This is a genomic window from Microvirga solisilvae (assembly GCF_022808595.1).
GTDB classification, from domain to species: domain Bacteria; phylum Pseudomonadota; class Alphaproteobacteria; order Rhizobiales; family Beijerinckiaceae; genus Microvirga; species Microvirga solisilvae.
Window position 1 is genome coordinate 55,334 of sequence record NZ_JAKUCN010000009.1, and the last position, 50,853, is coordinate 106,186.

The window sequence follows — 50,853 nt, forward strand, 5'->3', positions numbered from 1 at the left end:
TCTCTCATCCAAGCCACCAACTGGCTGGCAGTCTTACTGGGGCAATACACGCCCACGTCGGACTCCTGAAGCGAGGGCAGCATATACTTTCCGAGATTTCTTCCATCGCCGCCCCAATGATCCTCCGCTTGATGGACTAAGAATTGGTTGGATTCTTATGGAGAGAGGAAATGAGCTGGATATAGTTCACGAGCGTACAGGATCACGATGGGCAAGGGTTGCTGATCCTGGGAGACAGGCACCTGTCCAGCGCCTGCAGCGTGAAATCGACTTCATACCAGTATCTCGGATACTGCCGCCCACGGAACTCTCTGCAATGCGCAGTACCTTTGGTGCTGCCGCTATTGCGCATAATGAGGTTCTTAATGAGGATTCTCTGCTCAAGCTGTCATTCATACTTGGAAGAAGATATGACCAAGCAGAAACAGCGTACGCCCGCGGCCTAGGACTGCCTAAATGTCGGGCTGGCTCAGAGTACTCAGGCTTTGATATGGGCAGTGGCGAGTGCGCCCTGATTGTACTGCTATCCCGGTTGCAGCATATGCCGCCAGGTGGCCTGGTGATTATCGAGGAATTGGAACTGGGATTACACGCGGAGGCACAAGCGAGGCTCGTAAAAGTTCTGCTCGAAATTTGTCGTGATCGGCGAATTCAGATTGTTTGCACAACGCACTCCGAAACGGTTCTAGATACACTACCACGACAGGCCAGAGTACTTTTGCGTCGTTCAGGAACAAGCCATGAGGCAATTCGAGAGGTAAGCACCCGTTTTGCTATTCACGATATGGCAGGAGATTTACAGCCTGAGCTACTTATCTATACTGAGGATCAGCTCGCTTCGGTGCTTGTTGAAGAAGCACTTCCCGGTTCTCAACGCGCACGGATCAGGATTGCTGACGTTGGAAGCAATGCCACATTGGCTAGGCAGGCAGTTTCACATCTGCGGTCTGGCAATGCTCTCACTGCATTAAGTGTATTCGACGGCGACTGCCGACCGGGCGATGTCCAAAGTTGGATCGGAGCTGAACGAGCCGAACGAGGCAACCTCAACCCAAACTGGATCATTCTGCCTGGTGATGGCACTCCTCCAGAGCCTTGGCTTCTTGAGCAATTTGGAACCGATGAGTATCTTACTGAACTAGCTACGGAGTTGAATTGCTCAGAGGCCGCCGCACTGGCGCATGTGCAGGCCATGAAGGTCCAGCTCGATGCACATGACTCATGCTATGAGCTTTCACGTCGAACAGGTCTCCAGCCTGATGATTGCAGGCGTCGTATAGTTAGAAGTGTTGTGCGACGACACCCTGCGCTCGATCCACTTCGCAACAGGATACGTGACCTCCTAGATCGCGGTGCTTAAGCATGATTGGACACATGTAAGTTCAGTCACTGTCACCACAAGGTATACCCTGAGGTGACGTCACTTCGGGCGCTGAGTTTCACGTCACATCTGGGTTGACGCTGGCTATTTGTGACATGTTACGGTCACCTATAAAGCCTGAAGTGACACCCCCATGGCCCGCATCGGTTACGCCCGCGTCAGCACCACCGACCAAGATCTCGACACCCAGCTTACTAAGCTCAAAGCTGAGGGCTGCGAAGTCATCCGCTCCGAGAAGGTGTCAGCGGCAAGCCGCGAAGGTCGTACCGAACTGGCGACGATCCTCGACTTTCTGCGACCGGGTGATGAACTGGTAGTCACCCGCCTTGATCGCCTCGGTAGAGATACCCGCGACGTCCTTAACCTGATTCATGAATGCGAACAGAAGAAGGCCTTCGTCACCGTGATCGACCCGCATGTATCGACACGAGGCGAGATGGGACACCTTGTGCTGACCGTACTTGGCATGGTGGCTCAGATGGAGCGGCGCTTCATCAAGGAGCGGCAACGGGACGGCATTGAGAAAGCCAAAGCAGAAGGGATCTATAGCGGGGGCAAACGCCGCCTCGATCATGCAAAGGTGCTTGCTTTGCGCAAAGCAGGCCACGGCCCGTCAGCGATCGCAAAGGCCATAGGGTGTTCGCGTATGCAGGTTTATCGGATTCTAGACACCAGCTCGTCATAAAAATGGCGGGCGTATGAGCCCGCCATTAAAGCCTCTTCCCCTGTCTTGATATCACGCCACAAAGCGGAAATCGTCGGCGCTTGCGCTGGATAGCATCACACTCTTCAGGACGGACGAGGAGTTGTCATTCTGATAGGTGAAAGTCTTTGGGCTGCTCGCCTCGTCTATCTCAACACGCAGTCTAGTTGCTCCATCAATGATCTGACCTGCCATCGTCACAGCAATATCGGCGCTCGGGCTGGTAGGTGAAGGGCCACCATATTCATCAGAGATGTCATCGAAAGCGAAGGCAAGCTCGTCTTCCAAACTTGAGAGGGGATCAGCCGATACATCGATTTCCAGCTTATCCTCGAGTTCGTCTACTGGAGGCTTAACAGCGGGCACCATGAGGCGACCGTCCCAATAGACCAGTACGGTATACCCATCATCGTGAAGATATGCCTCCGATGCAAGGGTGCCGTCGGCGTACCATTGATAATAGTACTCCTTCCAAACGTGTTCATTGAAGACATCATACTTTGCTCTAGAGCGGTGCCCTGCGTCGTAAGTGACATCCTCAAGGATCTTCTCGCCAGCCCGATAATGCCTTTCAATTAAGCTCCAGTCGTTGCCAGTCGTATAATCCCAATCCCACTTGCGAGTCGTGCCGTCATCCCAATTCGCAGTCCTGGAATCCGAACGCCCAGAAGCATCGTAGTTGGTCACACGCGATGTCCAAGCAGACTCGTCGAAAGGATCCCATTCCGACACCTTTTTGGTCTTATTGTCGTAGGTGATCGTTTCCTTAATCCTTTTATCCTTGACGTAAGAATTGTGTTTCTTCGACCATCCAGCTCCCGAGTAATCGGTTTCCCAGATATCTAGCTGATCAACATTCTTGAAGGACTCGTAATAGAGGCGGCCCTTATTATCGTACTTCCAGGTCTCGATCATATCGTTGACGGCCTTGCTGCCTTCATATCGCCAGGTCCAAGCCGTCCTGGTATATGAGCCATCGTCGTACACGTACTTCTGATTGGCGAGATTGCCTGCGAAGTCATACTCCTGCCAATAACTCGACCACACTGCGCTGTCGTAGTTCCAGGCCCAGACCTGACGCGCTAAACCGCTGTCGTACTTGTACTCCTGCCATGTTTGCTTTCCGTCCTCATTGAACCGGAACTCACGCTGGCTCCACTCTTCGCCAGCATCGTCCCATTCCCTGAGAGTGTATGCGAGCTTGTTGTACGAGTCCTTCTGCCAAGTTATCCCACCGGATGCGCTGTAACGCGTCTCACGGGCAGACCAGGTTGTTCCGCTGTAATCCCACTCGAAGATCGTCTTGGCGTTAGAGTCATAAATGTATCTCTCCCAGGTTGGGCGCTCAAAGCGATCCTGCCGTAGCTCGTGCTCCTTCCAAGCCTCAGCTCCAAAATCCCACCTCTTCGTGATGATGTGCCCGCCGTAGGTGGCGTCTGATGCATCATCATAGACAGTCCTCTCAAACGTCATGCGAGCGCCATCGAAGAGCTGCTCACGTTCTGTCCAAACGTACCTGTTGAGGTAATCCTTCTCCAAGACGCGGCGGGTACCATTATCGTACAGATACTCCTCCCAAAGAGACCGCCCTAAAATATCATAGCGAACCGTATACCTTTGCCACTCGACAGCACTGCCGTAATCCCACTGACGCTCGATTAGCTTATTGCCTGCCTCATCGAATTCAATCTGATGGGATTCACGCTTACTGGCATCAAACAGGGTCTCACGCTGCCACCACGGACCACTTCCGTCTCGATCCCATTCGAGCACCTTCCGTGTGTTATCATCATAGTCGAAGAGCTGCCGGACCAAGCGAGCCTTGGCATCATAGGTATGGATGTAGGACAGCCACGTCTGTGAATTGTCGGTATCCCAGGCGTAGACTTCACGGGATCCGTCATGCCTGAAGACCGTTTCGCTGAGTTTAGCCCCAGTCAGATCATGGTGGGTGACATAGGCATCCCACTTTGAAGGATCTGCCGTAGAAACTTTCCAGGAAATCCTTGTCCGGGAGGTATCGCTATTCTCGACATTCCAAGCCATCTCAGCGTCTGTCCCGATGAGATAATCGAGTTCGGACGAGTGCATCTCGCCATCGCTGAAGCGGAATCGCTCAATACTGGCGAGATCAGTGCCATCAGGGGAGCCCGTCCGTAGATCGACAATGGAGTACCTGCCGATGGCCGCGTTGTATCGAATTTCATAGTCTAGTCGGCGGCCTGACAAAACAATCGTATCGATTCCGTCACCACCGTCGAGATAGTCCACGCCCGGCCCGCCGATGAGGATATCGTTTCCGGATCCGCCAAAGAGCTGATCGTGACCGGATCCACCATCAAGGGTATCGTTGCCATCACCACCCGTGAGCTTATCGTCTCCATCGCCGCCCTCAAGGCGGTCATCGCCCTCTTCGCCTTCGAGGATGTCGGAACCTCCACCGCCCGACAGTTGGTCGCTGCCAAGCCCGCCCCAGATTCTGTCGGAGCCATCCTCTCCCTCGAGCACATCACTACCGGAACCGCCAATGAGTTGATCGGCTCCTAAACCTCCTCGCAGGGTATCGTCTCCCTCGGCGCCAGCGAGATAATCCTTACCGTCGCCACCGGACAGCAGATCATGTCCTTCGCCACCCTGCATGGTGTCGTTGCCGTCACTGCCGGAGAGAGTATCGTCTCCTATTCCGCCATGAAGCTGATCGTTGCCGGAGCCACCAACAAGACGGTCATCGCCACCATCACCGACGAGGGTATCGTTGCCGTCGTCTCCATTGAGGAGGTCATGACCTTCGCCACCGTCAAGCTGATCATTGCCCTCGTCTCCGGTCATTTCATCGTCACCGGAGCCCCCAATCAGCACGTCATCGCCTGCACCGCCCGACAGGGTGTCGCTGTCGGCTCCGCCGTCAAGGGAGTCGCTGCCCAGTTCACCAGAAATAGAATCCGCCCCCGAGCCCCCGATCAGCGTGTCCTTCCCGTCACCACCAGAAAGAACGTCATCACCATTCTCTCCTTCGAGGCGGTCAATATCACCGCCTCCCAGAAGTGTATCGTTGCCCTCACCGCCGGTCAGACTGTCTCGGCCGTTTCCGCCGTCGAGCCTGTCATGGCCTTCTCCACCAGAGAGGACATCGTCATGGTCGCCACCAGAGAGCCAGTCGTCGCCGTCGCCGCCAAAGAGCTTGTCGATGCCCGCTGCGCCTAGGAGCGTGTCATCGCCGGTTCCACCCGTCAGGTCGTCATCGCCCTCACCGCCGTCAAGGCGGTCATCGCCATCGTCACCTAACAGGCGGTCATCACCTTCGTTACCGTTGAGACGATCATTACCTGCGCCGCCATAGAGCTTGTCGGAACCGCTGCCGCCGATCAGGCTATCATTGCCCTCATCGCCAAAAAGGATATCCTCGCCATTACCCGCAGAGAGCGTATCGTTGCCTCGCCCGCCACGGAGTTGGTCGTCACCGTTGTCACCTGAGAGACTATCGTTTCCGGCGTCACCATAGAGCTTGTCGTTGTCGTCACCTCCGCGCAGTGTATCATTCCCAGCACCGCCGTAGAAAGCATCATGACCAGACTTCCCTTCAAGGAAGGTTTTCTCCGCTCCTCCCTTGTAGGTGTTGTTCTTATGATTCCCGCTGAAATGTAGACTTTTAAGCTTCTGCACTGCGTCGAACAGCATGTGGATATACTGCCCTTGCGACCATACCTCGTAGCCAATGATCTTTCCCTTAGCTGTCTGATGATAAATCGTCGATAGACCTCCTTTCGACGTGTAGGAGGCCGTCAGACGCGTTCCATCCTTTTGCTTCAGAACAGATTTTTCATAGCCTTTCTTGCCTAGTTCGAGAGCCGTTTTGCGACCACCTGTACCAACGTACCAATTATAAACAGTGCCATCGCCGAGATCGACGTCAACACCGTTCTTAGTCACTGTTGTAGATGCGTTCTTGCTACCGATGGCGAAAACAACATCTGCAACCGTGACAGACTTTCCATATTTTGTAATAGTTTTGTTGGTACCGTTGATCCTACTGCCATCGGCAAGCCACTTTTTCTTGTGATTGTGTGTAAGTGGGATATAGGTGATCCCAAGCTGCTCAAGCGTCTTCAGCTCGCCTTTGTCTGAGACTGCATCTCCGTCGGCATCGACCCAGATCCGGAAGCTCTTGAAGTACTTATCAGCAGCAGACAGCTTACCATCGCGATTAGTATCGAAGAATGCGCGAACAGCATCCATATCGCTCCTCGTTCCTCGCGCCCAGCGCGAGAAAACGAATTCATCCGCCTGATTGATGACTCCGTCGGGATTAATGCGGCCATTCTTGTCGAGGTCGATGACGAGCATACCATCACCTCCTCCGACCCAAGCCGTTCTGCCTACTTTGCCGTCGCCGTTATAATCGAAATACGTGTTCGATTGTTTGAGTTGGATAATATCGATGCCATCACCATCCAAATCAAGAAAGATCGGAGATACGTAAGCAGTCTCAGGATCAGGAGCGTTATAATCACCGCTATATGGATCACCCCCAAAGCCGCCTTGGGTATAACCACCGTTTTCATTATCCCTTCCAGCATATGGGTCACCGCCCCATCCATCAGAATTATACTCGGGATTCCCATGGTGCGAAGGACTATCATCGCCTAAGTTATCGTTGTAATTCCCCCCATAGCTGTCCGTCCCGCTCCCGCCTTTGATGCCGCCATCTGGCCTATTGTCATTTGAGCGATCATCTTTATTGGGCGATTTTGAGCCACCGCCTGGTCCAGGACTATCGCCGGAGCTGCCCCCTCCGCCATGTGACGCCCCTGTGTCAGAGCGAGTATTTGGCCCAGGACTATTCTTGGATGAGTCAGGTTTATTAGTATCAGCAGGCTGCGCGGGAAGTCCTTTAAGATAATCCTTTGTGAAATTTTCGACCGCCTCGGATACAAACCAAGATCCTATACCTCCAACTATAACAGAGCCTGCCGCAATTACGCCCATAGTTGTTGCAGTTATAACTCCGGCGCCTACCAATAGAGGGCCGCCTACAGCGACTGCAGCACCGATACCTGCGACAAGAGCCATTCCAGCCAGTACACCAGCAGCAGCAGACCCAGCTCCAACTACTCCATCCTCTTTGTATCCGAGGCCGACTTGAGCGAGAGAACCTATAGGTCCCAGTGCTTTTCCAACGCCTCTAAGCCCCCTTGCGACTGAAGCATCAACCGAATTGCCAAAACGCTCCAATACCTCTGCGGCAAAGTTGTGCAGCGTGTCAGTCAGAGTCTGAGTTTTATCAAGAGTGTTTTTTACTGCCCCAGTACTGGGGGTGCGTTCCTGACTCATAAGTTTGCCCTCTATTCAACAATGTTGCTTATTGCTGCTTGTTGTAATTGGCACCACGCCATAGAAGTGCAGTTGCAGTAGATAACCACCACAAGCCAAAAGCTGCCGAATAAAAAAGCACCTGAGATAAAAACCAATATGAAAAAATATTAATGTATCCTGCATCTAAAGACACGGCGATAGATCTTTTATTTTCAAAATCTACTATTCCAGGTCCATATATTGCGAACAAGCTTATTACTATAAACGCCGCCGCTCCGCAGTACATAGCAATAACCCCTTTTATAAGATCTATTCTTTGTGCAATTATAGGCCCGCCTTGAAAAACTCCAGACAGAGGCGCAGAAACTATCCCCGCGACCATCGATACAGCAAATATAACGTAGTAAGCTGATGCTATATCTGCATGAAGGCTTGCTAAGCACTGTGTTGAGAGGGTTGCAAATTCTTGAACTTCTTTCCAAGCTGCAGGAAAAAACTGCGAAAGAATTTGTAACGAACGTTCCGCGCTCCAGGGCAATTCAAGATGGCATATTGAATTATTATGAGCCGCAATAGCCTTAAGCATAACCCAGCTTGAAGCCGGGTACCCGATTACTAATGGAACGGCGAGGGGCAAAGCCGCTCTACTTTTGTTGAGCATTTTTTGTGCCATGAGCAGACCTCTAGTCTATACGATGTATAATTCTTTGTAAGACATAGCCTTGAGGCTCTTTTGCAGCACTGCGATCTTAACAGCAGCCACCCTGCCTGACCCATCTGCGTCGTAGTAGAGTGAGCCATCCTTGGGATTGTAGATTACGCGATCATCTGCATCGTGCGCCGCTTTTCCGATCCAGAACATCTTCTTCTGAAGCAAGGCAGGCTTTTTGAATGTCCCGCTCTTTCCGAGCTTCGTGAAAATGGCATTTTCCAGATAGATCGAGTCGCTTTTGACGGAGTAATCCGTGATCCGATCCACATTTGTCTTCTTATTGGGCTTGGTGTCGAAGACGAAGATGTCCTTATCGGCCCCGCCTGTTAGAACGTCATTGCCGCCTTTGCCATAAAGGACGTCATTGCCCCAGCCACCGGAGAGCTTATTGCCACGTGAATTACCAATCAGCTTATCGTTGCCACGCCCTCCAAAGACAGAAGTAGATCCAGTGCCGACAACAATCACATCGTCACTATCTGTCGGAGCTGTCACTGTATCTCCGGGAACATCTTGAACGGTGATCGTGAAGGACTGATCGAATGAGAGGCCATCCTCATCCGTCACGCGAACAAGCACGCTATGCGTCTGGTCGCGCTCGAAATCTAGCTTCGTGCCGTCTGCAATAACCAGCTTGTTGCCGACAAGGGCGAAGCGCCCATCCGCATTATCGATTAGTGTGAATGAAAGCACATCGCCTGGGTTGGGATCAGCCGCCTCCAAGAATCCCACCACAGTACCGGATGATGATGCTTCTTTGACGGCGGTTTCACTGAGGCTGAGTGCATTAGGCGCTTCATTGACGATCTGGTTGATTCTTGCCACCGACCGCACTGAACGCCCACCATCATCGGACATCTCGAAGACGATCTCACGGGTGGTGCTTGAGCTTGGCGCAACGGCAGAAGCCGAGTACGTAATGGCGCGGATGATCTCCCTCACGACAGAAGGCGTCGCATTGGCATTGAATGCAATGTCGATCTTGGGACCACCGGCACCCCAGATCGTGCCGACCTCAACCCCATGAACGGAGACGACGCTGCCGACCTCCACGCCATCGGATAGCGATATTACTCCTGCGGTATCGATCCCCAGCCAATCATCGTCCTGGAAACCGTTTGCGACCATGATGTTGAGAACGCCAAGCCTGCCGTCATCCACGATCTCAGCATTGCTACCAACATCGACAAAGACGGTTTGTCCCGCAGCAATCGATACGCGATCTCCGTCTAAACCCGCAACGGTCGGAGCCTCGTTCCTATGAACGCCATTCGCATCGGTGATGGTGTCGATGCCGCGCTGATGGAGCATTTTGATCTGCGCTGCCGTGAATGTATCTCCAACCAAGACCAATTGATCGTTCCGCGCAGCATAACCGCTCGCCAAGAGCGCCAGGCTCTTGTTGCCGAGAGTGAGCACGGCGTCATCGGTGCAAACCTCGATCCGGTCGATATTCGTGATCGTCAGGCCCCGAAGATCGAGGATCCCGCCTTTGAGTTGAAGCACATCCCATGTGAGAGCTGGATCAGCCCCGCCATCGATGATCGCGAGCCCGGCCAAACGTTCGGCCGCGATCAGGATCGTATCGTTCTGGTCAGACCCAAGCACCTTCTCAATGCCGTTCCAAACAAGGGGCAAATCGAGATCGAAGAGGCCGCCGCCCAGCAACTGCAGCGTGTCATTTCCCGCCCCGCCGTCAAATATCCCACCCTCTAAGCTGGTGGAATCGACAGCGAAAATATCGTCACCATCTGTACCGGTCGGCATAGACATAACAAGAGCCCGCCCCTGCTTAGCGAAGCCTCCCGGCTTAACGCAACGTCATGTTTTATAAGGATTTCCTGGCTGATGCAGGAAAGAGAGCGGACCATAATCTTACCGCTTGGCGTTGTAAAGTTACGTCTTTTGTATCATGTGAGGTGTAGCAGCTGATGGGCCCAATAGGGACATTGCACATAGCAACCCGCACAACCACCAGGAGAAGATCGACTTATGAGAGGTTCAAGCTCGGTCCTGGCTTGAGGAAAAGGCTGAAGCCCTTGAAATTCAATACTCTTCAGCCAGTATAAGGGTCAGGACCCGGCAGGTGACATTAGGATCTGCTGGATCCGGTGAAGCATATTGAAGGTCGAGGTCGAAGTAGTCGATCTTGAACATGACCACGTGCCCCTCGACTTGCACAGTTCCGAAATCGTGTTCGCCATAAGGGTCGTTCTCGGGACCGAAGGCATCGAAAGCTCTCACCGCCTGATTGATGCGCATCACCATCTCCTGGCCTAAAGCAGCAATGCCTCGGGTCATGACAACCCGCCCGCCGATGTGATGCTTACGAAGCTGATCGTTGAGGCCGCGCACACGCGCGGTCTGCTGGCTGACCGAGGCCACCATGAAAGTCTCCGGTTGTGGACTGTTGGGCTGATTACGCGGGCCGCATTTCAGGCCCATAGGGGCGCATCGGCGCTGTTTTGGCTAAGCTGGTAGCCGGGGCGGCGCAAAAGCCGCCCGCGGGCTTTATTTTGAGGCTTTGGCGGCCTCGGCAGGCGGCAGCAGGCCCAAGTGCCCGCGCTTGCGCACGAACGGGGCTTCATCAGGCCAGTCGCGCCATTTCAGCGTGAACAGGCTGTTGGGCTTGGCAGCGGTCACGACCGCCTCGAACCAACCTTCCATGTGCCCTTCAGTGGCGAGCACCACGCTTCCGACCGTGATGGTGGCCCATGAGGTTGCTCCTTGCACCTGCTGCGTCTCGTCACCCGAGGGCGCATCAACGGACGATACCGGTTCATCATCGAGCGCCGCCTGAATGATGGCAGGATCCGGCGGCGGCGGTGTTTCGCCACCCATGGCCTCAAGCTGGCCATAGAGCGTCTTATTCACGAATGGCACGAATGCCTTTCCGCTCTCGAACACCCGGCCTTTGGGCAGCTTGCCAGCAAGCCCCCGCTGTTCATCCGTTGTCAGCCGCAGGATCTTCATCTCCATGAGGCCAGCCGCCTTCTCGGCCAGCGGCGCGTCAGCTTCATCGAACCACGAGGCATGAGGCTTCTGGTTCTGGTCGAGCCCGAACACGATCAGGGTTGCGGTGACCGGGTTAGCATCGGCCTGCGGAACGTCAGCTTGCTTGGCATCGGCGTCATTCGTGCTCATCACAGCCCTCCAGAAACGACGAAGGGGGCCCAAGGCCCCCTGCTCGACACGTCAGATGTTTTGGTTGGCTTTCGCCGCGTGAGCCGCGCCGCCTCGGGGCACGGGCATGGGTGACGCATGGTCATGTTCAAACCCTATCAAGTGCTATCATCGGCTCGGGGCTCAAAATGGCGCATTTCGGCCATTTTACCCCAAGCACATATGAGTGTATAGGATTATACTCTTATTGTCAAGCTTGGCTATTCGGACGTCCTTTGCGCGGGTCAGAAGGATCGAGCCACTATCGGTTGAAAGAGGCACAAACCTGCAACCTTGGCAGTAGCAATGTTGGATCCGGGACGCTAAACGTGCCCAACTTCTTCTCGACAGTGGCTAAGCCTCATGAAACCCGACAAGCTCACAGTCCACGATCTCTTCCAAAGAGAACGCCGCTATGTTGTGCCGCTTTATCAGCGAGCATATGTCTGGAACCAGCAGGATCAATGGGAGCCGCTCTGGGACGACATTGAAAGACAAGCTGAAGCTTGCTTCTGTTCGGAAGGGCTCACGCCCAAACACTCCCATTTCCTTGGCGCAATCGTCCTAAACGTATCGCGCATCGTCGGGGCGGGGGTTGCACGATCAGAGGTGATCGACGGTCAGCAGAGACTGACAACGCTTCAGATCCTCATCGCTGCCATTCGTGACTTCGCAATCCATACGAATTCGGCACATGCCGCGCGACTGCGGCGACTGACGACCAACGAGGATGAGAGGCCTGGATCGGACGGCTCTTACAAGGTGTGGCCAACCAATGCCGACCGCGAGATGTTTCGACTTGTGCTGTCGGCAGGATCTCCCGCCGATTTGCAAAAGCAAATCGGGAAAGACGAGCAAGATGTCCCCCGTATGGCCTCGGCCTACATCTATTTCTACAAGTGCGTCGCTAATTTTGTCAGCTTGAGCGAATCCGCAGAGGATAGAGAAAGCCGTATCTTCGCATTGATCCAGGCGTTACGAACCGCGCTTCAACTGGTCGTGATTGAGCTTGAAGATGGCGATGATCCGCAGATCATCTTCGAGACACTCAATGCTCGGGGCCAGCCACTTCTGCCTTCCGATCTGATCCGCAACTACATCTTCATGAAAGCAGCAAGCGATCCTACCTGCAATGCTGATGACCTTTACAACCAGTTCTGGCGCCCCTTCGACGATGACCGGTTGGAGACGCCGATCAACGGTGAGGACCGCTTCTGGCACGTCGAGGAACGGCAGGGACGCCTCACTAGGCCCCGCATCGATCTTTTCCTTTTCCATTATCTCGTCATTCAGACCGAGCGGGATCTGAACATTGGTCAATTGTTCCGGGAGTTCCGGGACTGGCGCGAGGTCAACCCAAACGGAGTGGAGATTCTATTGGCCGATCTGAAGAGGTATAGCAGCCTCTTCACGCAATTGGTGCAACCGAGTGGAACTGACCGCGCGAGCAATCTGGCACGGCGCCTCAGATCTCTAGATACCAGCACGGTCTATCCGGTACTTCTTTATGTGCTGTCCCTACCTGAGGAGCGACTTTCCGCCTCTTCCAAGGATCAGATCCTTGAGGATCTAGAGTCCTGGTTAGTCCGGCGCTTCGTATGCCAACTTACAAACAAGAACTACAATCGGTTCTTTGTGTCTGTTCTAACTAAGCTCAAGCGTGCAGCGACTGATGAGGATCTAGCCGACATCGTGAGAACGGAACTGAGTCGATCCTCGGATGTGACCACAGCATGGCCGACAGACGAGCAGTTTCTGACTGCATGGCTCACGAAGCCAATATACGCCAAAAGTCGTCCTGACCGGAGCGCCATGGTGCTTCGGGCTATTGAAGCTCATATCCGGACATCCCGCAGTGAGAGCATAACGCTGCCAGCCAAACTGACCGTTGAGCATCTATTGCCTCAGAAAGGCAGTGTCTCGGATTATCCCTATGAAGAGCCAATGCCACTTCTAGAAGGCGAAGCGTATGACCGGTGCCGTGAAAGGGTCATGCACACCATCGGCAATCTGACCTTGCTTACCCAAGAACTCAATGGTTCCGTGAGCAATGGCCCCTTCCCTGCCAAGGTTGCAAAAATCGTTGCTGATAGTGATCTTCGGCTGAATGCTTGGCTGCGCTCCACCCCTCCTTCAGGCTGGTCGGAAAAATCCATTACAGAGCGGGGCGAGACCTTATTCAAAGCCGCGTTAGAAATCTGGCCACGTCCTGCACTTGAGCCGGAAAACGTCAATGATACTGATTCTAAGCCCACCGAAGGCAGAACCTCGCAGTTCACCGATCCAGAACTGCTCCAGGCCAAGCGCGATCAGATTGTGTCGGCGCTCGCCTTACGCGAAGACACGTCGTTTCAGGCGCTGAGTTTAGCGAAGTACGCCAATGCCGATGGAGCGTTCCGGGCCATCGTCGCCGTCTCGAAGCCCTATCTTGGTAGAGACGACTTCCGCTACTGGTACGCCTATCATCCAGAATCTGACGAGTTCCTGGCGGGCGTTCAGAAAGGCTTCTTGCTGATCGGCTGCATGGATAGAGATCACGGATATGCAATTCCTCGTTCAGTAATAGCCGAGCATTTGACTTCTCTAAATACTACGACTCGCAATACGACTAAAAAGATGCATTACCATATTCATCTTACGGAGCGGTCAGGGAAGCTCATGATGACGCTACCAAAGGCGAACGGCTTGCTCGATATTAGTCCTTACAAGATCAGCCTTGCTGAACTGGCGGATCTCGCACCCGCGTAGAGCGTTTAAGCTGGCTTCGCCACTAAGCTAGAACCCACTTGGTATGCCCCTGAGGCTGACCCGGTCGCAATCATCAAAGGCCGGGCAGTATTGGTTCCGGCAACGGGCGGTATCATCGATCCGATTGCCATTGCAGATACTGAGCTTGTCACCTGCGCAGAACGACCAGAGAGAATGCTGGATGAAGCGCGGGAAGACTGACGGAAAGAGCGGGTTATAGGCGTGGGCATCGATCCGTCGGGCTAAGCCTTCGATCAAGCTGGCGCAGCTTCCCGGCAGATAGCAGGCAGGACCGATCTCATGCATCGCGCCGAACCGGTGCAGCACTCCCGTGCGGTGAAGGAGATTATGCATGAGAGAGTCGATTGCAATCATGCTGCCTCCCGTCGTGACCCAACGCTCTCGGCTTGGATCGCCAACCAACAGCAGATCGGCGAGCACCATCGACAGGACCTTGTTGGAAACGCCAAAGATGCGTCCCATTGGCTCAAGCAATGCATGCCGCATTCTGACGGCTCGGCTACGGTCTCGAGGTCCCGGATCGGCACTTTCCAGCCTCCGGTCGATCCAACCCACCAGATCACCGTCGCAGATATCCCGAATGAAGAAGAACAAGCTGTAGGCAGCCTGACTGAGGCGCCCGTTGCGCAGAGGATGCCGGGGCAAGTGGCAGCGATGAAGCAAGTGTGGTTCCGAGCAGATCCGCGCACCCTTCTGATATTTGCAATCCGCGAAGTGCCAGTAGCTGTTTAAGCGATGGCAATCAGGCGAACTGGCGAGAGCGCCTTCGATCTCGGCCCATCGCACCGTTCCGTGTTTCGCTGTATAGGAGAACGCGACCGCATCGCTGATCCCCTGAAGCTGGAAGAGACCGAGCAGCCAATCGTAGATCGGTCGGGAGTCATGCCGCGCTACCGCTTCTTGTATGCCTGCTTCTGAAAGGCTCGCGCTGATATCTTCGAGAAACGTGGTTGGTGCGAGATCGAGAGCGGGCTGAACCACCCTGCTGAAGAAATCCCAATTGCTTGTTTGATCCAAATGCACTGCACTTGCCACCGATGAACGAGGTTCAGCGTGGTACTGGGCCTGCAATAGGTACTGTCAACATTGAGGTTTCAGGAACTTCCTAAGGCGACACAAATCTAGAATTAGAGCCAAGACTTACCGACATTCATCCACCACGGAGCAGTTAGTGACGGGCTAAGCCTACTTATCATAATTTTATCTGGTTAAATTGCTGCTCATGCGTCAGGTCCAATAGTAGATCTTTCGGCATATTATCAAGTATCTCATATTCGTTTATGAATTTTAGCATCCTATCGCCATTAGCATGCACACAATTATAATAAAGAATTACCAATTCATAATCCGACAATTGCGCTCGCAGGACACGTACATATTTCATCTGAAACTCTTTGTTGAATTCAGTATGAACTAAGCTCGTTTCATCGACAAATCTCAATATGTTATATAATGTGCGGAAATAATGACCTAAATCGCTCCTATTCTGAACATACATATCTTGATATGCTGCGACGGTCTTTTGTGGATCAACGACTACTTGGCCCGACAATCCACTATTAAAGAACCCTGATTTTAACTCTTCATAGAAAACAGTAAAAACAGATTTTCCTAGAATATCTTTATAGTAACGATTTGAATTGTAGTCCACCTCAAGCTTTACAATTCGCAACCCGGATACTACCTTGTGGTATATATCCAATAAATGGAAGAAACCTGACTCGAAATTTTGAAGTTCGTTAGAAGCTAATTGATCTCTAGTTAGACGGCGCGTTGACTCCAGCTCTCTTGTTTGAAGGTGCGACGTCCAGATCACGATGATAAGGGTTAGAAAGCTTAGAAGCGGGTTTAATGACCCTCCGATAAAGTCTCCATAAGGACCAAGTGATTCTAATTCTTTGCCGTCAGAACCTATAAACTTTGTCGGAAAAGAATAGAATATCACCAACAGGTATAATGCTACAAAGCTGCCGACAATAATTAAAGCAGGTACTATATACTTTCTCATCTTGATGCCGATCAACTTTCTAGAGAATCGGCTCAAAGGAATACAATCTCTAATCGCCCTCCGCAATACATCGCAAACGACCATTTATGTGTGTGTTCGGTGCCGCCGATCCTCTAGGACCGATTTTCTAGAAGGATGTGCGCAAAGCTGCGTTAGGAAGCAGGGTTTCAGCGAGGCAAACAACACGAAAAATTCTAAGTTGGACAGGAGGCATCAATGCCGGTCCAACAAGCGTGGAATGATGAACTCAATCTCTTTGAAACTTGCGTCCGGCTTTAAGAGGCGCGGGTTGGGGTTCGTCCTTGGCTGGCTCACGAAACAAGGCGGCGACCGGAACCTCTAGAACCTTCGCCAGCATTTCGAGAGTGCTCACCGTGACATTCTCGGAGCCGCGCTCAACCCGGCCTACATAGGCGCGATCCAAGCCTGCCGCAAAGGCAAGCCTTTCCTGCGAAAGCCCCTTCTCCACTCGTAACTGGCGGAGATTCCAGCCGATGATAGCCCGTGTTTCCATAGTCTTGGAAAAAGCCATACAAACGGCTTGACAATCGACGGCCTGACAGTCCCATATTTGTTAGCTTGTTGCGTTGGCCTGGCGCCCCCAGCCGATCAAGGATTACCGGCCAAGCCACAACGTCCAATCGAAACATCACTTGTAGAGACGTCACATGAGACTAGCCGTTTTGATCATCACCCTGTGCCTGACCGGCATCGTGGGTCTGCAATCATGCACCATCATGGCGGGCGGCAGCCTGCTTAAGGATCAGGGCACTGCCAATGGCGGGGCCTTGGGGATACTGGTGGCCTTCTTGTTCATTCTGGGAGCCGCCTTCGTCATGGGCCTGCCGCGGATCTCCGCAGGGCTGTTTGCCCTCGCAGGCGTTCTCGGTATCACCGGGGGCAGTTCGTCCAACTTCTCGGACTTAAAGATCTGGGGCGGCTTGAGCTTGATCCTCGCCGTGATGAGTTGGTTCGGCTCGCGAGAACTGCGCCGCAAGAGAGCCGCGGCTCCGACTGGCACCGTGCCAGCCGCCTGACCGAACCTCACCCCTGCCGATCTTGAGCGCCCTGCCGGTCAGAACCGCAGGGCGTTTTCGTAAGGCGGACCCATCCCCTAACACTGATCGAAAACAACAGCTTCAGGCATCCCTGAGGCCAGAGGGAATTTGTCACCATGACTTCACCACTGAACCAGCAAAACCGGTCCTCAATGCCCCCTGCTCGGCCAGCGACCGCCACGCGAATTGTCACCGCCTTAGCCCTTTCGCTTGTTGCCATCCAAGCCCATGCGAAAGTGATCTACGAGGACAAACGGCACATCTGCTTCGATAACGGCCAATGCCAAAAGAAGATGACGCAGGAGGAAATGGATGGAGCCGCTAAGTACCTCACGCCCGAGCAGCAGCGAGAGTACGAGATCTTCAAGAACGCAACCCAGAACCCCGAACTGTACAAGAAGCTTCTCACTTCGCCTCAGAATCCCAATGCGACATCACAAGCATACGCGGCGGGCTCATTTCCACTTTCAGCGAAGGACGTCGGAGCTACGATCAAAGAACTAAAGGGGATAGATACGGTCTATGCGATTGCAACCGGGACAGTGACGCGGGGCGATGCCGAGGAGTACTGCGCCCGCGATCCGGGCGGCATGACGATAGCTAACGGCGGCAAACTCTCGCTCGAGCAGTGCATCACTTCGATCTTGGAGGAGCGGAAAGGCAAGCTCTACAAGGTTGAGGCGGACTGCCGTGAAGGGGCCATGCGCATCAATGGTGACAAGACCTACAAGCTGGAAGCAATCGATCTGAGAACCAGTGACCGCCCCGGCATATGGCTCAGTGAGGATGCGGAGATCATCGAAGGAGCATCGGCTGCGGGCGACCTGCTCCTCGACATGAGATTCCAGTTGATATGCCCAGCCCGCTGGAAAGAGGTGCGCAAGCCAAAGTAGGCAGCATGGCGTCTGTCACACGAGATTGCAGCAGGTGGGTGAATGGCGGGCTTAGACCCGCCATTTTCATTTCTTGTCTGTCGCCATCATCAGCACGCGTGAGTTCATCAAAGCCATAGGCGCATTTCCGATCTCTCGACGCATGGCAGAACGTATGAGCCGCTAGTCTGGAGGATCCAATACAGTGAGACCGTCCTCGCTGAGCCAGAAGCAACAAATCGGCTCAGGTAAATACCAATTGTGAACCGCAGTAAGCCCGTTGCAGTGGATGTGCCAATGCAATGGGTCCTGCCTTATCCCTAACAGATGCGGACGCCGGAAACGGGCTCTGTATATGGACCTGTTGTACCTATGTGACCCAACAGCCCATTACCCCATACCCCAACCGGCACATACCCCCATCACAACAACAAAAGGTATGTTCAATGTTGGACACAAAACACATCATCAATGGCTACAGCCTTATGGTTATGGAACGTCTTGAAGCAGGATGGGATGGATACCTGCTGACGTTCATGTACAAGCCCATTAAAGGCTCCCAACAGAGCGTCAATCGCCAGATGGAACGCGAGTTGGAGCGGGTGTATGCAAAATCCCTCACCCGGATTGTCAAGAAGCCTGCATCGCAGCCCCTTGATATGCTGCCGCTTTGGATCGCCTGCCCCGACTACCCAGTCCCCAAAGGCGATGAGAAAAGACAATCGGTGCGGGACGTAACGGTCAATGACGGGCGGCACATGCACGCAATCGCAGTGGTCCCGCCTTGGTCACGGGTGGAAGAGGGCCTCGCCAATCACTTTGACGAAAAGCAAAGTCTATATGTTACGGAGGACAGTACCCTTTGGCGCATACATGCAGAGCCGATCACCCACAATCCTAAGCGTGTGAATGACTACGTACTCAAGGCTTTGAAGCGCAGTAGGGTCGGGGCCGAGGAGGTTGTCATTCTACCGCGCACGCGACGGGAAGTGCGGAAGAAACCGAAGAAGTAAAACTATATCGACAGCCATGAAGGGAGCTACCCGGCACGATACGAGCCGGGTAGCTTGCAAAGCACTTTTCAGTAGTGCGGTTGCCTGATCAGGCATGATGCCCGGAAACACGATTGCAGGGCTGCTGGGCGGGCTTTCCTCATGAAGGTGAGCCAAGGGGCAACATCGGCATCACAGTGCCTTGACGAGTCCCGCAGGCAGCCCGCTAAGGCTTGATCGATCTCGGAAGGTCCGTACTCAACGAGGCTTCGAGGAGCTGCGGATTACGGCTGGAGGTGAGCGCGGAACAAACTGCACCTCCCCCGCAGCACGTTTCCGAAGAAGCTCGGTGACTTCGTTCCTGAGCTTATCCATGTTCTTGAGAATGGCGTTTGCCGTCGCATCGAGAGGGAACGGGGGTAAATCACCTTTCTTCACGGCGCTCTTGCCCGGTGCCGCAGAATGGCGGGACCCCTGCTTTCGTTCGGGCTGCTTATCCTGATCCGATACCGGACTATCCCCAAGACCATCCAAGAACGATAAATCGATTGCCTTACTCGCTTTTTCTTTCCCGATACGCTTTGCCTCCTTCTTGGCCTCAGCCTTGGAGAGAGCATCAATTCCCCCACGTTTCTCCACGAGAGCAGGAATTTTCTCTGGCTTCACCCCTTTGTCGAAGAACCGCTGAAGCCCCCGAGCGTACGTATAGGCGCGATCATAGTTTTCGCTCTGGCCGTCCGAGAGCAGATATCGCATTGTCCAAATAAGAGCCTTGTCCAACCCTTTCGTATTGTTTCTCGGCCGTTGGCGGCGACCCTTCCATAGGCTGTCCCCTGTGAACTCACTCCATGCTCGGTCATTGCGAAGAAGTTCGTACGCGATGCCATAGGCACGCCCCAACCAGCGGCATAGCCTTTTTTTCTGCCGCAGATCGATATGTTGGATTCTTTGTCGGCATTTGACGGCATCCTCCATCAGTTTTGTCGCGGTAAGGCGCTCTTGGGCTCTTTCAGATTTGAGGCTGGGACGCTTGGGAGGTCCGTTTCGCTTCTTTGACATCGTGTGCTTCTCGTAAGAGCGAGCGTCCTCGATGAATTCTTAGGTTTCCCAAGAATTGCTGGGGCAGGCTCGGAGTAGAAAGGAATATCGAGGTGCGGCTATGCCGCGCGTTAGGGGAGAGCGGGAGCAGCGCCTCTGGGCATCAGTGCTCCCGTCTCATCAATGTCTCGTTGTCAGGCTTACGTGTGCTGCGGGTCGAGGCTTTGAAGGAGCTTGCGAATGTCGGATTTGCGCCACGCCGCAATGCGTGATCCGAGGTTCACCGGAGGGGGTGCCTTGCCCTGCTGAATCCAACTATACCAAGTGGATCTGGATATCGGCAGAATCCCCTTGGGACCGACAATGGCATTGAGGCGGTAATACCCGTCCTCTACGGGGTCATAGCTTGGCAGAGATGATACACCCGACAAGAGTTGAAGTTGGTTGCTGGTCATTGCTGTTTCTCCATGTCCTTCGTTGGACGAAAGAAACGATAATTTATGCTCACCTTGCCGAGTATCTGGGAACGTGACGCTCCCCCCTGTTGCGGGTCGCTCCCCCCCTGTTACGTGACGTCCCCCCCGCAGCCTGAGTTCTCCGTTACCCATACCTTACCGTGCGGAGTCCTTTAGCTTTTTGGGCGTATACTTCCCCCGAATTGTTTCCACTTGAACAGCGGCGAACTTGGGTGCACGGAAGGCTATTGGCGAAACAATCGGCATCAACTTTCGAGCTTGAACGGCCTCTTCCGCTTTAGACAGCTTCCCCATGATGTCCCGAACGACAAATGCAGTTCGTCCAATCCATTCGTGAAAATGTTTGTAGTGTTGGTCATAGGTCAACTCACCGGCCAATAGCAGATCCAGCAGAGATCTGTTCTGGGTGACATAGATGTCCGAGGCCGCATATAGGAACGCGACGGTCTGACTGTGTCGTCGCCAGTGGTCCTCCATAATTTCCTGTCCCGCCACAGCCTTCTGGTTCACCTTGGGCTTGTGAATTTTGAGTTCTTTGACAAGTGCCGCAGACTTCGCTTGGCTTGGAGGAAGGTACTTATTTCTATCTGTCAGCTCTTGTAAATTATAGTGATGTACCTTCATCATCGTGACGAGGTAAGGAAGGTTCTCAGCTTCCTCGGCGAATTTTGATTTTAGCTGCTTGGGCGACGGCGCAATGCTCAATGTACGTAGCCCGCCAATGGGATAGTAGATCTCCTCCAAGAAGTCCCGCCCATAGCCGTGCATACGCATGTAGAAATCTGCTAGCTCGGCATCACCGTCGAATTGATCGCGTACCTTGCGCTCAGCTTGGATCATTAGCCTTGCCGCTGTTAGCGCAATGCTGGATTTTCTCAGGCCGGGCTTTCGAGGAGCGACAACATAGGCGCAGAATGCAGCGAATAGCGCCTCCCTGTGAGCGAAGTAGGACTCGTCTCTAGCGAGAAGCCTTGAAATGACGTGGCGAGAATCGAACCGCTTCCATGCGCAATCGAAGAAAGAAATATTATCTTCTGGATCGCGCTTGGAGGGTTTTAGTTGGGATGAAACGATCTTCAGGGCGTTCCATGTGGAAGAAAGCAATCTCTCAAACTGCTGCTCGCCGTTCATACGTTGCCCCATTGATACGATTGCATTTTGACGTTCGTCCTTAGTTCGTTGCTACGCCTGAGCCCCTACGAAGTCAGCCCACGCCTGCATCATTTCACGCCGCTTTTCCATGAGATCACCGCGCCGGTACGCAGCCTCAACCTTGTCCTTGATCGCATGAGCTAGGGCCATTTCGGCAACCTCAGACGGAAAATGGGTCACCTCGGCCGCCCAATCTCGGAACGACGAACGGAAGCCGTGGACCTTTACGGATAGCTTCATGCGCTCCAAAATCTTTGTGAGAGTCATGTCAGAAAATGGTTTGGTTGGGAAACGACCCGGGAAGATATAGCTACTCTCTGTCGCCGCTTCCTTAGCTCGTTTAAGAATCTCAATGCTTCGGCTACTCAGCGGAACCCGATGAGTGCGGCCTGCCTTCATCCGCTCTGCGGGAATTGTCCAAAGTGCGTCTTCAAAGGAAACCTCGCTCCATGAAGCCATACGCACTTCACCAGTTCGCGCGGCAGTTAAAATCAGAAATTCCAGTGCCAACTTTGTCGTCTCAGTAGCACTGTACTCCCTAAGCTGCTTTATGAAGGTGGGAACTTCTCCATAAGGCATAGCCTCATGGTGGTTGTTGCGATCATTCTGCTTCGGCAGTCCTTTTTTGACCCCGTCTACGGGATTTTCCCCGGAACGGTATCCGGCAACTTTCGCCCAATCCATAACGATCTTGATACGTTGGCAGACACGCCGTGCCGTTTCGGGTACCGTGAGCCAGATCGGAGACAAGACTTTCAATATCTCGGGCGTTTGGATCTGATCGACACGTGTCTCCCCAAGATGAGGAAATACGTGTTTTTCGAGGGTATTGAGCCATTGACTAGAATGCTTTCCATTCTTCCAGCTTGGCTTGCGCTCAGCATGAACCTGCTCTGCAGCTTTCCGGAAGGTAGGGATATCACGACGCTCTTTCCGCTTTTCGGCTAACGGATCACCGCCGTCCCGTGCGAGCTTCCGGTAGGACAAGGCCTTTTCACGGGCCTCACTGAGGGAGACGAGGGAGGTGCCGCCTAGGCCAATGTCCCGCCTCTTGCCATGGACAACTACTCGTAGGAGCCATCGCTTAGCTCCCGAAGGATCGACAACGAGGTAGAGGCCGTTACCATCGGCATAGCGCCCCGGCTTGTTAAGGTTGCGCACCTGCATGGCGCTGAGCGCCTTGTCTGGATGCTTACCCGTCGCCTTCATGCTGTGTCCGCCTAACTCAAATGCCCCACATTTCAGCCCACATCATACTGTGGATGTGATAGCATTTCAATGAACAAGCTTGGACAAGCTGTAACGCTGAACCCCTTGCTACGTTTAGGTTTTCTGGACAATGTCGGATTTGCTCAGACCATAGAAAGGCGGACGCTCCCTCCGCCATTATTTAAGTCTCTGAAATAATTAGTTTTCCTGTTCTAGGCACTCACTCCTAAGTGCCGGATTTCTTGTGCCTATTTCGTAGAAATCGTTCTTTGGCGACACTTCTCTGGACGCCAAAGTGGGCTTTCAGTCTCTCAATTTTACTTCCATTCTCCACCTGAAAACTACCCAGTCCGGTTGTGGTGCAGATGCAGAAGATGGTCGATTGGACAAATGCTGTGTTGATCAGCTCAGCCCATCGAGTAGCACCTCGTACCACCTAATCGGAACGGCGCATCGGAACCAAGCGTTGCCATTGTAGGTCTTCCCGGATGATTGGGGGCTTGCAATGGACTCTAAGCAACAGGAAGAACTGTTTGGGATTTCCTGATGAAGGGACGCAAGACATCTTGGATCCAGACTATCTAGAAGCCCAAGCCCGTACTTCATTAGTTCGGATCGGAACTGCTGCATGGAGCATTCCGAAGGAGCATTCAGCCCCGTTTCCAGTCATTGGATCTTACCTTGAACGCTACGGTGCTGTCTTCAACGCGGTCGAAATCAACTCCTCATTCTACCGCCCCCACCGAACGGTCACCTACGAGCGTTGGGCCGCGTCTGTGCCCGAGGAGTTCCGATTTGCCGTGAAGGTGCCCAAGGCTATCACCCACGAGCATCGGCTGAAGGATGTCGACAACCTGCTGGACCGGTTCCTATCAGAAGTGAGCGGCCTCGGACCCAAGCTCGGGCCGTTGCTGGTGCAGCTGCCCCCAAGCCTGACGTTCCAGCCTGGCGTTGCTGATCATTTCCTCAAGAATCTAAGAAGTCGGGTTGAGAGCGGCATCGTCTGCGAGCCGCGGCATCAATCTTGGTTCGTGCCCGAGGTTGAGGCGTTTCTCAACACGCTTCGTATCGCCCGCGTCGCAGCCGACCCAGCCCCGGTCCCAAGTGCTGGCGAGCCGGGAGGCTGGCGTGGTCTTTCATATTATCGCCTGCACGGCTCGCCCCGGATCTACTACTCTGCTTACAGTTCGGAATATCTGGCAACCAGCGCGAAGGTACTTGCGAGGGACGCTGCAGCCGGCATTGGCACCTGGTGCATCTTTGACAACACGGCAGCCTTTGCCGCGACGGGTGATGCACTCACGACAAAGAGCTTGGTGCAGGCCTGCCATTGAAGACCTCCGTCTGTCAGCGGCTTTGCAGGCACCGACAACGCTCCAGGATAGTGAGGCCATCATATCCAGTCGCAACGATAAACGACGCGGGTGTATCTTCAAGGTGTTCGCAGACGATGCGGTCGACAGCGCATTTCTGCGCCACCCGCGCAGGATCGTTAGTGACCGGTCGCAGCATGGGGAGCGGCTACTGGTTTTGACTCCGGTGATCCCCGCTCCCGCAGGTAGATGCCGAGCACCAGCAGCACAGCGATTGATAGGAACTCGCTCTGCCAGTTCTGGAAACTTTCATACCAAAACTCCGGCTCCGCCAGGGTGCTGATCATGGTCTGCGGCGGCTGCCGGTGTTGAAGCGCCTCCTCGTTCATACGGCGTGTGCTCCCTGCCAGATGCAGCCAGAACGAGGCGAGAAAGAGCGTAACCAGCGCGATACTAAGGGAATGCGAGTAGAGCTTCAGCAACAATCCACCGCGGTGGACGGGCCAAGGTGCATTCGGATCATTACGATGAGCAGACGGCGCTTCATCCTCCGGGTTTTCCTCATCCGGCTTCTTAGATTCCGAGGCGCCCTTCTGGAACAGGAAAACGGTGAGCAAAACATATGCACCCATCTGGAGGAATTCGCTCTCCCAGTTCTCGAATACGGCGGATATGAAATGCCCGCTGCGCAAATAGGGCAGAAAGCCGATGGCAGGGAGCTCGTGAAGACGGAGTTCCTCAGCATGCGCCCTCCATCCGGTGAGCGCCTGGCCGACGAGCGACAACAGAAACAGGGCAAACAAGGTGATGGATAGCCCATTGTCACGCAGGAACTGCCGCATATGCCCGACCTCACGCAAATACTGCCCCGGTTGGATAACGCGATACGGAGATCTCGGTTTCAAAGCCTTGACCTAAGGAGCATTCGTCCAGGGAAGGGGCCGAGCGAAAACCGCCTATTCCGGTTGGGCATGGCAGGCAAGTCGGCGTACGTTCACTTTAATCAGTGGCCGCGTTCAGTTCGAAAGTAGAACTCTGACAAAGGTCTGGAAGGTGCCAGATCCGGACAATCCAATGCGGAGCCCGGCATATTTCTTAATCCTAACTTGCCGCAAGGAACTACAGATACGCGTGTTCCCTGGCCGACAGTGCTTCAACGCTCCCGCTCAGTTGCTGCTGCGGTCGCACCAGATCAGATGCCGCTTCGGCCAAGCCTATGAATTGAGAGTTATGACGCGGCGTATCTCAAAATCGGATTGGAAACGCGCCACGCTCTGGGTCGGCTTTCATCCCAAGGTGCCTGATGGCCTGATGTGCATCAAACGAGAGCTCGCGACAAATAACGTGCCGTCCGGCTGCCTGATGCTTTTGCCACTTCGATTGGCGGCCCCGATGCGACCACCTGCCCGCCCTCGTCACCAGCTCCCGGGCCAAGATCCATGATCCAGTCACTTCTCGCGGCAACGTGCATGTTATGCTCGACCACGATGACCGTGTTGCCGGCTTCGACCAGCCCATCGAGCTGAGCCACCAGTCTCTCGACATCGGCGGGATGCAATCCGGTCGTCGGCTCATCGAGGACATAGAGCGTATCGCCGCGCTGAATCCGTTGAAGCTCGCTCGCAAGCTTGATCCGTTGCGCTTCCCCGCCGGACAATTCGGTCGCGGGTTGTCCCAGCCGCAGATAGCCCAGACCCACCTCGCGCACGATCGTGAGCGAACGATGGAGAGCCGGCTCGTCGGCGAAAAACTCCCAGGCCGCATCGACCGTCATTCCGAGCACGTCGGCGATGGATTTGTCCCGGTATTTGATCTTGAGCGTGTCGGCATTGTACCGGGCTCCGTGACAGGTCGGGCATGGAGCGTAGACGCTCGGCAGGAACAGCAGTTCGACCATCACGAAGCCTTCGCCTTCGCAATGCGGGCAGCGGCCCTTGGCGACGTTGAAGGAAAAGCGTCCCGCGTCGTAGCGGCGGGCGCGAGCCTGCTTGGTCGCGGCAAACAGCTTGCGAACGTGATCGAAAAGACCGGTATAGGTTGCCAGGTTCGAACGCGGCGTGCGCCCGATCGCCTTCTGATCGACCCGCACTAAACGCTTGATTCCTTCCATGCCGCTGACGATCCTGCCCTCGCTGGCCATTATCGCTGCCTGTTCCAGTTCCTCGCCCTCTTCATCCGGCTCAGGGATATCGTGGCCCATATGCTCCGCCACCAGTTCGACCAGTGCCTGGCTGACCAGGCTCGATTTGCCTGAGCCGGATACGCCCGTCACGGTCGTGAGCACGCCCAAGGGAAATGCGACGTCGAGCTCGTGCAGGTTGTTGCGGGTCACCCCGGCGAGGCGCAGCCAGCCTTTCGGTGGGCGCACATCCCGAGGCGGGAGAGAGCTTTCGCCGAACAAGAAACGCCGTGTCTGCGACGTCTCCACCTGCCTGAGCCCGTCCGGTGGACCGCTATAGACCACATGGCCGCCCTGCTCTCCCGCGCCGGGGCCAACATCGACGATCCAATCGGCATGACGGATGACATCGAGATTGTGCTCAACCACGAACTGCGAATTCCCGGACGCCTTCAGTTGCCCGAGCGCATTCAGCAGCGCCTCCGTATCTGCCGGATGAAGCCCAGCCGACGGCTCATCGAGCACATAGACCACGCCGAAGAGATTGGAGCGCACCTGCGTGGCCAGCCGCAGCCGCTGGAGTTCGCCGGGCGAAAGCGTCGGGGTGCTGCGGTCGACGGAGAGATAGCCGAGTCCGAGATCGAGCATGACCTTAAGCCGGGCAACGAGATCTTGCGCGATGCGCTGGGTGACAACCGCCTTTTCCGGATGCTCCGCCTCGATCTTGGTCAGACGAGGGGCCTTCCCATCCGCATAGGGTCGGAAGATATCGGCAAGACGGACGAGTGGCAGACTGGAGAGATCGGCGATGTCCAGCCCTGCAAACTTGACGGACAGAGATTCCGGCCGAAGGCGCTTGCCGTGACAGAGCGGGCATTCGGTGCTCACCATATACTGTGCCACGCGCCGCTTCATCAGCGGGCTTTGCGTGGTGGCGAAGGTGTGCAGAACATGGCGCTTGGCGCTCGTGAACGTGCCCTGATAAGCCGGCTCTTCCTTGCGCTTGAGCGCGCGCCGAACCTCCGCTTGAGTGTATCCCGGATAGACAGGAACGGTCGGCTGCTCATCGGTGAAAAGAAGCCAGTTGCGATCCTTCTTGGGCAGGTCCCGCCACGGCCGATCCACGTCGAAACCGAGCGTGGTCGCGATATCGCGCAGGTTCTGGCCATGCCAGGCAGTCGGCCAAGCGGCGATCGCCCGTTCGCGAATGGTCAGCGTGTTGTCCGGCACCATCGACTGCTCGGTGACCTCATAGACCCGACCAAGGCCGTGGCACCGGGGACAAGCCCCCTCGGGCGTATTAGCCGAGAACGACTCGGCATAGAGGATCGATTGCCCGCGCGGATAGTCGCCAGCCCGGGAGTAGAGCATGCGCAGCAGGTTGGACAAGGTTGTGACGCTGCCCACCGAGGAACGCGTGGTCGGCGACCCGCGCTGCTGCTGAAGCGCGACGGCAGGTGGCAAACCGTCGACATCGTCCACATCGGGGACGGGCATCTGATGAAACAGCCGTCTGGCATATGGGGACACCGACTCGAGATATCGACGCTGCGCCTCGGCATAAAGGGTTCCAAAGGCCAGCGAAGACTTGCCGGAGCCGGACACGCCCGTGAAAACAACCAGAGCATCGCGCGGAATCTCAAGATCGATATTCTTGAGGTTGTGCTCGCGAGCCCCCCGCACGCGGACGAAACTCATTCGTTCCTGCATAGCCATCGGTGAAGTGTGCTTAAGAGCTTTCGGCATCGGACGGCCTGATGAGTGTCGGATCCGGGAACATCTAGGGTGATCCAACGTCTCGCCAGAGGAATGGTTTCCATGTCAGCGCGTATAGCCTTGTGATGGAGTGCCACCGGAAGTGGCTGGCCGTTCGGGCAGATGCCACCGGGGCAAGAAATCCAGAATGTATCTAAGTCCGTGGCACTTTATGATCTTGCGAGTGCAGGGAACCAGGATTCCGCCTTAGAGGATCTGTTGGAAATAGTGCGGACGAATGCCAGGCTTGCGCATGGTCATACCAGTCCATAAGGGTATAGATCGTTATGACCCGCCATAAGGATCACCCTCGGTGCCCGCCAAGTTCGTCCGCAGTGTCTCTCGCCCGTCCGAGTTGACTGGGCTGATTGATGAGAAGATCGACAGCGATCACTGCCGCAGTGCCCATGAGGTTATCCATACCCTCTGCCGGCTAGCCGAACGGGGGCAACAGGAGAATGGCAGTCAGCAGAAGTGGGCAACCGGCGGGCGCGATGCCCGCTAACCTTCTCGCAACCGGTAAGGGCTTTCTGATCGGCGGCGGCACCATGGGCGCTCGCATTCGAGCGCGCGATTGGACGGCGACCCCGCTTGGCCCGCTCGAGGCGTGGCCACAGAGTTTGCGCACGGCCCTGAGCATGGTGCTGAACGCCAAATTTCCAGCCTGCATCGCTTGGGGTAGCGATCTCACGTTGCTCTACAACGACGCCTACCAACCAATCCTTGGCGTCAGACCGGATGCACTTGGCCGGCCCTTTCCCGAAGTCTGGTCGGAGCTATGGCCAGCACTCGGCCCGATCCTGCACCGAGCCCTCGACGGCGAAACAGCCTACGATGAAAACATGCCGCTGACGATGCAGCGCACCGGCTCTCCGGAGGACACATGGTGGAGTTACAGCTGCTCCCCGATCCGCGACGAGACCGGTGGCATCGGCGGCGTGTTGTGCCTCCTGTATGAGACGACTGCGGAAGTGAAGGCGCGGGTCGTGGTTCAGGCCGAGAAAGAGCGCCTGCGCAGCATCTTTGAGCAGACAGCGGCTGGGATCGCGCAATGTGATCTCACCGGGCGCTACACCCTCGTAAACCAGCGTATATGCGACATCCTTGGCTACAGCGAGGCTGAACTGTTGGGCATGCGGATACAGGACGTCACCCATCCTGACGACTGGTCTCGCAATCTCCCCCTCTTCCAGCAAGCGGTGGAGGACGGCGCGAGCTTCGTGATCGAGAAGCGCTACGTGCGCAAAGACGGCTCGTCTGTATGGGTGAATAATTCCGTCTCACCACTTCGCGATCCTGCTGGCCGGGTGCAGCAAATCACTGCAATCACAACCGACATCATGGAACGCAAGCGCGCCGAGGAGGGCGAGCGGCGGCTCGCGGCGATTATCGAGTCTTCTGAAGATGCCATCCTGAGTATAGACCTCAACGGTATTGTCACGAGCTGGAATAAGGGTGCAGAGCGGCTCTATGGCTATCAGACTGCAGAGATGATCGGCCAGCCTGTCACGATCCTGCTCCCCAAGGATCGGCAGGACGAGGAGATGAGCATTCTCGAACGGATCAGCCAGGACGAGCACGTTCACCACTATGAAACCGTTCGCCAACACGAGAATGGGAGTCTGGTCGAGATTTCATTGACGGTTTCGCCCATCAGGGATGCGCATGGCAAAGTCATTGGCGCGTCAAAGGTCGCCCGCGACATCACGGAGCGCAGGAGGGCCGAGCGCCTGCAAGGCATCCTGATGCACGAGCTGAACCATCGAATTAAGAATACGCTTGCCATGGTGCAGGCCATCGCGCGGCAGACCTTCCGCGACAGTGAGGGACACAGCATAGTACGCGAGACGTTCGAGGCGCGCTTGCTCGCTCTGTCCAACGCCCACGATCTACTCACGCGCGAGAAGTGGGATGGGGCCGAACTGTCCGAGGTCATCGCTAACGTCCTCGCCCCCTATCAGCGCGAGCGCTTCGAGATCAATGGACCAGAGCTTCGCCTAACGACAAGGGTAGCTTTGGCCCTGACGCTTGCGCTGCATGAATTGGCAACCAATGCCGCCAAGTATGGCGCTCTGTCGGCTCCTGCAGGCAGGGTCGCGATTACATGGGCGGTCAGACCCGGCGATCCGCCGCATCTCACCTTCCGCTGGCAGGAGCGTGGTGGCCCACTGGTTTCGCCTCCGGCCCGAACGGGCTTTGGGTCACGCCTGATCGAGCGCAGTTTGGCTGCGGAACTCGGAGGTAAGGTCCAGATCACCTATGACCCGGCAGGAGTGGTGTGCGAGGTGAGCGCGAACCTGACCGATGAGACGGGAACCAACGCAAAGGACGATGCCTAGATCTCGAGCCCGACAGAGATCGGACTTCTTGTAGGCGATCGCGCCAATAAGGGGACGATCAAGCCTATCGTTCTCACTAAGCCATCTTCCAGTTCATCTTGGCGGCTCCCAAAAAGGTCAGGAGTGGGTCAGTTGTGGACTTCTGCGGCTTGCCACGAAAGTCCACTTAGCTCTGGCACTCGGAAACTCTCTGTGACCGCTGACCATAACGGAAAGCCACTACAGGCATGTGAGCGATCAGAACTATCTACGAATTTGTAAGTGCCCGAATAAAAGGATCTCCTCGTCAACAACATTGAACCAGACCGACCCAACATGGGCACCGGACCCTGAACACGGTTTATCTCAACTGCATCCAACTGGTTTTTAGTTCCGTGTATTTGTCGAAAGCATGCAGCGACTTGTCCCGCCCGATGCCGGATTGCTTATAGCCGCCGAAGGGAACGGTGATATCGTCTGCATCGTAGCAGTTCATGTAGACCATGCCGGCCCGTAGCGAGCGCGCGACACGGTGAATCGTGTTCACGTTGTCGCTCCAGACAGCAGCGGCTAGCCCATAGATGCTGTCATTGGCAATCGCTACCGCCTCTTCTGCACTCTTGACCGTGATGACGCTCAAAACGGGACCGAAGATCTCCTCGCGAGCAATCCGCATGCTGTTGTGCACGTCGTCGAACACTGTCGGCTCTACATAGCAGCCGCCACTGTCCTGACGCACTCGGCGACCGCCGCGCACGAGCCTCGCTCCTTCGGACTGAGCGACTCCGATATAATCGAGCACTCTGCCGGTATGCTCCTCGTCCACGAGAGCGCCCATGCGTGTTGCCGGATCGAGCGGATCGCCCGGACGATAAGCATCCATCCCGCTCACGATCCGATCCAGCACCCGATCCTTGACCGCCTCGTGCACGATAAGGCGAGAGCCTGCGGTGCACATTTCGCCCTGGTTGAAGAAGATAGCTCCGGCTGCCGTATCCGCCGCAACATCGAGATTGCCGCAATCGTCGAGAATGATGTGGGCGGATTTTCCACCGCACTCCAAGCCGACCTTCTTCAGATTGCTCTGGCCGGAATATTGCAGGAAATACTTGCCCACCTCCGTGGAGCCGGTGAAGAAAACCCCATCGATGTCGGGATGAATCCCGATTGCCCTGCCCGCGCTGATACCTGCACCCGGGACTACATTTAAAACTCCGTCGGGAAGCCCCGCCTGCTGGGCGAGAGCTGCAAGGCGGAGCGCAGTCAGGGTTGATTGTTCGGCAGGCTTGAGGATCACTGAATTTCCGCTGGCCAGCGCAGGCGCGAGTTTCCAGGCCGCCATGATCATTGGAAAGTTCCACGGCACGACCGCTGCCACGACACCGAGCGGCTCACGCGTGATGGTCGCACGGACGTCGACGGCGGTTGGGGCTACCTCGCCATAAATCTTATCGATAGCCTCCGCAAACCACATAAAGCAGCGCGCCGTGGCCCCCACGTCAATGACGAGGCTGTCAGAGATGGGCTTCCCCATATCAAGGGTTTCGAGCAACGCGAGCTCGTCGCGATGGTCGAGGATGAGATTGGCGAAAGCAAGCAGCGTTGTCTTCCGGCGAGCGGGAGAAAGACCAGACCAGCGCCCATCCTCGAACGCACGTCGCGCCGCCGCGACAGCCAGGTCCACGTCCGAGGCGTCACCGGCGGCGATTTCCGCAAGCATGCGCCCGTCCACGGGACTGATCGCCTTGAAAATCTTGCCGCTCACCGCAGCGCGATAGCGACCGTCGATGAAGGCTCGGCCTTCGACGCCTTTTGAAACGAGGCAATCGGCGCTGGCGCGCCAGTCAATGGGGTTGGTTTGGTCGTGGGGCACGCGGGCGCCTCCTGCGGGGGTCGAATAGTGACTTAGAATTTGATCACAATTTTGGCCCGTCAATAGCCCTCTACCCACTACGGAAAAAAATGGGCGCTCCCTAGCCCCTCTTTGCGTGATGGCCCACCCTCATCATCCCTAGGTGAGCGTTCAGAAGATCCTCCGCGCCCACATGCATGATGCCATCGCGAACATCAGCCTCAATGGCCACACGCAACCCGATCGGATCCTGTCGGCGCAAAGCGCTTACTGCTTCGGCGTGGCGGTCTATACGATAGTAATCATCGAGGCGTGAGAGCGCGATGCGGATGAACGGGCCAAGTTGCAGCCACACGCTTTCGATAAGCGGAAGGCTCTCCTGATCGGGCTTGGCAAGATAGATCGTGCGGTGGAAGTCCTGGTTGAGGGCGATCGCTCGCTCGAAATCAGAGCGGAGATTCGCCTCGTCGATCTGGCGGTCGATCTTCTCGATTTCGGCCAAATGCTCTGCCTTGATGTAAGGCAAAGCCCCTAGGGCGGCATGGGTTTCCAACACGATGCGCAACTCGCACAACTCACGAAAACGCGATGCCGTCATGTTAGGAACCTGCACGCGACGATTGTCACGCACCTCAAGCGCACGTTCAGCCGAGAGCAGGCGCAGAGCCTCGCGAACGGGCATCATGCTCACATTGAGCGCTTCGGCAATTTCACGGATCGTCAACGCCCGCCCTGGGGGGATGCGTCCGATCATTACCGCATGCCTGAGACATCGATAGACGTTCTGACTGGCCGTTTCCTTTTCAGCCCTAGGCAACAAAGGAAGATCGAGGCTTTTAGCCAATTTTCTCAATCCCTCGCGATGCTGACGACTCTGGAGGCGAACAACTCGTCCTTTAACGTCCATCTTTTCATATTCTCTCTTGAGCACTTGACCTGGCTTGACCTTAACATATCTTTTGATCACATTAAGGCGTACAAGATAACGCTGCAAAAACCAAAAGAAGGTCGCCATCCTAGATGGCCCAAGCCTAATACATAGACCTTTGCACCCGGGGGCAAAGGAGAATGTCGTGTCGATTGAACGTGATCGCGCGCATGAATTCCTGAGCCGGAATGACAAGATCGAAGAGATCGACCTTTTGATCACCGATCTGAACGGGATCCTACGCGGCAAGCGCGTTCCCGCTTCCAGCCTGGACCGTTTGTACGAAAGCGGAATGAAGCTGCCCTTATCGGCTCTTGCCTTGGATATCTGGGGTGAGGACGTGAGCGATTGCGGCCTCATCTGGGAGACGGGTGACAGTGACGGGCTGTGCATGCCCTGCGGCGCAGGCATCGTTCCCGTGCCATGGGCATCGCGGCCACGGGCACAAATGCTCCTGTCCATGAACTACCCTGACGGTCGCCCCTTCATGATTGACCCACGTCAAGTCCTCATGCGTCAGGTGGAGCGCGCGAAGGACATGGGCGTGACGCTCGTGGTCGCAACGGAGCTCGAATTCTACCTGATGGACGGCGACGTGCTGAAGACCGGTCGCCCGCGCCCCCCTGCAGCGCCGGAATCGGGTTATCCCATCGAAGTCTCGCAGCTCTACTCGATGGACGAGCTGGAAGAATTCTCCAGCGTTTTCACCGACATCCGCGATGCTTGCGCAGCCCAAGGCATCCCCGGCGACACCTGCATCGTGGAGAACGGCCCGGGCCAGTTCGAGATCAATCTCGAGCACATCAACGATCCCGTACAGGCGGCAGACCAAGCCGTGCTGTTCAAGAGGATTGTGCGTAGCATTGCTCGCCGCCATGAGCTGCACGCGACCTTCATGCCGAAGCCTTACGGCAACCAATCCGGATCAGGCTTCCACATCCATTGCAGCGCATTGGACAGCGAAGGCCGCAATATTTTCGACGATGGCACGGAAACAGGCTCCAAAGCCTTGCGCCACGCGGTCGGTGGGGTTCTGGAGATGATGCCCTCCTCCATGCTGATCTTTGCACCCAACCTCAATGGATACCGCCGTTTCCAGGCCGGCACTCACGCGCCGACCTATGCCACCTGGGGTTATGAAAACCGCACCACGTCGATCCGTATTCCCAACGGCAGTCACAAGGCCCGGCGTTTCGAGCATCGTGTCGCGGGCGCGGACAGCAATCCTTATTTGGTTCTGGCCGCGATTATCGCCGGCGTGCTGCACGGATTACAGAACGAGTGCGATCCGGGTGATCCAGTGCAGGGCAGCGCCTATGATCAATCATCAAGCGATAAGGCCCTCCCGAGCGACTGGGACTGGGCGATCGACCTGTTCCGCGACAATAAACTACTGCGCGAGTATCTCGGCGATGATTTTCACAAAGTCTTTCTGTCAGTGAAATGGCAGGAGCGCAACAAGATGGCGCGCCGTGTCACGGACGCGGAATACGCCACCTATCTTGGCGTTCTATGAACTGAAAAAGAAGACCCGATGATCAATCACGTTGCATCCTACTATGCCGCGACGGCCAACCTGTCGATGCCCCGCCCTACTCTCACGAGCTCGCTCGAAGCAGACGTGTGCGTAATCGGCGCGGGCTATACAGGGCTATCCACCGCACTTCACCTTGTCGAACGCGGCTACAAAGTGGTGGTGCTGGAAGCCGCAAAGATCGGCTGGGGCGCGTCTGGCCGCAACGGCGGGCAGATCGTCAACGGCTACAGCCGCGACCTTCAGAATATTGAGGGGCGTTATGGCAAGAAGGCCGCTCAAGCCTTGGGTGAGATGTCCCTCGAGGGCGCGAACATCATCCGCGAGCGTATCAAGACTTACAACATCGCGTGCGACTACCGCCCTACGAACGTGTTCGCCGCCTTTACTGGCAAGCAGATGCGAGAATTGGAGCATATGAGCGCACATTGGGCGAGCCGGGGGCATGATGGCCTCGAAATGCTCGACAAGGAGGGCCTGCGCGAGCATGTGAAGGCCGATTGCTACGTGGGCGGCCTGATGGATCATCACGGCGGTCACATCCATCCACTCAACCTCGCTCTCGGCGAGGCCGATGCCATTCAGTCTCTCGGCGGGCTGATTTTCGAGCAATCCGCCGTGACGAGCGTAAAGACCGAAAATGGCAAGGCTATCGTCAAGACGGCCAAGGGCGAGGTGCGCGCGCCAGTCGCCGTGGCCTGCGGGAACGCCTATCTCAATGGCGTCATCCCTTTCCTCACCGACAAGGTGATGCCCGTCTCCACACAGATCGTCACGACGGAGGTTCTAGGCGAAAACAAAATCCGCGATCTTCTCCCGACTCTTACCGCCGTCGAAGACACCAATTATGTGCTTGATTATTATCGCCCCACCGCCGACCACCGCCTGCTCTTTGGTGGCGGCATCGTGTATGGCGGGGCAGAGCCTGCGGACATAGAGGCGCGTCTTCGCCCGAATCTGGCGAAGGTGTTCCCCTCCTTGCGCAACGTGCGCTTCGATTACCTGTGGAGCGGAAATTTCGCGCTGACGCTCACGCGCATTCCGCACTTCGGCCGGATCGGATCCAACATCTATTTTGCCCATGGCTGCAGCGGCCACGGCGTGACGAGCACGCATCTGGGCGGACGTCTCATCGCTGAGGCGATCCACGGCGATGCAACCCGCTTCGATGCCTTCGCGAACCTTCCCTACTACCCCTTCCCCGGCGGTCGGGCTCTGCGGGTGCCGATTACCGTAGCCGGCGCCTGGTGGTACGGCCTGCGCGACCGGCTCGGCGTCTGAAATCACAAGCGGCTTCCGCGCCAAAGGCAGTCGCTCATCTCATTCGAGAAATAACAACTGAGAGGGACGGAAAACCATGAGAAACTTCAAACGAGGAACCTTTACGGCACTGATCAGCCTCGCCCTGGCGATGCCTCTCCAGGCGGCCGAGGAGAAGGTTCTAAACATCTTCAACTGGTCGGACTATGTAGCCCCGGACACCATTCCCAATTTCGAGAAGGAAACCGGGATCAAGGTGAACTACGACGTCTTCGATTCCAACGAGATCCTCGAGGCGAAGCTGCTCGCCGGACGTTCCAACTATGACATTGTTGTCCCAACCGCCTCATTTCTCGAGCGCCAAGCAAAAGCTGGCCTCTTTCGTCCGCTCGATAAGGCAAAGCTCGGCAACTACAAGAACCTCGACAACGATCTCCTCTCTCGGATCGCCCAGAACGATCCCAGCAACAAGTTCGCCATCCCCTACATGTGGGGCACGATCGGCATCGGTTACAACAAGGAAAAAATCAAGGAGCGTTTAGGCGTCGATACGATCACAAGCTGGGACATTCTGTTCAAGTCGGAGATATCGGCGAAGCTCAAGGATTGCGGCATTGCCATTCTTGATTCTCCTTCGGAGGTAATCGGCACTACCCTTGCCTATCTGGGCATCGATCCGAACAGCGAGAAGTCGGAAGATCTCGCCAAGGGCGCGGACCTGATGAAGAAGTTGCGCCCTAGCGTGAAATATTTTCATTCGTCGCAGTACATCAACGATCTGGCCAGCGGCGCCATCTGTGCTGTGGTGGGCTATAACGGCGACATTCTGCAGGCTCGCACCCGTGCGGAAGAAGCTAAGAGCAACGTGTCCATCGGCTTCAGCGTGCCACAGGAAGGCGGCCTCATGTGGTTCGACGTGATGGCTGTTCCGAAGGATGCTCCACATCCGGAGAACGCCCATCTCTTCCTGAATTACATTCTGAAGCCGGAGATCATCGCGGCGATCTCCGACAAGGTGCACTATGCCAATGCGAACATGGCGGCGACCTCCATGGTGTCGGATGATGTACGCAACGATCCCGGCACCTATCCGCCTGAAGCGACCCGCGCCAAGCTCTCCACGATGAAGGCTCACTCGGCAAAGTTCGACCGGCTCCTGACGCGGGCTTGGACCGAGATCAAGACCGGCAAGTAAGCCAGGGGATTGTCATGACTAGCCTTGCCCCCATTCGGTCAGCGTCCGCACCGGCTGATACCCCCTTCGTCAGGATCGAGGGCGTCACCAAACGGTTCGGGGATTTTGTCGCCGTCAACAACATCAGCCTCGACATCCATCGTTCGGAGCTGTTCTGCCTTCTTGGCGGCTCCGGATCCGGCAAGAGCACCTTGCTACGCATGCTAGCGGGTTTCGAGCATCCGACGGAAGGGCGGATTCTCATCGACGGGCAAGACATGACGAACGTGCCGCCCTACGAGCGACCAGTGAACATGATGTTCCAGTCCTATGCGCTCTTTCCGCATATGACCGTAGCTGACAATGTCGGCTACGGTCTGCGCCGTGCCGGCGTCAGGAAAGCGGATATCAAGCGGCGGGTCGTGGAGATGCTCGATCTCGTGAAGATGGGTGACTTTGCACGCCGCAAGCCCGATCAGCTTTCAGGCGGTCAGCGTCAGCGCGTGGCGCTGGCGCGGTCCCTGGTGCGTCAGCCCAAGCTGCTTCTGCTCGACGAGCCACTAGGCGCGCTCGACAAGAAGCTGCGGGAAGAAACGCAGTTCGAACTGATGAAGATACAAAGCCAGCTCGGTACGACCTTCATCGTGGTCACCCACGACCAGGACGAGGCTATGACCCTGGCAACCCGCATGGGCGTGATGAACGAAGGACAGCTCGTTCAGATCGGGGAACCAAGAAACCTTTATGAATTCCCGAGCAGCCGTTTCGTCGCCCAGTTTATCGGCGCGGTGAACATGTTCGAAGGCAGACTTGTGGAGGATGAGCCGGATTACGTACGCATCCGCTCCGAGGAAGCCGGCTGCACCCTGTATGTCAGCCACGGCATCAGCAGCGCGCCAGGGCAGTCTGTTCATGTCGCAATCCGGCCTGAAAAGATCCGCCTCAGCCACGAGACGCCGGCAGGAGCGGATAATGTGGTCAAAGGCGTTGTCGACGAGGTTGCCTATCTCGGCAATGTCAGCGTGTTACAGATCCGCCTCGGCACCGGCAAGCTGATCCGCGCCACACTGCCCAATCTCGACAGACACGAGAGCATGGTTTTCGAGCCGTCCGATCCTGTCTATTGCTCCTGGGGATCCTCCAGCGGGGTGGTATTGACCTCATGACGGCGAGTGCTCACCCCAAACAGGCGGCGCGCACCACCGCTTCCGAGCCCAGCGGATTATCTCAGCGTCTTGGACGAATGAGCGTGACTGCTATTCCGATGGTCTGGCTACTCGCTTTCTTCGCGCTTCCCTTCGTTTTCGTCCTGAAAATTTCGCTCGCAGAGGCGGATATCGCTGTTCCGCCCTATACGGCGCTTCTCAGCTGGGTGGATGACAAAGTCCTGTCCATCCGCATCGATTTCGGAAAATTCCTTTTCCTGTTCGAGGATAATCTTTATCTTGCCGCCTATGTCGGCTCCTTGAAGATTGCAGCAGTCTCGACGTTCTTCTGCTTGCTCGTCGCCTTTCCCATAGCTCTCTTCATCGCCCGCCAAAGCGCGGAAATGCGGCTCCTCTGGCTGGCCGTGGTGATGCTGCCGTTCTGGACATCGATGCTGCTGCGCGTCTATGCCTGGATCGGCATCCTTCAGAGCAATGGCATCGTCAACAGCGTGCTTGTGTGGCTTGGAGTGATCGACGAGCCGCTCGCGCTCCTGCAAACGGATTTCGCCGTATATCTCGGTATCGTCTACACGTACCTGCCTTTCATGGTGCTGCCGCTCTACGCCACCCTGGAAAAGCTCGATGAAACCCTGCTCGAGGCTTCCGCCGATCTCGGCGCACGGCCGGCGACGAGCTTTTTCACAATCACCCTGCCACTGGCCCTGCCGGGCGTGGTGGCTGGCTGCGTTCTGGTCTTCGTGCCGGCCGTAGGCGAGTTCGTAATCCCGGCCCTGATGGGTGGTCCCGACACGCTGATGATCGGGCGCGTGCTGTGGGACGAGTTCTTCAGCAATCGCGATTGGCCGATGGCGTCGGCGGTGGCCATCGTCATGCTGATCGTGCTGGTGGTGCCCGTCATGCTGCTGCGCAGTCGCGGGCGCCAGCAGTCTTTCGGGCATGGATGAGAGGTAATTTATGCGACGACAAGGCCGCTTCATCACCGTCATGACAACGGCAGGGCTCGTATTTCTCTACGCTCCCATCATCACCATGATGGCTTTGAGCTTCAACAGCTCGCGTCTCGTCACTGTGTGGGGCGGTTTCTCCCTGCAATGGTACCGTGAACTCATCAGTAATCAGGCCCTCCTCGACGGCGCTTGGCTTAGCATCGAGATTGCAGCCTTGAGTGCTACCGTAGCAGTAGTGCTGGGTACTCTGGCAGGATATGTTCTCTCCCGCTTCGGGCCTTTCCGAGGCAAGGTGGCCATGGCCGGCATGATCTCAGCACCGCTCGTCATGCCGGAGGTGATCACGGGTCTGTCGTTGCTCCTTCTCTTTGTAGCGATGGAGGATCTGATCGGTTGGCCGGCCGGGCGCGGCCTCACCACACTCGTCCTCTCCCACGCCACATTCTGCATGGCCTACGTGGCTATTGTCGTGCAGTCCCGCCTTGCACAGATGGACGGCACTCTGGAAGAGGCAGCGCTCGATCTCGGCGCGCGGCCCTGGCGCGCTTTTATCGACGTGACGCTGCCGATGCTCGCGCCGGCACTGATCTCGGGATGGCTTCTCGCCTTTACCCTTTCCTTCGACGATCTCGTGATCTCGAGCTTCGTCTCGGGGCCGGGCAGCAGCACGCTGCCGATGCTGATCTTCTCCAAGGTTCGCCTCGGCGTCAGCCCGGACGTGAACGCACTTGCAACCATCATGATCACCGTCGTGGGCCTCTGTGTCTTTCTTTATGCATGGCAGGCTCGCAGGAAACTTCACGTAATGAAGCAGCAAGCCGCAAGGCACAACCGCGAGAGAATCCTGCAAGTCGAGGCTATCTCTCAACCTATCTCTGCAAACGCTAACAGCGCAGGCAAAGGACGAACCGCATGCGGATCGGAATTCTGGAAACAGGGCGAAACCGCGAGCACCTGACGGAGCGCCACGGCACCTATGTAGACATGTTCAGCGCGCTTTTGCGCGCTGTCGAGCCGTCGCTGAAGCTCACTCCCTACGCCGTCCTATACGATAAATGGCCCGCCTCTATAGACGAATGCGACGCCTGGCTCCTGACCGGATCCCGTCACACGGCATTTGATCGCCTCCCGTGGATGGTGCGCCTTGAGGAATTTCTGCGGCAAATGATGGCCGCGAGAAAACCGATCATCGGCATCTGCTTCGGCCATCAAATTTTGGCGCAGGCTATGGGCGGAAAGGTCGAGCGCGCTCAAAACGGGTGGGGCCTTGGTCCCCATCGTTACACGATCAAGGAAGCGCCTAAATGGATGGAAGCCAATGCGGGCACGGTTTGCCTGAACGCGGTGCATCAGGACCAGGTCACGGTCTTGCCGGAAGATGCAAAGGTGATCGCCTCCTCTCCTTTCTGCCCCAACGCCATTCTCACCTATGGCGATCATGCGCTCACCTTCCAGGCCCATCCCGAATTCACCCCGGAATTTCTGGCGGAGCTTCTGGATGCGCTGGAGGCAAGCGGTATTCCTGGCCATGCCATTGCCGGCGCCCGCGCCAGCCTGAAGAACGCAAATCACAGGGTGGAATCCATCCTCGCTGCTCAATGGATCGTGAGCTTCCTGACCAGAACCTCATGCCTGAATTCCAGAACGGCTGGAGCCTGCAGGTGAGCGGCGGAGGCACCCTGCGGGACGAAGAAAGCGGATTGGCGGCAAGCCCATCGTTCAAAAACACAAAGGGAATACTCAAGGAGGAAGCATGACCACCCGACGCGATTTTCTAAATGGCGTAGCGCTGACCATTGCCGCAGGCTTGGCTCCGATCGATCTGTTGAGGGCGGAACAGGTGCTGCCCGGCACGCTTGAGAGCAACTATTACCCTCCCGCTCTCACAGGCCTTCGCGGCAGCCATCCTGGCTCCTTCGATGCAGCTCATTCACTGGCCCGCGAAGGCGCTACATTCGATTTCTCAGCAGCTCCGGTCGAGGAGGATTATGACCTCGTCATTGTCGGCGGCGGCATTAGCGGTTTGTCGGCAGCGTGGTTCTACCGAGAAAAGCACGGCACTAAGAAAAAGATTCTCATTCTCGACAACCATGACGATTTCGGAGGGCACGCGAAGCGCAACGAATTCATGGCTGGAGACCGCCTGATCCTCGGCTATGGCGGGACTGAAAGCATGGAATCGCCACGTACGAGCTACAGCAAAGTGGCGACGAGGCTCCTGAAGTCGCTTGCCGTCGATATCAATCGTTTTACGAGAGCCTTCGACCGCAAGCTCTATCACTCATACAAGCTCAGCCGCGGCACATTCTTTGACAAGGAGAACTGGGGTGTCGACAAGCTCGTGACGGGCGATCCCTTCACGATGGCAGCGGAAGATCAGTTACCCGCCCTGCTGAACGACCGCCCCATCCGGCAGTTCATCAATGACTTTCCGCTGTCCGACAGCGACAAGGCCGCGCTGATTGCCTTCCACGAGAAGCCGGCCGACTATCTGCGAGGAAAGACCAAGGCGGAGAAGAACAAGCACCTTGCGAAAACCAGCTATCGCGACTTCCTCATCAAGGACGCTAAGCTCAGCGAACGCGCGGCCATGTATTTCCAGGGACGCTTCGACGATTATTTCGGAACCAGCTTCGACACCGTTTCTGCCTTCGATGCAATGGAAGCCGGATTCCCTGGATTTGATGGGCTGCGTCTAGGCAATGGCAGCCAATCAGATGACGAGAGCGATGAGCCCTATATCTATCATTTTCCCGATGGGAACGCCTCGATTGCGCGTTTGTTGGTGCGAAGCCTGATTCCAGCGGTGGCCCCTGGAAAGACGATGGAAGACGTGGTGTTGGCGAAGTTCGACTATTCAAAACTCGACGAGCCCACCTCATCCATTCGTATCCGCCTTAACAGCATCGGGCTGAACGTCGCCAATGTTCAAGGCGGCGTTCACGTCACGTATTCCAATGCAGGAAAGCTGCACAAGGTGCGATCCAAGAAGGCTATTCTCGCCGGATGGAACATGCTGATCCCCTTCATCGCGCCGGAGATCCCCGAAGAGCAGAAACACGCCCTACGGCAGAATGTGAAGCTGCCTTTGGTCTATACGAACGTGGTCATCCGCAACTGGCAGCCGTTCGTCAAACTGGGCGTGCACGACATCTATTCACCGACGATGCCCTATGCGCGGGTGAAGATGGATTTTCCCGTCAGTCTCGGCGGGTATAATTTCCCGAAGTCCCCGGACGATCCGATGTGTATCCACATGTACCGTGCCGTGACGGCTCCCAATCAAGGGCTCGATTGCCGGGATCAGGCGCGAATGGGACGTCAAGTCCTTCTGGAGACGCCTTTCGAGGACATGGAACGCGAAGTCCGTAGCCAGCTCAGCCGCCAGCTCGCGGGCAGTGGGTTCGATGCGGAACGCGACATCCTCGGCATCACCATCAACCGCTGGCCGCACGGCTACTCCTATGCCGAAAACACGCTGTACGAGGAAGAGGATGAGATGACGGCAACGATCAAGCTCGCCCGCAAGCCGTTCGGCAACGTGGCAATCGCCAATGCCGATGCCGCTTGGGAGGCGTATACCCAAGCTGCCATCGATCAGGCTTGGCGGGCAGTCAACGAGCTTGCATGAAATTGAGCGCCGTTAAGACAAAGGGCGGCTGGAAGAGGCCGCCCTTTGCTGCAAAAACTTCGAAGTAGCACCGTGATGTTGAGGTGCATCGAGATCAAGAATTTAACTTCAATGCACCAACGTACATGAGAAATGAGGCGGACGGTTTAGCCTGTCTTCACCATTACATGACGGACTGCAGTATAATCTTCGAGAGCATACATGCTCATATCCTTGCCGTAGCCCGACTGCTTGACGCCGCCATGTGGCATCTCATTGACGAGCATGAAATGGCAGTTCACCCAGGTGCAGCCATATTGCAGCCGCACAGCGGTGCTCATGGCTCTCGTGACGTCCTTCGACCAGACCGATGATGCGAGGCCGTAATCGGAATCGTTGGCCCAGGCTACCGCTTGATCCACATCATCGAAGCGCGTAATCGAAACCACGGGCCCAAAGACCTCACGGCGAACGATCTCGTCCTCCTGACGGGCGCCGGCGATCACTGTAGGCTCATAAAAGAAGCCGCTACCACTGCCCTCCTTGCCGCCTGTGGTGATCTCAACATGGTTCAGATCCGATGCGCGCTGTACGAAGGATGCTACCCGCGAGCGCTGACGGGGTGAGATCAGCGGGCCGATGTCATTGTCTTCATCGTTGATTTGGCCGAAGCGCAAGCCCGACACCGCTGAGGAGAGATCGGCCACGAAACGGTCGTAGATCTTGGACCCGGCGTAGATGCGGCAGGCAGCGGTGCAGTCCTGGCCTGCATTATAATAGCCAAAGACCTTGATGCCTTCGATAACCTCCGCGAGATCGGCATCGTCAAACACGATGACAGGCGCCTTGCCGCCGAGTTCCAGATGCGTGCGCTTGACTGAGTTTGCTGCCGCCGTCAGCACCTTCTTGCCGGTCGCGACATCGCCTGTAAGCGAGATCATCGATACCTTCGGATGGGAGATCAACGCCTGCCCGACGGTCTCGCCTCGCCCGACCACCACGTTGACCACGCCTTCCGGGAAGATCTCGGCGATCGTCTTGGCGAGTTTCAAGGCGGTGAGCGGTGTCTGTTCGGAGGGCTTGATGACGACGGTATTGCCACCGGCAAGCGCCGGGGCAAGTTTCCAGGCCGCCATCATCAGCGGATAGTTCCAGGGCGCGATGGATGCGACGACACCGACCGGGTCGCGCCGGATCATCGAGGTATGGCCAGGCAGATACTCACCGGCAATGGCCCCTTGCATGGTTCGCACCGCGCCGGCGAAGAAGCGGAAGCAGTCGACGATGGCAGGAATCTCATCGCGCAGTACGAGGTAGCGCGGCTTGCCGCAGTTGAGAGCTTCCAACGTCGCGTAAGCCTCGGCCTCGGCTTCAATCCGGTCCGCCAATTTCAAAAGAAGGGCAGAGCGTTCGCCAGGGGTCGTGCGCGACCATGACGTGAAGGCCGCCTCGGCTGCGGAGACGGCCCTGTCGACCTGGTCCATCGAGGCTTCCGGCAGCTTCATCACAGTCTCGCCGGTGCGAGGATTGAGGATGGTTTCCGCATCCTCAACTCCCGCTTCGAAGCGGCTACCGATCAGCATCTCGACTTCTGCGGGCCGCGCAAGGCTTCCTGTATCCATAGCATTCCTCCTGTTGTTCTGATCGATTGTGCGTCACGGACGGTCGGACGCAGGCCCCTCTTCGCGCGTCAGGTAATAAGCCGCGAGGATGGGCAAGAAAGTCAGGATGATGACGATCACCGCGACGACGTTTGTGACAGGTCGCTGGCGGGGGCGAACAAGCTCGTTGAGCATCCAGATCGGCAGGGTCGATTGCTGCCCTGCCGTGAAAGTGGTGACGATCACCTCGTCGAAGGACAGGGCGAAGGCCAGCATCGCGCCGGCCAGAAGGGCGGTACCGAGGTTCGGCAGGATCACATAGCGAAAGGTCTGAATGCTATCGGCTCCGAGATCGTAAGACGCCTCGACAATGGATGGAGACATGCGCCGCAGCCGCGCCACCGCATTGTTGTGCACCACGACGACGCAGAAGGTCGCGTGGCCCACCACGATGGTCCAGAAAGAGAACGGGATATCCATAAGGCTGAAAGCCGAGCGGAGTGCGATGCCCGTGACGATACCTGGCAGGGCAATGGGAAGAATGATGAGGAGCGAGATCGCCTCGCGTCCGAAGAAACGCGTGCGGGCCAGAGCGCCTGCCGCGAGAGTTCCGAGAACGAGGGCAAGGATCGTTGCAACCGCCGCTACCTGAAAGGACAGCGTTAGCGCATTCCACACATCCGGTCTGCTCCAGGCTACGCCGAACCATTTCAAGGTCAGGCCAGGCGGCGGGAACTGATAGCTGCGTTCCTCAGTGGTGAAGGCGTAAAGGATCACAAATGCCAATGGCGCGTGGAGGAACAGGAGCCCAAGCCCTGTTCCGATCTTCAGGCCGAGAGACGCCTTAGAACGCATCGAACGCTCCCATCCGCTTGGCTATCAAGAGGTAAAGCGCCATGACAGAGATCGGCACAACCGCGAAGGCCGCAGCCAGCGGTATGTTACCGGCTGTGCCCTGAAGCATGTAGACTGCCTGCCCCAGCAGCAGCGTGGAAGGACCGATAATCTGCGGCAGGATGTAATCGCCCAGGGTGAGCGAGAAGGTGAAGATGGATCCCGCCACGACGCCCGGCAAAGCAAGCGGCAGGATCACGGTGCGAAAGGTCTGGTTGGGGGCAGCTCCCAAATCGGCGGAGGCTTCGATGAGGCTTCCCGGCACGCGCTCGAGAGCTGCCTGGATCGGCAGGATCATGAACGGAAGCCAGAGATAGATGAAGACAAGAAACTGGCCGAAGTAACTGACGGAAAGCGATGGCCCTCCGATCAGGGGCGCGCTCAAGATACTGTCGATGGCAGGCGTCGCCCCGATCTGATCCGCAGCCCAGGCGACCGCACCTTCCTTTGCCAGAAGAAGCTTCCAGGCATAAACCTTCACCAGATAGCTCGACCAGAGCGGCATCATGATCGCGAGATAGAACGCCGCCTTCATCTGGCCTCGGGCATAGCGAGCCGCATAATAGGCAATCGGAAAGGCAAGGATAGCAGATGCTGCTGTAACGGCGGCAGCCATGACTACCGTGCGGAGGATAACGTCGAGATTTGCCGGATGCAGAAGCTCGGCATAGGTCTTGAGAGTGAATTCCCGGACGATCGTTCCCGAAAATTCGTCGATGGAGAAGAAACTCTGAAGCAACAATGCGATGAGGCTTCCCACATACACGATGCCGAGCCACAGGAGGGGCGGCACGAGGAGCAGGGTCAGGAGCAGCCCTCGGTACTTGAAGAGCGCGTCGGACAAGCGCCGCGATAGGCTTTCCCTCGGCAGCGGAAGATCCAAGACAGCGGATGTCACCGGCCATCCTCCATCGCATGCATGGCGGCAGGTAACCAGGACAGGCTGATCCGCTCGCCAGGATTCAGATCACGCACCTCGGCAGCGTTCACAAGAGCGCATAGACGCACGCCTGCGCAATCCGCGATGACACGACGCATGGCACCCTGGTATTGAACCTCGATGCAGGTGCCGCTCGCATGAAGTCTGCCAATTTCAGATGCGACGCCCGAAGATCGAACAGCGATGGCTTCCGGCCGCAGACTGATGAGGCGCTCCGGCCCGCCGAAGCGTGCTGAAACAGCAGGCTCAAGCACGTTGGATCCGCCGACGAACTCAGCCACGAACCGTGTCTGCGGCCGCTCGTAAACCTCTTCCGGCGTGCCCACTTGAACGATGTGCCCGGCGTTGAACACGGCGACGCGATCGCTCATGGAGAGCGCCTCGCCCTGATCGTGCGTAACGAAGATGAAGGTGAGGCCAAGGCTGCGTTGCAGCGCCTTCAATTCGACCTGCATCTCCTCCCGAAGCTTCAGATCCAGCGCGCCGAGCGGTTCGTCGAGGAGAAGGACCTTGGGGCGGTTCACAAGAGCACGTGCCAGCGCCACGCGCTGGCGCTGGCCGCCGGAGAGCTGCGGCGGACGCCGCGTATCGAACCCAATGAGTTTGACGAGCGCCAGAGCCTCGCGCCCGAGCTTCTCCCGCTCCGCACGTCCCATGCCGCGAATGCGCAATCCATAAGTGACGTTGTCGAGGATATTGAGATGTGGGAAGAGCGCGTAATCCTGAAAAACCGTATTCACCGCGCGCCGATAGGGCGGGATACCCGCGACCGGTTCATCGAAAATGCTGATCTCACCCGCATCAGGCTGTTCGAAGCCCGCAATCAATCGCAGGCAGGTGGTCTTTCCGGATCCTGAAGGACCAAGCATGGAGAAGAACTCGCCCGCACGGATTTCAAGATCGAGACCATCAACCGCCTTCACTGCGCCGAAATGGCGGGCGACATGTGTGAAGCGGACGGCAGTGCCATTTGAGGACACGAGTGGATGGGCCGCAAAGGTGTCTTGCGGACGCGTATGAACGGACATGATGGGCGCTCCGGAGCTCAAATGATCAAGCCTCACGTTTCAAGGGAGGGCGCTCTCTTCTGCGAGAGAGCGCCTCTTGCGTAAGACTTTACCGGCCGCCGAGGATGGCGATGTAATCGGTCACCCAGCGATAATAGGGCACGCAGCCCTCAGACTGGGTCGAGCACTTCGAGACCGGCGTGCGCCAGAACTTGATCCTCTCGAAATTCCCCATACCGTTGGTCTCGCAACCCTCTGCGCCGAGAAGCTCATTGCCCTTGCAGGCTGCGGGCACGGACGGCACCGAGCCGAACCAAGAAGCGAGATCGCCCTGTACCTTCGGGCTCAAGGAATGTTCGATCCACATGTAGGCGCAGTTTGGATGCGGAGCATCCACGTGCATCATGGTGGTATCCGCCCAGCCGGTTGCGCCTTCCTCCGGCACCGTGCTGGCAATGGATTTACCCTGGCTTTTCAGGAGATTGACCTGGAACGGCCATGACGAGGATGCGACCACGCCCTCGTTAGTGAAATCGTCCACCTGCACCATGGCGTCGTGCCAATAGCGCTGAACCATGGTGCGCTGCTTGCGCAGGAGCTCGAGAGCGGCCTTGTACTGCGCCTCGGTGAGCTCATAAGGATCCTTGATGCCGAGCTCGGGCTTGTGCTTCATGAGGTAGAGAGCGGCATCAGCAATGTAGATCGGACCATCGAAAGCCTGGACGCGTCCTTTGTTGGACTTGCCGTCAGGCAGCGTCGTTTCCTCGAACACGACGCTCCAGCTCTTCGGTGCCTCCTTAAACGTATCCGTATTGTACATCAGCACGTTCGAACCCCATTGGTAGGGCACGCCGTAATGTACATTGTCCACCGTGTGCCAGGGCGCTTTCTGCAGGCGCTCGTCGACGGTTTTCCAGCTTGGGATGAGGCTCGTGTTGATCGGCTGCACGCGCTTGCCGGAGATCAGCCTGAGGCTTGCATCGCCCGATGCGGTAACGAGATCGAATCCACCCTCGTTCATGAGGGCCACCATCTCGTCAGACGTGCCGGCGGTCTTCACGTTGACCTTGCAGCCGGTTTTCTGCTCGAAGCCTGTCACCCAGTCGTATTTCTTGTCGGTTTCGCCCCGCTCGATATAGCCGGGCCATGCAATGATATCGACTGAGCCTTCAGCCTTGCCGAGTTGCTTGACCTGCGCGCCGGCAGGAAATGCGCCAAGCGATGTCGCCAAGCAGAGGCCAATGGCTGTGAATACTGTGCGACGCATGGATGCGCCTCCCCTTCCCTTATGCCCCTGCTGACATTTCGGGCAGGCTTTTTTAAGAGAGCCTTTGTCCCATACGAGAAGAGTGTCCTAATCCGGCAAGCTACGCCAATTCATTCGGGAGAATTTCACTATCGGAATTTCCGATACCTCACCCTCGATGCCGGGTTGAGCGATAGGTTTGGACCACGGACAGGAATTGCGAGGCCGCAGAGGACAAGCGGGATCCCCGTCGCCACACCACACCCACAGATACGGCTGGAAGCTCCTCCCGAATGCGGCGGGCATCGATTTTGTCGCCCTCCAGCGACCATTGCCGGTAAGTGAGATCGGGCAGTACCGCGAGTCCCGCCCCTGTCGCCACTAAACTACGCACGGCCTCGACCGAGCGGGTTCGAAAAGCAATGGGTGGACGAATGCCAAGCTGCTGCCACGCAAGTTTGGGCGCCTGATCGATCTCGTCGATGGCAAGCAAGATCTGCGGCTCGTCCGCCAGATCGCGCAGGCTCACTTCGGGAGATTGCGCCAGGGGATGGCCGAGGGGAAGCCAGAGCCTGTAAGGGGAAGCCTCCACGATCTCGGCCTCAAGGGAGAGAAGCGAAAGATTCTGCGGCAGCACCATGACCGCAATATCGAGCTCGCCACCGATCAGCAGGTGCTCCAGATAATCGTGATTGTCCTCGACTACATTGACTTCGAGGAGAGGAAGCGCACGCCGAAACCGGGCCAAAAGATCGGCGAGGATATAACTGGCCACAAGCGGCGTGACCCCAAGATTGACCCGGCCTGTCGTGGGAACGCTGTTCTCTTCGAGCGCGCGTCTGGCATTGGAGACTTCGGCCAGTATCTTCTCGGCATGGCGAAGGAAATGATATCCCTTGAGCGTCAGCGACATCCCATGGGAACTGCGCTCAACGAGCTTGACTCCAAGATCGTGCTCCAGTTCCTGCACCGCTTCGGTGATGGTCGATTGGGATATGGAGAGCAGGCGCGCAGCGCCTGCGACTGAGCCGGCTTCTGCGACGGCGACAAAATAACGAACCTGTCGAAAAGAAAGCGCCATGCTAGCCGGAGATCATCGTTCGGAAGCTCCTCTGGGGTGAGAGAACAATGAACAGGAGAGCTGCACCTCGCGAAGTGCTTCCGACGCGTGGCACCAATCGTCCATTCACGTACTCTCGGCCCGAATAGGCATTATCGGCATCATGTCCGTTCCGAAGCGAAGCCGTCAAGCAACTTGATGCAACCCTGTATCCTGTGGCTTAGAGGCCTGAGAGAGCGATGTATTTGATTTCGAGGAAGCCCTCGATGCCGTATTTCGAGCCCTCGCGCCCCAGCCCCGATTGCTTGATGCCCCCGAACGGCGCCATTTCGTTGGCAAGCGCCGGCGTGTTCACGCCCACCATCCCGCTCTCCAACGCCTCCGCCACACGAAACACCCGCGCCATGTCCTTGGCATAGAAATACGACGCCAACCCGAACTCCGTGTCGTTCGCCATCCCGATCACATCCGCCTCGTCCGCAAACGGAATGATCGGCGCCAGCGGCGCGAACGTCTCCTCCTTCGTCACTCTCATCGCCTGGTTCACGCCCGTCATCACGGTGGGCTCGAAGAACGTGCCGCCCAGATCCGAGCGCTGACCGCCCACCAGCACCCGCCCGCCCTTCGAGAGGGCATCGGCCACATGCTCCTCCATCTTCGCCACCGCGCGCTCGTCGATCAGCGGGCCCATGGCCACGCCCTCCTCCGTGCCCCGGCCGAGCTTCAGGTTCCTCGCCTTGGCCGCCAGCTTCTCGGCAAAGGCTTGAGCCACGCTCTCCTGCACATAGATCCGGTTGGCGCACACGCAGGTCTGGCCGGCATTGCGGAACTTCGAGGCCATGGCCCCTTCCACCGCCGCATCGAGATCGGCATCGTCGAACACGATGAACGGCGCATTGCCGCCCAGCTCCAGCGACAGCCGCTTGATCCCGTCCGCCGCCTCGCGCATCAGCCAGCGGCCGACGTTGGTCGAGCCAGTAAACGTGATCTTGGCCACCTGCGGGTTGCGGCAGAACTCCTCGCCGATGGGCTTGGCCTCGCTCGTGGTGATGACCGAGAAGGCGCCCTTCGGGATGCCGGCCCGCTCGGCCAGCACGGCCAGCGCCAGGGCCGAGAGCGGGGTCTGGGCTGCCGGCTTGAGCACCATGGTGCAGCCGGCCGCCAGCGCCGGGCCCACTTTCCGGGTGATCATGCCATTGGGAAAGTTCCAGGGGGTGATGGCCGCGCACACGCCCACCGGCTGCTTGAGCACCAGGATGCGCTGGCTTGGATTGGCGCCGG

General features: G+C 56.6%; 39 protein-coding genes. 16 read left to right on the forward strand and 23 right to left on the reverse strand.

The window, feature by feature from the left end; all coding sequences use genetic code 11:
• Positions 1-316 precede the first annotated feature (316 nt).
• The gene (locus MJ639_RS16335) at positions 317-1,360 is read left to right on the forward strand and encodes an AAA family ATPase (RefSeq protein ID WP_243375050.1); all 1,044 of its coding nucleotides are present in this window, start codon (positions 317-319) and stop codon (positions 1,358-1,360) included.
• 154 nt (positions 1,361-1,514) lie between these two features.
• Positions 1,515-2,066 (forward strand): recombinase family protein, encoded by a 552-nt coding sequence (locus MJ639_RS16340; RefSeq protein ID WP_243375054.1) that lies wholly within the window; start codon positions 1,515-1,517, stop codon positions 2,064-2,066.
• Positions 2,067-2,117: 51 nt separating this feature from the next.
• On the opposite strand, the gene MJ639_RS16345 is transcribed toward MJ639_RS16340, so the two are convergent.
• From MJ639_RS16345 to MJ639_RS16365, 5 genes are all read right to left on the reverse strand, one after another.
• Positions 2,118-7,415, reverse strand: coding sequence for a calcium-binding protein (locus MJ639_RS16345; RefSeq protein ID WP_243375057.1), 5,298 nt, complete (start codon positions 7,413-7,415; stop codon positions 2,118-2,120).
• Between the two features lie 28 nt (positions 7,416-7,443).
• Positions 7,444-8,070: a hypothetical protein gene (locus MJ639_RS16350; protein WP_243375059.1), complete on the reverse strand. Its 627-nt coding sequence runs from the start codon at positions 8,068-8,070 to the stop codon at positions 7,444-7,446.
• Positions 8,071-8,085: 15 nt separating this feature from the next.
• Positions 8,086-9,882, reverse strand: a complete 1,797-nt coding sequence (locus MJ639_RS17855) for a hypothetical protein (RefSeq protein WP_279306674.1) — start codon at positions 9,880-9,882, stop codon at positions 8,086-8,088.
• A 273-nt stretch (positions 9,883-10,155) separates the two neighbouring features.
• Positions 10,156-10,497, reverse strand: coding sequence for a DUF3768 domain-containing protein (locus tag MJ639_RS16360; protein ID WP_243375060.1), 342 nt, complete (start codon positions 10,495-10,497; stop codon positions 10,156-10,158).
• A 123-nt stretch (positions 10,498-10,620) separates the two neighbouring features.
• On the reverse strand, positions 10,621-11,253 hold the full coding sequence (locus MJ639_RS16365) for a hypothetical protein (protein WP_243375063.1): 633 nt from the start codon (positions 11,251-11,253) through the stop codon (positions 10,621-10,623).
• 381 nt (positions 11,254-11,634) lie between these two features.
• Here MJ639_RS16365 and MJ639_RS16370 point away from each other — a divergent pair, with 381 nt between their 5' ends.
• The gene (locus tag MJ639_RS16370; protein ID WP_243375066.1) at positions 11,635-14,019 is read left to right on the forward strand and encodes a DUF262 domain-containing protein; all 2,385 of its coding nucleotides are present in this window, start codon (positions 11,635-11,637) and stop codon (positions 14,017-14,019) included.
• Between the two features lie 27 nt (positions 14,020-14,046).
• On the opposite strand, the gene MJ639_RS16375 is transcribed toward MJ639_RS16370, so the two are convergent.
• From MJ639_RS16375 to MJ639_RS16385, 3 genes are all read right to left on the reverse strand, one after another.
• On the reverse strand, positions 14,047-15,057 hold the full coding sequence (locus tag MJ639_RS16375) for a hypothetical protein (RefSeq protein WP_279306675.1): 1,011 nt from the start codon (positions 15,055-15,057) through the stop codon (positions 14,047-14,049).
• Positions 15,058-15,232: 175 nt separating this feature from the next.
• Positions 15,233-16,132 carry a putative phage abortive infection protein gene (locus MJ639_RS16380; RefSeq protein ID WP_243375068.1) on the reverse strand — a complete coding sequence of 300 codons (900 nt, stop codon included), beginning with the start codon at positions 16,130-16,132 and terminating at the stop codon, positions 15,233-15,235.
• Between the two features lie 163 nt (positions 16,133-16,295).
• Positions 16,296-16,562: a helix-turn-helix domain-containing protein gene (locus tag MJ639_RS16385; RefSeq protein ID WP_243375152.1), complete on the reverse strand. Its 267-nt coding sequence runs from the start codon at positions 16,560-16,562 to the stop codon at positions 16,296-16,298.
• A gap of 154 nt (positions 16,563-16,716) precedes the next feature.
• Here MJ639_RS16385 and MJ639_RS16390 point away from each other — a divergent pair, with 154 nt between their 5' ends.
• The 3 genes from MJ639_RS16390 to MJ639_RS16400 all read left to right on the forward strand — a co-directional run bounded on the left by MJ639_RS16390 (position 16,717) and on the right by MJ639_RS16400 (position 18,991).
• A complete protein-coding gene (locus tag MJ639_RS16390) occupies positions 16,717-17,085 on the forward strand; it encodes a hypothetical protein (protein ID WP_243375070.1) in 369 nt (122 codons plus the stop codon).
• 137 nt (positions 17,086-17,222) lie between these two features.
• On the forward strand, positions 17,223-17,999 hold the full coding sequence (locus MJ639_RS16395; RefSeq protein ID WP_243375073.1) for a hypothetical protein: 777 nt from the start codon (positions 17,223-17,225) through the stop codon (positions 17,997-17,999).
• A 425-nt stretch (positions 18,000-18,424) separates the two neighbouring features.
• Positions 18,425-18,991, forward strand: a complete 567-nt coding sequence (locus MJ639_RS16400; protein ID WP_243375077.1) for a hypothetical protein — start codon at positions 18,425-18,427, stop codon at positions 18,989-18,991.
• A gap of 237 nt (positions 18,992-19,228) precedes the next feature.
• Here the strand turns inward: MJ639_RS16400 and MJ639_RS16405 are convergent, their stop codons facing one another.
• The 4 genes from MJ639_RS16405 to MJ639_RS16420 all read right to left on the reverse strand — a co-directional run bounded on the left by MJ639_RS16405 (position 19,229) and on the right by MJ639_RS16420 (position 22,845).
• Positions 19,229-20,029, reverse strand: a complete 801-nt coding sequence (locus MJ639_RS16405) for a hypothetical protein (RefSeq protein ID WP_243375079.1) — start codon at positions 20,027-20,029, stop codon at positions 19,229-19,231.
• 179 nt (positions 20,030-20,208) lie between these two features.
• A complete protein-coding gene (locus MJ639_RS17890) occupies positions 20,209-20,616 on the reverse strand; it encodes a helix-turn-helix transcriptional regulator (RefSeq protein ID WP_341482678.1) in 408 nt (135 codons plus the stop codon).
• A 3-nt stretch (positions 20,617-20,619) separates the two neighbouring features.
• Positions 20,620-21,615 carry a hypothetical protein gene (locus MJ639_RS16415; protein WP_243375084.1) on the reverse strand — a complete coding sequence of 332 codons (996 nt, stop codon included), beginning with the start codon at positions 21,613-21,615 and terminating at the stop codon, positions 20,620-20,622.
• A 51-nt stretch (positions 21,616-21,666) separates the two neighbouring features.
• Positions 21,667-22,845 carry a tyrosine-type recombinase/integrase gene (locus MJ639_RS16420; protein WP_243375086.1) on the reverse strand — a complete coding sequence of 393 codons (1,179 nt, stop codon included), beginning with the start codon at positions 22,843-22,845 and terminating at the stop codon, positions 21,667-21,669.
• 566 nt (positions 22,846-23,411) lie between these two features.
• Here MJ639_RS16420 and MJ639_RS16425 point away from each other — a divergent pair.
• Positions 23,412-24,179: a DUF72 domain-containing protein gene (locus MJ639_RS16425; protein ID WP_243375156.1), complete on the forward strand. Its 768-nt coding sequence runs from the start codon at positions 23,412-23,414 to the stop codon at positions 24,177-24,179.
• Between the two features lie 158 nt (positions 24,180-24,337).
• Here MJ639_RS16425 and MJ639_RS16430 read toward each other — a convergent pair whose 3' ends face one another.
• Together MJ639_RS16430 and uvrA are read right to left on the reverse strand one after the other, a co-directional pair.
• Positions 24,338-25,000: a DUF6766 family protein gene (locus tag MJ639_RS16430; protein ID WP_243375088.1), complete on the reverse strand. Its 663-nt coding sequence runs from the start codon at positions 24,998-25,000 to the stop codon at positions 24,338-24,340.
• 476 nt (positions 25,001-25,476) lie between these two features.
• Positions 25,477-27,975, reverse strand: coding sequence for an excinuclease ABC subunit UvrA (gene uvrA, locus MJ639_RS16435; RefSeq protein WP_243375090.1), 2,499 nt, complete (start codon positions 27,973-27,975; stop codon positions 25,477-25,479).
• Between the two features lie 515 nt (positions 27,976-28,490).
• Between uvrA and MJ639_RS16440 the strand changes: the two genes are divergently transcribed.
• Positions 28,491-30,371, forward strand: a complete 1,881-nt coding sequence (locus MJ639_RS16440; RefSeq protein WP_243375092.1) for a PAS domain S-box protein — start codon at positions 28,491-28,493, stop codon at positions 30,369-30,371.
• Positions 30,372-30,711: 340 nt separating this feature from the next.
• Here MJ639_RS16440 and MJ639_RS16445 read toward each other — a convergent pair whose 3' ends face one another.
• Together MJ639_RS16445 and MJ639_RS16450 are read right to left on the reverse strand one after the other, a co-directional pair.
• On the reverse strand, positions 30,712-32,223 hold the full coding sequence (locus tag MJ639_RS16445) for an aldehyde dehydrogenase (protein ID WP_423790810.1): 1,512 nt from the start codon (positions 32,221-32,223) through the stop codon (positions 30,712-30,714).
• A gap of 100 nt (positions 32,224-32,323) precedes the next feature.
• The gene (locus MJ639_RS16450; RefSeq protein WP_243375095.1) at positions 32,324-33,217 is read right to left on the reverse strand and encodes a GntR family transcriptional regulator; all 894 of its coding nucleotides are present in this window, start codon (positions 33,215-33,217) and stop codon (positions 32,324-32,326) included.
• A gap of 58 nt (positions 33,218-33,275) precedes the next feature.
• On the opposite strand from MJ639_RS16450, the gene MJ639_RS16455 reads away from it, so the two are divergent.
• The 8 genes from MJ639_RS16455 to MJ639_RS16490 all read left to right on the forward strand — a co-directional run bounded on the left by MJ639_RS16455 (position 33,276) and on the right by MJ639_RS16490 (position 42,845).
• Positions 33,276-34,646, forward strand: coding sequence for a glutamine synthetase family protein (locus tag MJ639_RS16455; protein WP_243375098.1), 1,371 nt, complete (start codon positions 33,276-33,278; stop codon positions 34,644-34,646).
• Positions 34,647-34,664: 18 nt separating this feature from the next.
• Positions 34,665-35,945, forward strand: coding sequence for an NAD(P)/FAD-dependent oxidoreductase (locus tag MJ639_RS16460; protein ID WP_243375101.1), 1,281 nt, complete (start codon positions 34,665-34,667; stop codon positions 35,943-35,945).
• Between the two features lie 76 nt (positions 35,946-36,021).
• On the forward strand, positions 36,022-37,119 hold the full coding sequence (locus MJ639_RS16465; RefSeq protein WP_243375103.1) for a polyamine ABC transporter substrate-binding protein: 1,098 nt from the start codon (positions 36,022-36,024) through the stop codon (positions 37,117-37,119).
• Positions 37,120-37,133: 14 nt separating this feature from the next.
• On the forward strand, positions 37,134-38,264 hold the full coding sequence (locus MJ639_RS16470) for an ABC transporter ATP-binding protein (RefSeq protein WP_243375106.1): 1,131 nt from the start codon (positions 37,134-37,136) through the stop codon (positions 38,262-38,264).
• The gene (locus MJ639_RS16475; RefSeq protein ID WP_243375109.1) at positions 38,261-39,211 is read left to right on the forward strand and encodes an ABC transporter permease subunit; all 951 of its coding nucleotides are present in this window, start codon (positions 38,261-38,263) and stop codon (positions 39,209-39,211) included. The genes MJ639_RS16470 and MJ639_RS16475 overlap by 4 nt, the downstream gene beginning before the upstream one ends.
• Positions 39,212-39,221: 10 nt before the next feature.
• A complete protein-coding gene (locus MJ639_RS16480; RefSeq protein ID WP_243375112.1) occupies positions 39,222-40,172 on the forward strand; it encodes an ABC transporter permease subunit in 951 nt (316 codons plus the stop codon).
• Positions 40,127-40,879 (forward strand): glutamine amidotransferase-related protein, encoded by a 753-nt coding sequence (locus MJ639_RS16485; RefSeq protein ID WP_243375115.1) that lies wholly within the window; start codon positions 40,127-40,129, stop codon positions 40,877-40,879. Before MJ639_RS16480 ends, MJ639_RS16485 begins: the two co-directional genes overlap by 46 nt.
• An 88-nt stretch (positions 40,880-40,967) precedes the next feature.
• Positions 40,968-42,845, forward strand: a complete 1,878-nt coding sequence (locus MJ639_RS16490; RefSeq protein ID WP_243375118.1) for an NAD(P)/FAD-dependent oxidoreductase — start codon at positions 40,968-40,970, stop codon at positions 42,843-42,845.
• A gap of 146 nt (positions 42,846-42,991) precedes the next feature.
• On the opposite strand, the gene MJ639_RS16495 is transcribed toward MJ639_RS16490, so the two are convergent.
• The 7 genes from MJ639_RS16495 to MJ639_RS16525 form a co-directional block, all read right to left on the reverse strand.
• Positions 42,992-44,446 carry a gamma-aminobutyraldehyde dehydrogenase gene (locus MJ639_RS16495; RefSeq protein ID WP_243375121.1) on the reverse strand — a complete coding sequence of 485 codons (1,455 nt, stop codon included), beginning with the start codon at positions 44,444-44,446 and terminating at the stop codon, positions 42,992-42,994.
• A gap of 33 nt (positions 44,447-44,479) precedes the next feature.
• Positions 44,480-45,280, reverse strand: a complete 801-nt coding sequence (locus MJ639_RS16500; protein ID WP_243375125.1) for an ABC transporter permease — start codon at positions 45,278-45,280, stop codon at positions 44,480-44,482.
• Positions 45,270-46,217, reverse strand: a complete 948-nt coding sequence (locus MJ639_RS16505) for an ABC transporter permease (protein WP_243375127.1) — start codon at positions 46,215-46,217, stop codon at positions 45,270-45,272. Before MJ639_RS16505 ends, MJ639_RS16500 begins: the two co-directional genes overlap by 11 nt.
• On the reverse strand, positions 46,214-47,287 hold the full coding sequence (locus MJ639_RS16510; protein WP_243375130.1) for an ABC transporter ATP-binding protein: 1,074 nt from the start codon (positions 47,285-47,287) through the stop codon (positions 46,214-46,216). Before MJ639_RS16510 ends, MJ639_RS16505 begins: the two co-directional genes overlap by 4 nt.
• A gap of 88 nt (positions 47,288-47,375) precedes the next feature.
• A complete protein-coding gene (locus MJ639_RS16515; RefSeq protein ID WP_243375132.1) occupies positions 47,376-48,533 on the reverse strand; it encodes an ABC transporter substrate-binding protein in 1,158 nt (385 codons plus the stop codon).
• A gap of 148 nt (positions 48,534-48,681) precedes the next feature.
• Complete coding sequence (locus MJ639_RS16520) at positions 48,682-49,593, reverse strand: LysR family transcriptional regulator (RefSeq protein WP_243375135.1); 912 nt, start codon at positions 49,591-49,593, stop codon at positions 48,682-48,684.
• A gap of 199 nt (positions 49,594-49,792) precedes the next feature.
• On the reverse strand, positions 49,793-50,853 hold a 1,061-nt coding region (locus tag MJ639_RS16525), incomplete at its 5' end, for an NAD-dependent succinate-semialdehyde dehydrogenase (protein ID WP_243375138.1).

What these genes read in the sequence shown, in the direction of transcription:
- MJ639_RS16335 (WP_243375050.1), top strand. Translation starts at nt 317, where the DNA reads ATGCGCAGTACCTTTGGTGCTGCCGCTATTGCGCATAATGAGGTTCTT.
- MJ639_RS16340 (WP_243375054.1), top strand. Translation starts at nt 1,515, where the DNA reads ATGGCCCGCATCGGTTACGCCCGCGTCAGCACCACCGACCAAGATCTC.
- MJ639_RS16345 (WP_243375057.1), bottom strand. Translation starts at nt 7,415, where the DNA reads ATGAGTCAGGAACGCACCCCCAGTACTGGGGCAGTAAAAAACACTCTT.
- MJ639_RS16350 (WP_243375059.1), bottom strand. Translation starts at nt 8,070, where the DNA reads ATGGCACAAAAAATGCTCAACAAAAGTAGAGCGGCTTTGCCCCTCGCC.
- MJ639_RS17855 (WP_279306674.1), bottom strand. Translation starts at nt 9,882, where the DNA reads ATGTCTATGCCGACCGGTACAGATGGTGACGATATTTTCGCTGTCGAT.
- MJ639_RS16360 (WP_243375060.1), bottom strand. Translation starts at nt 10,497, where the DNA reads ATGGTGGCCTCGGTCAGCCAGCAGACCGCGCGTGTGCGCGGCCTCAAC.
- MJ639_RS16365 (WP_243375063.1), bottom strand. Translation starts at nt 11,253, where the DNA reads ATGAGCACGAATGACGCCGATGCCAAGCAAGCTGACGTTCCGCAGGCC.
- MJ639_RS16370 (WP_243375066.1), top strand. Translation starts at nt 11,635, where the DNA reads ATGAAACCCGACAAGCTCACAGTCCACGATCTCTTCCAAAGAGAACGC.
- MJ639_RS16380 (WP_243375068.1), bottom strand. Translation starts at nt 16,132, where the DNA reads ATGGTCGTTTGCGATGTATTGCGGAGGGCGATTAGAGATTGTATTCCT.
- MJ639_RS16385 (WP_243375152.1), bottom strand. Translation starts at nt 16,562, where the DNA reads ATGGAAACACGGGCTATCATCGGCTGGAATCTCCGCCAGTTACGAGTG.
- MJ639_RS16390 (WP_243375070.1), top strand. Translation starts at nt 16,717, where the DNA reads ATGAGACTAGCCGTTTTGATCATCACCCTGTGCCTGACCGGCATCGTG.
- MJ639_RS16395 (WP_243375073.1), top strand. Translation starts at nt 17,223, where the DNA reads ATGACTTCACCACTGAACCAGCAAAACCGGTCCTCAATGCCCCCTGCT.
- MJ639_RS16400 (WP_243375077.1), top strand. Translation starts at nt 18,425, where the DNA reads ATGTTGGACACAAAACACATCATCAATGGCTACAGCCTTATGGTTATG.
- MJ639_RS16405 (WP_243375079.1), bottom strand. Translation starts at nt 20,029, where the DNA reads ATGTCAAAGAAGCGAAACGGACCTCCCAAGCGTCCCAGCCTCAAATCT.
- MJ639_RS17890 (WP_341482678.1), bottom strand. Translation starts at nt 20,616, where the DNA reads ATGGGTAACGGAGAACTCAGGCTGCGGGGGGGACGTCACGTAACAGGG.
- MJ639_RS16415 (WP_243375084.1), bottom strand. Translation starts at nt 21,615, where the DNA reads ATGAACGGCGAGCAGCAGTTTGAGAGATTGCTTTCTTCCACATGGAAC.
- MJ639_RS16420 (WP_243375086.1), bottom strand. Translation starts at nt 22,845, where the DNA reads ATGAAGGCGACGGGTAAGCATCCAGACAAGGCGCTCAGCGCCATGCAG.
- MJ639_RS16430 (WP_243375088.1), bottom strand. Translation starts at nt 25,000, where the DNA reads ATGCGGCAGTTCCTGCGTGACAATGGGCTATCCATCACCTTGTTTGCC.
- uvrA (WP_243375090.1), bottom strand. Translation starts at nt 27,975, where the DNA reads ATGAGTTTCGTCCGCGTGCGGGGGGCTCGCGAGCACAACCTCAAGAAT.
- MJ639_RS16440 (WP_243375092.1), top strand. Translation starts at nt 28,491, where the DNA reads ATGGCAGTCAGCAGAAGTGGGCAACCGGCGGGCGCGATGCCCGCTAAC.
- MJ639_RS16450 (WP_243375095.1), bottom strand. Translation starts at nt 33,217, where the DNA reads ATGGCGACCTTCTTTTGGTTTTTGCAGCGTTATCTTGTACGCCTTAAT.
- MJ639_RS16460 (WP_243375101.1), top strand. Translation starts at nt 34,665, where the DNA reads ATGATCAATCACGTTGCATCCTACTATGCCGCGACGGCCAACCTGTCG.
- MJ639_RS16465 (WP_243375103.1), top strand. Translation starts at nt 36,022, where the DNA reads ATGAGAAACTTCAAACGAGGAACCTTTACGGCACTGATCAGCCTCGCC.
- MJ639_RS16470 (WP_243375106.1), top strand. Translation starts at nt 37,134, where the DNA reads ATGACTAGCCTTGCCCCCATTCGGTCAGCGTCCGCACCGGCTGATACC.
- MJ639_RS16475 (WP_243375109.1), top strand. Translation starts at nt 38,261, where the DNA reads ATGACGGCGAGTGCTCACCCCAAACAGGCGGCGCGCACCACCGCTTCC.
- MJ639_RS16480 (WP_243375112.1), top strand. Translation starts at nt 39,222, where the DNA reads ATGCGACGACAAGGCCGCTTCATCACCGTCATGACAACGGCAGGGCTC.
- MJ639_RS16485 (WP_243375115.1), top strand. Translation starts at nt 40,127, where the DNA reads ATGCGGATCGGAATTCTGGAAACAGGGCGAAACCGCGAGCACCTGACG.
- MJ639_RS16490 (WP_243375118.1), top strand. Translation starts at nt 40,968, where the DNA reads ATGACCACCCGACGCGATTTTCTAAATGGCGTAGCGCTGACCATTGCC.
- MJ639_RS16495 (WP_243375121.1), bottom strand. Translation starts at nt 44,446, where the DNA reads ATGGATACAGGAAGCCTTGCGCGGCCCGCAGAAGTCGAGATGCTGATC.
- MJ639_RS16500 (WP_243375125.1), bottom strand. Translation starts at nt 45,280, where the DNA reads ATGCGTTCTAAGGCGTCTCTCGGCCTGAAGATCGGAACAGGGCTTGGG.
- MJ639_RS16510 (WP_243375130.1), bottom strand. Translation starts at nt 47,287, where the DNA reads ATGTCCGTTCATACGCGTCCGCAAGACACCTTTGCGGCCCATCCACTC.
- MJ639_RS16515 (WP_243375132.1), bottom strand. Translation starts at nt 48,533, where the DNA reads ATGCGTCGCACAGTATTCACAGCCATTGGCCTCTGCTTGGCGACATCG.
- MJ639_RS16520 (WP_243375135.1), bottom strand. Translation starts at nt 49,593, where the DNA reads ATGGCGCTTTCTTTTCGACAGGTTCGTTATTTTGTCGCCGTCGCAGAA.